The sequence below is a fragment of the Mycobacterium sp. C31M genome (assembly GCF_053345865.1).
In genome coordinates, this window is sequence record NZ_JBKFAX010000001.1 from 402,336 (window position 1) to 458,270 (window position 55,935).

Genomic DNA, 55,935 nt, shown 5'->3' on the forward strand with positions numbered 1-55,935 from the left:
GGTGACATGACGATCGACTCCAGTCGCCCGTATCGGTCGGCGGCGGTGCGACCGGCGGAGGATCTACCCGAGGCGTTCGCCGAGGGGGTCGCTCAGTTCCTGGGTAAGCCGCGGGCACGCGGCTGGATCCACGTCTACTCGGCCGTCGTCGCGTTCATCGCCGGCGCGGCGCTGGTGTCGGTGTCGTGGTCGCTGGAATCCACCCGCGCCGGTATCGCGACGCTCATCTACACCTGCACCATCGTGGCGATGTTCGCCGTCAGCGGCACCTACCACCGGATCACGTGGGAATCCGCTCGCGCCCGCAAGTGGATGAAGCGGGCCGATCACTCGATGATCTTCATCTTCATCGCGGGCAGCTACACCCCATTCGCCCTGCTGGCCCTGCCCTCGGAGAAGGGCATGGTGCTGTTCTGGATCGTGTGGGGCGGCGCGATCGCCGGAGTCTTCCTGAAGATGTTCTGGCCGTCGGCGCCGCGCTGGCTCGGGGTGCCGCTCTACATCCTGCTGGGGTGGGTGGCGGCCTGGTTCATCGGCCCGATCATGCACGGCGCCGGTGTGGCGGCGGTGGTGCTGCTGATCGTCGGCGGCGCGCTCTACTCGATCGGCGGGGTGTTCTATGCGTTGAAGTGGCCCAACCCGTGGCCGACGACCTTCGGCCACCACGAGTTCTTCCACGCCTGTACCGCGGTCGCGGCCATCTGCCACTACATCGCGATGTGGTTCGCCGTCTTCTGACGCTGTGATTTGTGGAGTCTCGCCCGGACTCATTCCGGGTAAGACTCCACAAATCGCATCAGAGCTGGGTGATGTTGGCCGGGCCCCAGTAGGCCTTCATCGAGGTGATCAGACCCTCGGCGTTGAACGTCATGACCTCGATCGGCTCGATCCGCATCGCGCCACCGACGGTGATCGCGAAGACGAACGCGGCTTCGGTGCCACCCGCGCGGAACGACAGCAGCTCGGTGGTCGCGTCGACGCCCTCGACGTTCTTGTAGAACCCGGCGATGGCCTGCCGTCCGATGTGCACCTCGCCGCCGCCCACCGGGTCCTCCAATGTGGCGTCCTCGGCGTAGAGCGCGGCGACGTCGTCGGCACTGCCGTTGGCCGCGGTGTCGAGGTAGCGCTGAACGAAACCCTGCAATGCATCCGGCTCGAAGCTCATGTGCCGCACGCTACACGGGCCGCCGCAGCGCGGCATCAAGATCGGCGACCGTGGTGACCGGCAGATCGCACACCCGGCCGCGGCACACATACGCCGCGTCTCGGCCACCCACGCGGTCGCGGCCGACCAGCAACTCACTCGAATCCCGTGCCCCGCCGACGACGACCGCACCGCCGGGCGCCAGCATGCGCGCTGCGGTCAGCAGCTCGGAGTCCTGCGGATCACAGGCAACCGCAATCTGGATCGGGCCGCGCACCGCCGCTTCGGCGACGGAGAGCCAATGTCCGCCAGAGCGTGGCAGTTTCGTCAATATGGTGGTGGCGTTGGCCAGCGTCGCGTCATGGGCGGCGCCGTAGCGGGGGTCGGCACTCAGGTGCGCCGCGAATTGCAACGCCTCGACAATCGACGAGGCGCCGGACGGTGTCGCGTTGTCGAGCGGGTCGGCCGGCCGCAACACCAGGACCTCGGCATCATCGGCGGTGTCGAACCAATGCCCCGGCCGCTGCGGGTCGGCGAAGTGGTCCAACGCGGTGTCGATCAGGCCGGTACCGACGGTGAGCCAGGACGGTGTGCCGGTCAGCTGGTACAGACCGCACAGCGCGGTGGCCAGCATCGCGTAGTCCTCCAGGATGGCGGCGCTGTCGCCGACCACCCCGCCCAGGCTGGCCCGGCGCAAGCGACCGTCGACGAGGTGCAGGGCCAGCAGCTTACGCGCACAATCGATTGCCGCAGACGCATATTCGCGTTTGTCCAGCGCCACCGACGCCTCGACCAGCGCAGTGATGGCCAGCCCGTTCCAGGCCGTCACCACTTTGTCGTCGCGGCCGGGCTGGGGCCGCTGCGCCCTCACCGCCGACAGCGCGCCACGCACCCGCTCGAAACGAGCCCAGTCCTCGGGATCGCCACGCAACTGCAGCACCGAGCTGCCGTTCTCGAAGGTTCCGGCCGCGGTGACCTCAAAAAGTGCAGCGGCCCAATCACCATCGTCACCCAGCACATCAAGCAACTGGGCCGGATTCCAGACGTAGGTCAGGCCCTCCACACCCGCGGAATCGGCGTCCAGCGACGAGGTGAACAGCCCACCATCGCCGAGGCCGTCGATGATGAACCGGGCAGTCTCTTCGGTGACTCTGCGCGCCAGGGGATCTGCGGTGCGACGCGCCCAGTGTGCGTAGAACCGCAGCAGCTGCGCGTTGTCGTAGAGCATCTTCTCGAAATGGGGCACCACCCAGCCCGCGTCGACGCTGTACCGGGCGAATCCCCCGGCCAGCTGGTCGTACAACCCGCCGCGGGCCATCGCGGCACCCGCGCGCCGGATCACGTCGAGCACCGTCGTCGACCCGGTGCGCTCGTGGTGGCGCAGCAGCGCCTCCAACAGCGCCGACGGCGGAAACTTGGGCGCGCCACCGAATCCGCCGTTGGCGACGTCCTCGTCGCGCAGCACGGCGGCGACGGCGTCATCACACACGCCTGCGTCCAGCGCCGGCCCGGTGCCGGGCAACCCGGAGGTCATCGACTGCAATTCGCCGGCGATCTCATCGGAGGCCTGCTCGACCTCACCGCGACGTTCGGCCCAAGTCTCCTTGACCGCCGAAATGAGCTGCAGAAAGCCGTCTTTGGGGTAGTACGTGCCACAGAAGAAGGGCCGGCCGTCGGGGGTCAGGAAGCAGGTCATCGGCCAGCCGCCCTGACCGGTCATCGCGACGGTGGCGTTCATGTAGACCGCATCGAGGTCGGGCCGTTCCTCACGGTCGACCTTGATGCAGACGAAGTGGTCGTTGACGGCGGCGGCGACCTCGTCATCGGCAAAGGATTCGTGGGCCATCACGTGGCACCAGTGGCAGGCCGCGTACCCGATCGACAGCAGGATCGGCACATCGCGGCGCACCGCTTCGGCCAGCGCCTCGGACGTCCACTGCTGCCAGCGCACCGGATTGTCGGCGTGCTGGCGCAGGTACGGGCTGGTGGCCGCGCCCAGGGTGTTACCCCTTGGCGTCACCTGCGGTGCCCTCGTCGACGGCCTGATCGGCTTCCGGATGGTCGGGGTCGAACGACTCCGGCAGCCGCTTGAGGTGCCGGTTCATCGAGAAGACCAGCGCAAAGGTGCCGATCAGCAACAGCACCAGGATCAGCAGGCCGACCGGGCTGGCCTTGCCGAAATCGGGCCCTGTCTGGCGCGGGGCGCCGTCCTCGGCGAGCAGTGTGGTGGCGATCAGAAGCAGGTCAGTCATGGCTCGATTCCGGCGAACAGATCGGTTTCGGGCAGCTGCACCGGGATCCTGGACCGCGCGAGCTCGAACTCCTCGGTGGGCCAGAGCCGCTGCTGCCACTCCATCGGGGTGGTGAAGAAGAAACTCTTGGGGTCGATCTGGGTCGCGTGCGCCAGCAGGGCGTCATCACGCTGAGTGAAGTATTTCGCGCATTCGATGCGGGTGGTGACGCGCTGCTCGATGACGTCCTCCTCGGCGTCCCAGTTCTCCAGCCACTTGGCGAACGGGCCCTCCTGGCCGTGATGGGCGAACTCGTCCTGCAGGACCTGCATGCGCTGCCGCAGGAAGCCGTGGTTGTAGTAGAGCTTGGACACGGCCCACGGCGCCCCAGCGTCGGCATAGCGCAGGTGGTCGGCGGCAGCCTCGTACGCCGCAACGGACACCTCATGGCAGCGGATGTGGTCCGGGTGCGGGTAGCCGCCATTCTCGTCGTAGGTGGTCAGCACGTGCGGGCGGAACTCGCGGATGACCCGGACCAGTCGTTCCACCGGTCCATCGAGCGGCTCCAGGGCGAAGCAGCCCTCGGGCAGCGGCGGCAGCGGATCGCCCTCGGGCAGCCCGGAGTCGACATAGCCGAGCCAGTGATGCTCGACGCCGAGGATGTCCGCGGCGCGGGCCATCTCGTCACGGCGCACCTCGTGGATACGGCCGTGCACCTCGGGGATGTCCATCGCGGGGTTCAGGATGTCCCCACGTTCCCCGCCCGTCAGGGTCACCACCATCACCCTGGCGCCCTCGTCGGAGTAGCGGGCGGTCGTGGCCGCCCCCTTGCTGGACTCATCGTCGGGATGGGCGTGTACCGCCATCAAGCGCAATTCAGTCATCGTCTCTCATCCAACGAAGGCGTCCCTCTCGCTTATGCCCACCACCCCTATAGTTCCAGGTCTAAGAGAAGCCACCGACCGACGGGCACCCAAAACCTTGACCATCGAGCGTCCCGCCGCCCGCTACGGGCGTCAAAAGCTGTCCCGCAGCACCCGCCGATGGCTGGTGATCGGCCTTTTTCTGACGATTGTGGTGGTCGGGGTGGGCATCGCGATCATCGCCTTCCAGCGGTTCGGGACCGCCGACGCCAAGGGTGAACTGAGCGGCTACCGGCTGATCGACGACCAGACCGTCGAGGTGACCATCACGGTGACCAGGGCGGACCCGTCGCTGCCCGCGGTGTGCATCGTGCGGGCCCGGTCCATCGACGGTGACGAGACCGGGCGGCGCGAGGTCCTGGTGCCCCCGTCCACCGCGGATTCGGTGGTGATCGACGCGGAGGTCAAATCCACGAAACCGCCGGTCGTGGGCGATATCTACGGCTGCGGTATCGACGTACCGGACTATCTGTTAGCGCCCTAGAACGGTTTGCGCAACGAACGCCGAACTGCGAAATCGTGAAAATCCGTTGACGCGGCGGTGGTAAGCTCGGCCCATACACGGTTCCGCACTGGAGCCGTGTATTGCTGCATTTGCGCGCAGACGGCGCCTGCAATCGCGGCGATACACACGACCTTCCCACGCGACACAGCGCGAGAATGAACAACGACAGGAGTGCGAGGACATGACCGATACCCAGGTCACCTGGCTGACCCAGGAAGCACACGACCGGTTGAAGGCGGAGCTGGATCAGCTCATCGCTCACCGGCCCGTCATCGCCGCCGAGATCAACGACCGTCGCGAAGAGGGCGACCTGCGCGAGAACGGTGGCTACCACGCCGCCCGCGAGGAGCAGGGCCAGGAAGAAGCCCGCATCCGTCAGCTGCAGGAACTGCTCAACAGCGCCAAGGTCGGCGAGGCTCCGACCGTCTCCGGTGTCGCCCTGCCCGGCTCGGTCGTCAAGGTCTACTACGACGGCGACGAGAAGGACACCGAGACCTTCCTGATCGCCACCCGCCAGGAGGGCGTCAGCGACGGCAAGCTCGAGGTCTACTCGCCGAGTTCCCCGCTGGGCGGTGCCCTGATCGACGCCAAGGTCGGTGAGACCCGCACCTACACCGTGCCCAGCGGCAGCACCGTCAAGGTCACGCTGGTCAGCGCGGAGCCCTATCACGCCTAGATGGCCCTGATCGCCGAGGATCTGCTGCTGCTGCTCCTCGACAACGCCGCTGCCCAACCCGCGCTGGAACGGCAACGCCGACAGCGGGTGCTCGGCGCGGCAATACTGCTGGACCTCGCCTGGGCATCCCGAGCCCGACCGGCCACCGACGGTGACACCGTCGCGGCCGGTCGGCTGCTCGCCCTGACGGGCACCGCCCTGTTGGATCCGGTCACCGGCCCGGCGTGGGAGATGCTCACCCGGCGCCCGCTCAAGCCTGCCGCGGCAGTGTCGAAGCTGAGCCGCACCGCCGAGGATCTGCTGCTGAGCCAGCTTGAGCGCGCCGGCCAGATTCAACGGGTCCCGTTGCAGCCCAAAGGTTTCGCTTTCCCGATGCAGAACCGCGACCGGGTCGAGCGGGCTCGGACGGCCCTGCTGGCTGCCTTGTTCGACCGCAGACCGCCGGCGACGCCGACCGCCGCGGCGATCTCGCTGCTGCACGCGGTGGACGGCCTGGGCGCGGTGCTGAGCCTCAACGACCGGGGCTGGCGCTGGGTGCATGCCCGGGCCGGCGAGATCGCGCTGGGCAGCTGGATCGACGAATCACCGACCGGGCTCGCCGAGATCAACGTGGCCGTCACCGCGTCCGCGCTGCGGCCCGCGCTCGGCTCCTAGCGCAGCGCCTGCTCCAGATCGCCCAACAGGTCGGCGGCCTCCTCGATGCCGACCGACAGCCGGACCAGATCCTCGGGCACCTCCAGCTGTGAACCGGCCGTCGACGCGTGCGTCATCGCACCGGGGTGCTCGATCAGCGACTCCACCCCGCCCAAAGATTCTGCGAGAATGAAAATCTCCGTGCGGGCGCACAGATCACGGGCCGCGGCCAGTCCCCCACGCAGGCGCACCGAGATCATGCCGCCGAAACCGGACATCTGCTTGGCAGCCACCTCGTGGTTGGGATGGCTGGGTAGCCCCGGATAGAGCACGGTGTCGACCGCGGGGTGTTCGGCCAGGAATTCGGCCACCTTCGCAGCATTCTCACTGTGCCGCTGCATCCGCAGCACCAGGGTCTTCAGGCCGCGCATCGTCAGATAGGCGTCGAACGGGCCGGGCACCGCACCCGCCCCGTTCTGCAGGAAGGCGAATGCGGTGTCGAGCTCCTCGGAACTGGTCAGCAGCGCACCACCGACGACATCGGAGTGTCCGCCAATGTATTTGGTGGTGGAGTGCAGCACGATATCGGCGCCCAGGGTCAACGGCTGCTGCAGCGCGGGTGAGGCGAAGGTGTTGTCCACCAACAACTTCGCCCCGGCTTTGTGCGAGATCTCGGCGATTCCGGCGATATCGGCGATGGACAGCAGCGGGTTGGTGGGTGTCTCCACCCAGATGAGCTTGGTCTCCGGTGTCACCGCGGCGGTCACCGCGTCCAGATCGGCCAACGGGGCCGGGGTGTACCGAATCCCCCACTGGGTGAACACCTTGTCGATCAGCCGGAAGGTGCCGCCGTAGGCATCGTCGGGGATGACAACGTGGTCACCGGGACGCAGCGCCGCCCGCAATGCGCAGTCGGTGGCCGCCATCCCGGAGGCGAATGCGCGGCCGAAATCGGCCTGCTCGACGGCGGCCAGTGAGGCCTCCAGCGCCGCCCTGGTCGGATTTCCGGTGCGGGCATACTCGAAACCACCGCGCAGGCCACCGACTCCGTCCTGCGCGAACGTGGAACTGGCGTAGATCGGGGCGTTGACGGCGCCGGTGGCCGGGTCGGGCCGGAAGCCGGCGTGGATGGCCCGGGTCGCCAGACCCTGCCACCGATGTGCGTCGTGTGCACTGCGCTGTTCACCCATGAGGACAAGGGTAGTGGTGCCCGCGGCGACAAAAACGGGGTGGACCACATGTGGTCCACCCCGCCCTTGCCAAGGCGTGCTTACGGTGTCAGCGGTGCGACCTGTCCACCGGTCAGCTTGCGGAATGCGTAGACCTCGAACAGGATCGCGACCGGTGCGGCGACCAGCAGGCCGACGTAGCAGACGAACGAGCCGACGGCCAGGATGACCGAGAACAGCAGCCAGACGAGCAGCACCTGGACGAAGTTCTTCTTCGCGATATCGATGCTCGTCTTGATCGCGTCGATGGCCGACAGGTTGCGGTCCAGCAGCGCGACGGTGGTGAAGAAGGCGAAGATCGACACGATCAGACCGGGGATGTAGCAGAGCACGCTGCCGATGGCGGTGGCGATGCCGACCAGCAGGGTTGCCACGATCACCGGCCCGATGAGACGCGGCTTGAAGAACGAACCCGCCGTCACCGGAACGCCGTTGGCGATGTCCAGGATGCCGCTGATGTAGGCCGACGAGATCGCCGCCATCAGCACCAGGAACACGATGCCGCCGAGCGCGATGACGATGAAGCTGGCGGCGCCGAAACCGGCGCTGTACTCGTAGCTGAACCCGGTGTCATAGGAGTCGTAGGTGGTCACCCCACTGGGCGCCAGCGCGAACGCCAGCCCGTAGATGATGCCCGCCAGGACACCGACGATCAGCGCGTACACCAGCGTCGGGACGATCAGCGCCGCCGCGTTCTTGCTGAACTTGTTCCAGGCCCAGGAGAACGCGTCACCGACGCTGAACGGGGCAGGGGCGCCGCCGTAGCCGGCCGGCGGGTAGCCCGCGGGCGGGGGCGGTGCGTAACCACCCTGCGGCGGAGGCGGCGGGTAACCGCCCTGCGGAGGCGGCGGGAAGCCACCCTGCGGCGGAGGCGGCGGGTAACCGCCCTGCGGAGGCGGCGGGAAGCCACCTTGCGGCGGGGGCGGGTAATTGCCCGACGGCGGGGGCGAGTAGCTCCCCGGGGGCGGGTGCCCGCCGGCCGGCGGGATGTTCTCGGGCGGCGGCGGGAAACCGCCGGGCGGCGTGCTGCCCGGCGGCGGAGGCGGTTGTGTCATGTCACCTTCTCGTGAGAATTGAGTACTGACAAACGCAGCGCCATCGGCGCGTGGGCTGAGCCTATGTCACCCATGCGGTCCGGCGACCGTCAAGATCACCGCGAGTTCTGCGTCCGTTGATTCGGGAACGGTTCTGCACCGATGGCGGCCGGTGCGTGTGACGGCCCGGCGCCAGGTGCGCATCCTCAGATCGGCAGCGCGACCGTCTTGATCAGCTTGTCCACCAAGGTCTGCGCCTTGGGATCCCACAACGGGAACAGCACCGCCGCCAACCACACGATGCCGCACGCGAAATAGGCCACCAGATAGATCAGCTCCCGTGCCAGCGACAACCCGAAACCGATTGGCTGACCGTTGTTCTCGCCGACAATCTTGAACTTCATGATCGACTTGCCGAGGCTCGACCCCGTCGCCCCCTGCTTGAACCCGAGATTCCACACCACGAACACCAACGCCAACAGCGGGAAGATCCCCAACGCCGAGAGCTGCCCGATACTCGAGGCGCCCGTGGCACAGAACTCACCCAGGTCATACTCCGATGTGTCGGTCAGACACACCGTCTCCCGCGTCCCGGCCAACACGCCGAAACCGATTCCCACGATCAGGAACACCGGGACGTAATCGATCAACCACGCCAGCACCCGGGTGAACCACGGCGTATACGCCCCCGTCGACTCAACACCGGGCGGCGGACCAAAACCACCGGCGCCGACCGGCGGATGACTTCCCGGCGGCGGACAGCCCCCGGCGGGCGGGATGTTCTGGCCCGGCGGAAACCCGCCGGGCGGGTAGGGAGGATGTGTCATGTCACCTTCTCGGTAGATGCGGACGGGCCGGACCGCTCCGGCCACCGAGGCAGTGTCGATGGTCGCGCTTGGTGAATTCTTGATGCCGAAACGCCGAACCGGGGTGGGCATCACATGCCCACCCCGGTTCGCCGCGATTCTTTAGAAGCTGTTCTGTGTGGGCGCGGCGAGGTAGCCGCCCGTCAGCTTCCGGTAGGCGTACACCGTCACCAGGATGGCCACCGGGTAGGCCACAACCAGGCCGACGACACATGCCAGCACACCCAGGATCGTGATGCCGATGGTGGTGAGCCAGGTCAGCGCGACCGGGCCGAAATTGGCCTTGGCGATCTCGAAGCTGCCCGTCAGGCCGTCGATACCCGACACGTTGCGGTCGACGACGATCACGGTGGTGAACATCAGCACGATCGTGGCGAGGATGCCGGGGACGACGCACAGCAGCACGCCGATGCCGATGATGATGCTCGACAGCACCGACGCGATGATCACGTTGACGACATTGCGCGGCTTGAAGAACGAGCCGATCTCGACAGGCCGGCCGTTGGCGATGTCGAGCATGCCGCCGATATAGGCCGATTGCACCACCGCCATCACGACCGCCGAGACGATCGCCCCGACGATGGTCACCAGGATGCCGCCCATCCCGAGCGAGTAGGAGGCCGCGAAACCGTAGTCGTCATAGGACGAGCTGCCGGCCGTGGCGAATCCGCTGGAAATGGACTGGATGACGAACTGCAGAGCGCTGTAGATCAGGCCCAGGACCACGGTCGGGACCAGGATGGCCACGGCGTTCTGGGTGAACTTGTTCCACGCCCAGGAGACGGCCGCGCCGACGCTGTAGGCAGGGGCACCGAATCCGGGTCCACCGGCCGGCGGATATCCCGGGGCCTGGGGCGGAAAGCCGCCATAGGACGGCGGGGGCGGCGGATACCCACCCTGCGGGGGTGGCGGTGGATAGCCGCCCTGCGGCGGTGGGTACTGCCCGGGTGGCGGTGGGTAGCCGCCCTGCGGTGGCGGCGGGTAGCCGCCGGGGGGCGGATTGTTCTCGGGCGGCGGCGGAAAACCGCCGGGCGGGTATTCACCCGGCGGCGGAGGCGGTTGAGTCATATCCCCTTCTCGTCAGATCTGAGAAATTGTCGAACGCAACAGCCAATGAGCCTATGTCACAACGGCACGCAGATGGTCTTGATTATCTTGTCGGCGAGTGTCTGGCTTTTGGCGTCCCACAGCGGAAAGAGAAAGCCGACGTAGCAGATCACCGCGTCCACCGCGTGCGCCAACTGTCGAACGATCGACATGGCGAATCCGATTGGCAGGCCGGTGTTCTCGTTGACCACCTTGAACTTCAGCACACCCTTGCCGAGGCTGGAACCGGTGGTCCCCTGCCGGTATCCGTAGTTCCACACGACGAATGCGGCCGCCAGCACCCAGGCCGCCGCAAAAGATGTCTGGCCCAGCGTAGATGCCCCGGTGGCGCAGTACCCGCCGAGGTCGAACTGTGAATCGTCGGTGACACACACCGTCTCCCTGGTGCCGAGCAGCAATCCGTACCCGATGCCCTGCAGCACCGCGGCCGGCAGCAGATCGATGACGAAGGCCAGCACCCGATGGAGCCAGGGGGTGTAGGCGTCGGGCTGGGTCATGGGGTCCTCAGGGGTGTATCGGCGAAAGCGCCGGCCCGCGTGGGCCGGCGCTTTCGATGTCCAAACAGGTCAGATCGGCAGCGCGACTGTCTTGATCAACTTGTCCACCAGGGTCTGCGCCTTGGGATCCCACAACGGGAACAGGACGGCGACCAGCCATGGGAGGAAACAGATCGCGTTCGCCACGACGTAGATGAGCTGACGTGCGATAGACATGCCGACTCCGATCGGCTGCCCGGTTGCCTCGCTGACAATCCGGAACTTCATGATGGACTTGCCGAGGCTCGAGCCCGTGGTCCCTTGCCGGTACCCGTAGTTCCAGAAGTAGAACACCAGCGCGAGCAACCCGAAGGCCGCCACCGACACCTGTCCGAGTGTCGATGCTCCGGTGGCACAGAATTCACCGAGGTCGTACTCCGAAGTGTCTGTGACGCAGACGGTTTCCCGTGTACCGAGCAGCAGTCCATAACCGATGCCCTGCAGGATCAGCACTGGGACCACGTCGATCAGAAAAGCCAACACCCGGGTGAACCACGGCGTGTAGGCGCCCTTGGGCAGGACGCCGGCAGGCGGACCGTAACCACCGAATCCTGCACCGGGCGGCGGTGGCGGCGGAAACCCTCCGGGTGGGGGCGGCGGCGGATAACCACCCGGCGGTGGCGGAGGCGGCGGGTAATTCCCGGGAGGTGGTGGCGGTTGCTCGGTCATGTGCGCCTTCCAGGTGAGGAAATTAGCTGGCTCTGCGGCGAGTAACCCTACCTGAGAAGCAGCTCACAATGCCCGGCTAACGCCAACTTCATCGCACCGATACGTTCGCGTCGACCTGCATGTTTGCCAACGCAAAGAGGGTTCTACCCGCCGACGGGCCCCTTGGACAGCGACCCCAACAGATCGTGGCGGGTCAGCACGCCGATCGGCTTGCCGTCCTCGACGACCATGACGGCGTCATAGTCCCGCAGCGTTTTTGCCGCGGTACCGAGGAGTTCACCGGAACCGATCAGCGGCAACGGTGCGCTCATGTGCTCGGCCACCGCGTCAGCCAACTTTGCTCGACCCTCGAAAACAGCTGACAGCAACTCCCTTTCGGAGACACTTCCGGCGACCTCACCGGCCATCACGGGTGGCTCGGCACCGACGACGGGCATCTGCGACACCCCGTACTCGCGCAGGATGTTGATGGCGTCGCGCACGGTCTCCGACGGGTGGGTGTGCACCAGATCCGGTAGCGCACCGGACTTGTGGCGCAGCACCTCGCCCACGGTCGGCTCCGAGATGGTGCCGTCGAGGCGGCTGCGCAGGAACCCGTAGGACGACATCCACGCATCGTTGAAGACCTTGGACAGGTAACCGCGGCCGCCGTCGGGCAGCAGCACGACCACCACGGCATCGGGGCCGGCCTGCTCGGCGACCTTGATCGCGGCCACCACGGCCATCCCGCACGACCCGCCCACCAGCAGCGCCTCCTCGCGCGCCAACCGCCGGGTCATATCGAAGGAATCCGCGTCCGACACCGCGATGATCTCGTCGGGCACGGCCGGGTCGTAGGCGCTCGGCCAGAAGTCCTCGCCGACCCCTTCGACCAGATACGGCCGACCGGTGCCGCCGGAGTACACCGAGCCCTCCGGGTCGGCGCCGATGATCTTCACCCGACCGTCGGACACCTCCTTGAGGTAGCGGCCGGTGCCGGTGATGGTCCCGCCGGTGCCCACGCCTGCGACGAAATGGGTGATCTTGCCATCGGTATCGGCCCAGATCTCCGGGCCGGTGGTCTCGTAGTGGCTCGCCGGACCCATCGGGTTGGAGTACTGATCGGGTTTCCATGCGCCGTCGATCTCATCGACAAGGCGGTTGGAGACGCTGTAGTAGCTGTCCGGGTGGTCCGGCGGGACGGCCGTCGGGCACACCACGACCTCGGCGCCGTACGCGCGCAGCACATTCTGCTTGTCTTCGCTGACCTTGTCTGGGCAGACGAACACGCAGTGATACCCACGCTGCTGGGCCACCAGCGCCAGCCCGACACCGGTGTTGCCGGAGGTGGGTTCGACGATGGTGCCACCGGGCTTCAACGCGCCCGACGCCTCGGCGGCGTCGATCATCTTGACCGCGATGCGGTCCTTGGCGCTGCCACCCGGATTCAGGTACTCGATCTTGGCGGCCACCAGCCCGGCGCCCGGCGGAACCACCGAGTTCAGCCGGACCAGCGGGGTGTTACCGATGAGCTCACTGACATGGCTGGCGATGCGCATGACACCTATCGTGTCAGGCCGTCCGCCAACTCACCACGTGGCCTCGCGAATGTAGTCACCGATCTGACGCAGCGAGCGGGTCGCCTCTCCGACGATGGGTGAACACAGCTGGAACACGTGCATCTGACCTGGCCAGATGCGCACCTCCACCGGGACGCCCGCCTCGGCGAGCATGCGCGCCGCCTTACGCGCATCGTTGAGCAGAACCTCCGACCCCGATACGTGAATCAGCGTGCGGGGCAACCCGGGTGCGATGTGGTGCAGCGGCTCGTAGATCTCCTCGTCGCCCTGACGCTCACCGGCCGCCCCGACGATATCGGCGAGTGCCTCGATCGCCCGGAGCGGGAACATCGCATCGGTGTGGGCGTTGGGGTGCTGCGCCCGGGTGTCGCTGTCGATCTCGAACAGCGGGGAGATGGTGACGACCGCGGCCGGTGTCTCGCCCGCGATCCCCTCGTCCTGTAGCCGCTGGGCCAATGCGAGCGCCAGGTACCCGCCGGCCGAGTCACCGGCCAACACGATGTGCTCGGGGGCGTACCCGGTCAGCCGCAGCCACTTGTAGGCGTCATAACAGTCGTCGAGCGCTTGGCCGATGGAGTGCTTGGGCACCATCCGGTAGTTCGGCAGGAACACCGGGCTGTCGGCGAATCGGGACAGCTCCGTGACCATCCGGCCATGGGTGTTGGCTCCACAGGCCAGGAACCCGCCGCCGTGCAGATACAGGATGACCGAGCGCTTCCCGTCGGCGGGCAGCACACCGGCGGCGCGGATCAGGGAGGCGGTGCAGTGCGGCAGCGCGATGGTGGCGCGCACGGTGCCCGGCGTCGGTCGCAGCACCCGGGCGGCGAAGTCCAGCACCCCGAACGGCCACGGCAGTTTGGGGGCATAACTACCGATAGCCAGCGTGGGCTTGATCGTCAACATGGCGACCAGACCGGCGAGCCTGCCCGCGATCCCGGCACCGTCCTCGACAATCTCGACCGGTCGCCAGTCGCCGACCGGGAAACGTCGCGATTGACGCGCTCTAGCTGCACTGATCGTTGCCCGCGGATCTCCTGAGACCCTGCTTGGTGCCGTCATCGCCACCACTTCCTACACCGTTGTAGTTCCCATCTGGCTGAAATTAGTTAGCCAGGCGGTTGAATTTAGCTTGCCTCCCGTCAATTTGTTCAACAATCCCTGAATCTGATTTGGTACCGCGTTCGATACCCCAATGTGACCGCGCCCACTCGCGCGCCTACTGACTTTGCCGAATGCGGCTCTAAACTCATGGCGTGGGCTCACGCCTGAACGCTCCTCACGTCCGCAGACGCAGGACGTCCATCGCACTGGCAGCCGCCGCGCTCGCATCGACGGGTTCGGCATATGTCGGAGCCCGCAACCTACTGAGCGGGCAGGCCGACCAGGCTCGCCAGGTCATCCCCAAATCCTGGGACGTTCCGCCGCGCGCGGACGGCGTGTACACCGCCGGTGGCGGTCCGGTGCAACGCTGGACCCGGGATACCCCGTACGACCTGCACCTGATGATCTTCGGGGATTCCACCGCCACCGGTTACGGCAGCACGAGCGCCGACGAGGTACCCGGCGTGCTGCTGGCCCGTGGCCTGGCCGAGGAGTCCGGCAAGCGCATCAGGCTGAGCACCAAGGCAATCGTCGGCGCCACCTCCAAGGGGTTGGCCGGCCAGATCGACGCGATGTTCGTCGCGGGCCCTCCTCCGGATGCCGCGGTCATCATGATCGGCGCCAACGACATCACCAAGCCCAACGGTCTGGGTCCGTCGGCCCGTCGGGTCGGCCGGGCCGTCCAGCGGTTACGTGACGCCGGAGCCGTCGTGGTGGTGGGCACCTGTCCCGATTTCGGCGTCATCAAGGCCATCCCGCAACCGCTGCGCTGGGTGGCGCGCAGCCAGGGCCTGCGACTGGCCCGGGCACAGGCCTCGGCGGTCCGGTCCGCCGGCGGGGTGCCGGTGCCGTTCTCGGACCTGCTGGCGCCGCACTTCTACAAGACCCCGGAGCTGCTGTTCTCGCCCGACATGTTCCACCCGTCCGGGGCCGGTTACGACCTGGCCGCCAAGCAGCTGTTGCCGGCTTTGTGTAATGCGTTGGGCGAGTTCGTATCCGGCATGCCCGCCGAGGCGGCACTGGAGTCGCGCATCGACGAGAGCGGCTCACCGCTGTCCTGGATCGGCAATGTCAGCCGGCTGTGGCGTCGCTCAACCGGGGTCCCCGCACCCATCGTGGTGCCCGCGGGCTAGCGTAGAGCCAACCAAGCACTTGTTCACGGAGGTCAACATGCCCGAAGCCGTCATCGTCGCCACCGCACGCTCGCCGATCGGGCGGGCCGGCAAGGGATCGCTGGTCACCATGCGTCCCGACGACCTGGCCGCCCAGATGGTCCGTGCGGCGCTGGACAAGGTGCCGTCGCTGGATCCGCGCGATATCGACGACCTGATGATGGGCAGCGCGCAGCCCGCCGGTGAGGCCGGCTACAACATCGGCCGCGCCGTCGCGGTAGAGCTCGGTTACGACTTCCTGCCCGGCACCACCGTCAACCGGTACTGCTCGTCGTCGTTGCAGACCACCCGGATGGCCTTCCATGCGATCAAGGCCGGAGAGGGCGACGTGTTCATCTCCGCCGGTGTCGAGACGGTGTCACGGTTCGCCGTGGGCGCCGCCGACGGTGCACCGAACTCGAAGAACCCCCTGTTCGAGGAGGCGCAGGCGCGCACCATCGCCCAGGCCGAGGGCGATGTGAAGTGGCACGACCCGCGCGAGGACGGGCTGATCCCGGACGTCTACATCGCCATGGGCCAGACGGCCGAGAACGTCGCCACCTTCACCGGCATCAGCCGCGAGGACCAGGACCACTGGGGTGTGCGGTCGCAGAACCGCGCCGAGGAAGCCATCAAGAGCGGCTTCTTCGGGCGCGAGATCTCGCCGGTGACACTGCCCGACGGCACCGTCGTCTCCACCGATGACGGCCCGCGCGCCGGCACCACCTACGAGAAGATCAGCCAGCTCAAGCCGGTGTTCCGGCCGAACGGCACCATCACCGCCGGCAACGCATGTCCGTTGAACGACGGTGCCGCCGCGGTGATCATCATGAGCGACACCAAGGCCAAGGAGCTGGGACTGACCCCGCTGGCGCGCATCGTGTCGACCGGGGTGTCGGGCCTGTCGCCGGAGATCATGGGTCTGGGCCCGATCGAGGCGATCAAGAAGGCGCTGGCCAAGGCCGGCAAGACGATCTCCGATATCGACCTGGTCGAGATCAACGAGGCGTTCGCGGTGCAGGTGCTCGGGTCGGCGCGTGAACTGGGCATCGACGAGGACAAGCTCAACGTGTCCGGTGGCGCGATCGCGCTGGGCCACCCGTTCGGTATGACCGGCGCCCGGATCACCGCGACCCTGCTGAACAACCTGGCCACCCACGACAAGACGTTCGGCATCGAGTCGATGTGTGTCGGCGGCGGCCAGGGTATGGCGATGGTCGTGGAGCGGCTGTCCTGACGCCCTGGACTGGCGTCCCGATGACCACTCTCGGAACACCCTTGTCCCCGAACGCCACCCGGGTGATGCTGCTCGGCTCCGGTGAACTCGGCCGCGAGGTACTCATCGCGCTGCAGCGTCTCGGTGTCGAAACCATTGCCGTCGACCGCTATCCGAACGCGCCGGGCCATCAGGTGGCCCACCATGCGCGGGTGCTGGCGATGACCGACGCGGGCGCGCTGCGGGCGTTGATCGAAGCGGAGAAGCCGGACCTGGTGGTGCCGGAGATCGAGGCCATCGCCACACCGGTGCTCGAAGAGCTGGAGGCCTCCGGTGTGGTGCGGGTGATCCCGACGGCGCGGGCGGCCCGGTTGACGATGGACCGCGAGGGTATCCGCCGGCTGGCCGCCGAGACACTGGGCCAGCCGACGAGCCCGTACAAGTTCTGCGATTCGCTGGCCGAGTTGCAGGCGGCCATCGATGGCGGCATCGGCTACCCGTGTGTGGTCAAGCCGGTGATGAGCAGTTCGGGCAAGGGGCAGAGCAAGATCGACGGCCCCGACGATGTCGCGGCGGCCTGGGATTACGCGATGGCCGGTGGCCGGGTATCCGGCGGCCGGATCATCGTCGAGGGGTTCATCGACTTCGACTACGAGATCACGCTGCTGACGGTGCGGGCTGCCGACGGAACCCAATTCTGCGAGCCGATCGGGCACAAGCAGGTCGGCGGCGATTACGTCGAGAGCTGGCAGCCGCATCCGATGTCGGCGGCGGCACTGGCCCGGGCCCAGGAGATCGCCGGCGTGGTGACCGAGAATCTCGGCGGGCAGGGCATCTTCGGGGTGGAACTGTTCGTCAAGGACGACCAGGTGTGGTTCTCCGAGGTGAGTCCGCGCCCGCACGACACCGGCATGGTCACGATGATCACGCAGTGGCAGAACGAGTTCGAACTGCACGCCCGCGCGATCCTGGGTCTGCCGGTCGACACCACGCTGAAGACCCCGGGCGCGAGCGCGGTGATCTACGGCGGTGTCGACGCCGAGGGTGTGGTGTTCGACGGCGTGGACGATGCACTTCGGGTGCCGCACACCGATATTCGGCTGTTCGGCAAGCCGGAGAGCTTCGTCAAGCGGCGCATGGGTGTCGCCCTGGCGCGGGATGCCGATGTCGAGGTGGCGCGGGCCAATGCCGTCGAGGCGGCCGGCCGAGTCACGCCGCGGGTCCCCTAGCGTTCCGATCCCGCACCGACGGTGCAGTCAGATCGACATTTCGAACGTTTTCTCGGTCTGAGTGCACCGCCACCGACCACGCGCGCGACAGCCGCTGCAAGACGTCGGCTGTGCGATGCCGTTTCGTCACTCGGATCCGGTACCAGCCGAGGTCGACAAGGTCTTCGGTGCGCACGATGTCCGATGCGTACTGCCCGGGATCGGTGCGGTGATGGTCGCCGTCGTACTCGACGGCCAGCTTGAGGTCTTCCCACCCCATGTCCAGGTAGTACTTCCGCCGTCCATCCGGACTTCGCAGGGGAATCTGGGTGCGCGGTCGCGGGTAGCCCGCGCTGACGATCAGCAGGCGTAGCCAGGTCTCCCGGGGTGACTCGGCACCCGCATCATGCAGATCGAGCGCGAGCTCAAGCTGCCGCATACCGGGCATCCCGGCGTGCCGCTCGCGCGCCCACCCGAGCACGTCCGAACTACAGAACCGCCTGGCATTCCCCAGCGCGTCCAGTCGGGTTACCGCCTCATCGAGCGTGCCGCGCCGAGCCAGATCGAAGACCGTGCGGTCGATCGTGGTCGCCGGTAGTCCCCACCTGCCCACCTCCGTGACCTCGTCGCCGAGCAGTTCGTGATTGTGAGTACGAATCCCGTGCGGCGGCCTGCGGTTGGACCAGACGAGCTCCACGGGCCGCGAGTCTTCAATATGGCGCGCGCCGTGTAGCGCTGCAGCGGTGAGCCCGCACAGGACGCCACCGCGACCCGACCACAGCCAGGCTGCCATCGCCCGCTCCTCGAGACTGAGTTCAACATCGCGTTCGACGTACACGTTGGGGTGGATAGCCGTGAACCGGCGACCTAGACGGTATTTCGAGATGCGTCCCGCCGCGACAAGTTCGCTGCCGATGAAGGGCTGTGCCATATATCGAGATTGGCGGATCGATAGCAGGCTGGACACCCGGCAAGCGTGATCTGTGGATAACTCCGCACCGCGGTGCGCTCAGATCGAGTTTCTGACTGAATTCTCGATCTGAACGCACCAGGGCAACGAAAAAGGGCGCCCCGTGCGGGACGCCCTTTCTCTCGCCGAACTGCTAGTCGTTGTTGAAGTAACTCAGCAGGCGCAGGATCTCCAGGTACAGCCACACCAGGGTGACCATCAGGCCCAGGGCGACGCCCCATGCAGCCTTCTCCGGAGCACCGGCGCGGATCATCTGGTCAGCCGCGTCGAAGTCGATCAGGAAGCTGAACGCCGCCAGCGCGATGCACAGCAGCGAGAAGCCGATCGCGATGGCGCCACCGTCGCGCAGGCCCATGCCCGCACCGCCACCGACACCGAACAGGCCGAGCACCAGGTTCACCAGCATCAGGGCGACGACGCCGAACAGGCCGGCGACGATCATCCGGGTGAACTTCGGGGTGACGCGGATGGCACCGGTCTTGTAGACCACGAGCATGCCGAAGAACACGCCGAGCGTGCCGACGATCGCCTGCGCGATCATGCCGACGCCACCGACCGAGGCCAGGTTGGCGATGATGAACGACACCGCACCGAGGAACAGGCCCTCCAGCGCGGCGTAGCTCAGCACGATGGCCGGGTTGTCCTGCTTACGGCCGAACGTCGCGATGAGCACCAGTGCCAGACCGCCGAGCGCACCCACCAGGGTGAACGGCGTGGCCAGAGCCAGGTTGGTGCTGACCATGTAGTACGAGACGACGGCCACCGCGGTCAGCAGCGCGAGGCTGATGCCGGTCTTGGTGACGACGTCGTCGATCGTCATCGGCCGGGAGACACCGGCCTGCTGCTGATCGGGGTACTGGGTTGCGGCGTAGGGATCCGCATGCACCTGCTGGGCACCGAAGCTTGCGGCTCCGGTACCGAATTGCGCGTATCCGCCCTGCTGCCCCTTGGGCAGGGATCGGAATACCGGGTTGCTGCTTTCGCGCACCGTAGGTCCTCTCCTCAAGTTCTGGTGGTTCGAGTTACGAACACACAATTAACGATCATTGCCGTGAACAGGTTCCCGCGATACCCCTGCACTGAGAGCGCTCTCAGTTACCTGGTCCGAGGTTGATTCCTGGGATGAAGCTGTGGAAACCCTACCCGTCGTACGTCACGCTCGGACTACGAACTAGATTGCATTCGTGGCAGAAAACGAGGACATCCTAGTAAGTGTCCGGAACGGCGTCGGGATCGTCACGTTGAATCGCCCAAAGGCGATCAACTCCCTCAACGACGCCATGATCGCCGGCCTTCAGCAGGCGCTCACGGACTGGGAACACGACGACTCGATCAAGTCGGTGCTGCTCACCGGCGCCGGCGAACGCGGCCTGTGCGCAGGTGGTGACGTGGTCGCGCTGTATCACAGCGCCAAGGCCGACGGCTCCTACGCACGGCAGTTCTTCGCGCAGGAGTACCAGCTCAACGCCCACATCGGGCGCTTCCCCAAGCCGTATGTCGCCCTGATGGACGGGATCGTGATGGGCGGCGGCGTCGGCGTCGGCTCACATGGCAATGTCCGCGTCGTCACCGAGAAGACCAAGATGGGCATGCCCGAGGTCGGCATCGGATTCATCCCCGACGTCGGCGGCACCTACCTGCTGTCCCGGGCGCCGGGCGCGCTGGGCCTGCACGCCGCGTTGACCGGGGCACCCTTCTCGGGTGCCGACGCCATCGCGATGGGATTCGCCGACCACTTCGTGCCGCACGACCGGCTGGCCGACTTCGCCGAGGCCGTCGTGAACTACGGGCACGAGGACGCCCTGGACTCCTACGCCGAGGAACCGCCGGCCAGCGACTTGCTGGCCCAGCGCGACTGGATCGACACCTGTTACGCCGGAGCCACCGTCACCGACATCATCAATGATCTGCAGGGCCACGGCGAGGAGGCCCTCGGCCACATCGGAGCCACCGCCGCGGCCAAGGCGGCCGACCTGATCGCCACCCGCTCCCCCATCGCCCTGGCGGTCACGCTCACCGCGGTGCGCCGCGCTTCACATCTGCACACCCTGGAAGAGGTGCTACATCAGGAGTTCCGGGTGTCGGCCGCCTCGATCAAGTCGCACGACTTCGTCGAGGGCATCCGCGCCCAACTGGTCGACAAGGACCGCAATCCACAGTGGTCCCCCGCGACGCTGGCCGACGTCGACGACGCCGCCGTCGACGCCTACTTCGCCTCCGCCGAACCCGATCTCACGTTCTAGAAGGAGCAACCCATGAGCTACGAGACCATCCTGGTGACCCGCGAAGGCCGGGTCGGCACCATCACCCTGAACCGGCCGAAGGCACTCAACGCCCTCAACAGCCAGGTGATGCACGAAGTCACCAGCGCCGCAGCCGAATTCGATGCTGACGCGGGTATCGGCGCGATCATCGTCACCGGCAGCGAGAAGGCCTTCGCCGCCGGCGCCGATATCAAGGAGATGGCCGATCTCTCGTTCGCCGACGTGTACAGCCAGGACTTCTTCGCACTGTGGGGCAAGTTCGCCGCCACCCGCACCCCCACCATCGCCGCGGTCGCCGGATACGCCCTCGGCGGTGGCTGCGAACTGGCCATGATGTGCGATCTGCTGATCGCCGCCGACACCGCCAAGTTCGGGCAGCCCGAGATCAAACTCGGTGTGCTGCCGGGCATGGGCGGCAGCCAGCGGCTGACCCGCGCGATCGGCAAGGCCAAGGCGATGGATCTGATCCTCACCGGCCGCACCATCGACGCCGCCGAGGCCGACCGCAGCGGCCTGGTCTCGCGGGTGGTGCCGGCCGACACCCTGCTCGAGGAGGCCAACGCCACCGCCGCGACCATCGCCGGGATGTCACTGTCGGCGGCCCGGATGGCCAAGGAGGCCGTCAACCGCGCCTTCGAGTCGACGCTGGCCGAGGGCCTGCTCTACGAACGACGGATCTTCCACTCGGCCTTCGCCACCGAGGACCAGAAGGAAGGCATGGCCGCGTTCACCGAGAAGCGCGCGGCGAACTTCACCCATCGCTAAAGTCGAGCGGTGACTGCCACCGTCGTCGAGCCAGAAGTGCCCGAAACGCCACCCAAGCGCGCGTGGTGGACTCGGCACTACACGTTCACCGGGACGGCGGTCGGCCTGGTATTCATCTGGCTGTCACTGACCCCGTCACTACTGCCCCGCGGCCCACTGTTCCAGGGACTTGTCAGCGGCGCGGCCGGCGCGATCGGTTACAGCCTGGGTGTGTTCAGCGTGTGGCTGATCCGCTATATGCGCTCCAAAGATTCCAGCCCCGCCCCGCCACCGCGGGCCTGGCTGGTGCTCATCGGGGTCGGCATCGTCGGGCAGATCGCGGCGATCGTCTATTTTCATGTCTGGCAGGACGACATCCGGGATCTGATGGGCGTTCCGCGCCTGGGCTTCTGGGACCACCCGCTGACCGCGGTACTGGCGCTGGTCTTCCTGTTCCTGTTCGTCGAACTCGGTCAACTGGTCGGCAAGCTGATCCGATTCCTGGTCGGCCAGTTGGAACGCATCGCCCCGCCGCGGGTGTCCGGCGTGGTGGCCGTGGTGCTCGTCCTGGCGTTGGCCATCGCGCTGCTCAACGGGATCGTGGTGCGGTTCGCGATGACCACCATCAACAACACCTTCGAATCCGTCAACAACGAGGACGATCCCGACAATCCCTCGCCCACAACACCTTTACGGTCGGGCGGTCCGCAGTCGCTGGTCAGCTGGGAGTCCCTCGGTCACCAGGGCCGCAACTTCGTGGCCAACGGACCATCGGTGGCCGAGCTGACCGAGTTCAACGGCGCGCCGGCCACCGAACCCATTCGCGCCTATGCCGGATTGAACTCCGCCGACGGCATCAGGGCCACCGCCCGACTGGCGGCCGACGAATTGCGCCGCACCGGTGGACTGGAGCGCGCGGTCATCGCGATCGCCACCACCACCGGCACCGGCTGGATCAATGAGGCCGAGGCGTCCTCGCTGGAGTACATGTACAACGGCGACACCGCGATCGTGTCGATGCAGTATTCGTTTCTGCCGAGCTGGATCTCGTTCCTGGTCGACCAGGAGAACGCCCTGCAGGCCGGGCAGGCGTTGTTCGAGGCGGTCGATGCGATGGTGCGCGAACTGCCCGAGGCCGACCGCCCGAAGGTCGTGGTGTTCGGCGAAAGCCTCGGATCATTCGGCGGCGAGGCACCCTTCCTGGCGCTGAACAATCTGATCGCCCGCACCGACGGGGCGTTGTTCTCCGGACCGACCTTCAAGAACACCATCTGGACCACGCTCACCCGCGACAGGGACGCGGGCTCCCCGATGTGGCTACCGATCTACGACAAGGGCGAGAACGTCCGGTTCTCGGCCAAGGCATCCCAGGACCTCGGCCGCCCAGACGACCCGTGGGGTCAGCCCCGGGTGGTGTATCTGCAGCACGCGTCCGACCCGATCTCGTGGTGGAATCCGGATCTGCTGTTCGCCAAACCCGATTGGCTCAAAGAGCCCCGCGGATACGACGTGTCACCGCGCATGGAGTGGATACCGGTGGTGACGTTCCTGCAGGTGTCCGCCGATATGGCGGTTGCGGTGGATGTTCCCGACGGACACGGCCACGTCTATGTACGCGATGTCGCCAACGCGTGGGCCGCGATTCTGCAGCCGCCGGGTTGGACGCCCGAGAAGACCGATGAGCTGCGCCCGATCCTGCGCTCAGACGAGAGCAGCTGAGCGCAGCTCGTCGGGCAGGGCGTGATAGCCGCCGATGACATCGGTGGCCTTGTGCAGACCGAGATCCTGCAGTGCGACGGCAGCCAGGCTGGAGGTGTACCCCTCCGAGCACAGGATGATCCACTCGACATCGTCGCCGACGGCTTCGGGGATACGTGCGTCACTGGTCGGATCGCAGCGCCATTCCAGGTGGTTGCGTTCGATGACCAGCGCAGCGGGCACCGCCCCCTCGGCAGCCCGCTGCGCGGCCGGCCGGATGTCGACGAGCACCGCACCGCGCCGCAACGCGGCAGGCACCTGCGCCGCCTCGACCCGCTGCAATCGGGTCCTGGCGGCGTCCAGCACCGCGTCGATACGGCTGGGCATGTGCTATCCCTCCGGCGCGTCGGTGAGCTCGGTGCGGCTGCGGCGCAATGTGTTCCGCTCGGTCACCGAGTAGTAGGACATGGCGGTCAAGGGCGGCGAGTAGGCATGCACACTCAGGGTGACCGGAGCAGGGACGGGGGCAGGCGTCCACACGACATCGTGCACCCAGCCCAACGGGAAACCGGCCTGGTCCCCGGCCCCGAGCTCACGGGTACGCAATTCGCTGCCGTCCCAACGGGTTTCCTGCAGAGCTCCGGATACCACCGTCAATGCGCCGAGCGATCCGCCGTGATCGTGCAGTTCGGTGGACTTGTCCAGTACCCAGCTGATCAACCAGATGTCGAGTTCGTCGTCGCTGTAGAGGCGCTTGTACCAACGCTCCTCGACGGGTAACCGGCCGCCGTTCATCAGGCGGTCGTACCGACCGGACAGCACATCGTCGGCGCACCGGTCGGTCGCGGCCAGCAGGTCCGGTAGGCGCAGCCGGGTCGGCGCGGAGACGGCAGGTGGTGTGAGAACGGGGGCAGCCATGAGAAGAGAACTCCAGAACGAAAAGGGAACGGTCGGGTGCGCACTCAGTGAGCGCGACAACACCGCCGGAAAGCTGAGTTCCCAGTCCCCTCCGTCATGGCCGCCAGTGTTGCATAGATTGGCCTCATGCGCCGCTACCCGATCGCCGTCCTGGCCGCCGCCGCTGCACTCACCGCATGTGGATCCGCGAACGAGGAACCCGCCGACAGCGCGGCACCCGAGACGCCGCACACCGCCGAGGCCGAGCCGCCACGGCTACCGGCCGAGTCGCCGGCGGCCGGCGCGGTGCGGGTGTCCCCCGACGGTGTCACCACCGTCGTCGACGTGCCGTCGGTGGCCACCGAAAACCAGTACGGCCAGGCCTGCCTGGCCGCCAAACGGTGGTTCGACGAGCATCGCGAGCCGGTCGAGACCTATCTCAAGACACTGCAGGCCGACGGTGCCGTCGGGCCCGGCACCTTCGATGCCACCTGGGTGGATCTGACCCAGGCCCAACAGGCCGGCGTCATCATGGCGGCCAATGCCGCCGAACGCGGCGAGTGCGGCTAGCGAACGTTTCGAATCAAGGCGAGTCGAACGAGTCGAACGGCCGCTGCGCGATCCACTCGCGCCCCCGTGCGGCCGCGATCTCGATGGCCTCGAACGCCCGGTCGGTGGCCTCGACGATCCCGTCGGGGCCGAGTAGATCGCCGATGCCACCGCGCTGCAGAACCTCCCGGGTCTCCGGGCTGACCCCGGCGATGATCAGGCGGCCGTGGTGAGCGGTCAACTGGCCGGCCCACCGTCGCAGCGCCTTGATGGCCACCGAGGACGGCACATCGGGCAATGCCCACAGGCTCAGCACCACCACTGCATTGCGGGTGCCGTCCGCCCGTGGCCATTTCTCGTCGATCCGGGCGACCTCGGCGAACAGTCCGACGCCCGAATAGAACAGCACCGTCACCGCGTTGTCCGGGCAGCGTTCCGGCACCGGCACCTCGCGCCAGCCCTGGTCGTCGCGGACCAGCGCCCGCAGCTCCGCGGCCTTGGCGACCTTGGCGCAGTAAAGCACCAGCGAGGTGATGACACCGACGACGATCGCGGTGTGCAGCGGCAGCTCGGTGGTGGCGACGAAGGTGATCAGCATGGCCACCGCGGACAGCGGGGCGACGCGGAGCACCAGCTTGATATCGGGCCAGCGCCCGACCACCAACTCCGCGCCGATGACCAGGATCAGGCCGCCGATCACCGGCATCGGGATGATCTCGGCGGCCGAACCGGCCACCAGCACCAGCAGCGCCAGCCAGACCCCGGCGAAGATCCCCGCCCAGCGGGTCTGTGCACCCGCCGAGGTGGCCACCCCGGTACGGGACAGCGAGCCGCCGGCCGGCAGCGCCCCGAAGAAGCCGCCGACGGCGTTGGCCGCGCCCTGCGCCAGGAAGTCGCCGTTCATGTTGGTGCGACTGCCATCCGGGTTCGGCACCGCCGCCGAGATTCCGGCCGCCTGGGCCAGCGCCACCAGTGCCACCGCGACACCGCCCATGATCAGCTCGGGCATCGCCGCAAAGTTGGGAACCGTCACCGGCGGAAGGGCATTGGCGATCGAGGCGATATCGCCGACGGTCTCGACCGCGATATCGAACACCTCGACACCGGCCGTCACGATGACGAGCGCCAGCAGCGTGGCGAACGACTTCAGTGGTTTGACGAAGTGGAACACCGCCCAGACACCGACGGTGGCCGCGGCGACCGCGACCGTGGCCGGCTGCCACATGCCGACATGGGCCAGCGAGTCGACGAACTTGCCGATGGTGTTACCGCTGTCGGGCCGATACCCGGTGGCGTCGGCCAACACCCCGGCGATGATCTGCAGCGCGATCCCGGTCGCGAACCCGGTCATCACGGCGTTGGAGACGAAGCTCATGGCCGAGCCGAACTTGAGCAACCCGAACACCAGCATGACGATGCCGACGATGATCGCCAGCGCGGCGACATTCGCCGGATCTCCCGGATCCAGACCGGCGTCCTCCAGCACGCTGCGTGAGGTGAGGGCGATCGCGCTGGTCAATGTCGTCACCATGAGCACAGTGCGGGCGAAGAGCGATCCGATGATGCCGGGCACGATGCCGGCGTAGATACCGGCGACCGGGTTGAATCCACCGATACTGGCGTAGGCCATCCCTTCCGGGATCGAGAACAGCCCCGTCACCAGCCCGGACAGCGCGTCCTTGGGGGTGGGACGACCCAGTCGGCCTGGCAGCTTGATCGCCATCGTCACAGTGTTGTCGATGGCGGGCCCCGGGTGCATCAGAATGGAGTGCATGCGAATTGCGCTGGCGCTGGGCAGCGGGGGTGCGCGCGGTTATGCGCACATCGGGGTGATCAACGAGTTGTCCGAACGTGGCCATCAGATCGTCGGCGTGGCCGGCTCGTCGATGGGCGCACTGGTGGGTGGCCTGCACGCCGCCGGCAAACTCGACGAATTCGCCCACTGGGCAGGCTCATTGACCCAGCGCGCCGTGCTGCGGCTGTTGGATCCCTCCCTCACCTCCCCCGGTGTACTGCGGGCGGAGAAGATCCTCGACGCAGTTCGCGACATCCTGGGTGATGTGACGATCGAGTCGCTGCCCATCCCGTACACCTCGGTGGCCACCGACCTGCTCACCGGCAAGTCGGTGTGGCTGCAGCACGGGCCGCTCGTTGACGCGATCCGGGCGTCGATCGCGATTCCGGGGATCTTCACCCCACATGTGCTCGACGGTCGGCTGCTGGCCGACGGCGGCATCCTGGACCCGTTGCCGATGGCACCACTGTCGGCGGTCAACGCCGATATCACCATCGCGGTGAGCCTGTCCGGTGGTGACCCGACGGTCCGCGACGAGGAGCCCGAACCGCGGGTGACCACCGAGCGACTTAGCCGGATGTGGCGCAGCACAACGGCTCTTCTCGATACGTCGACGGCGCAACGGATGATGGACTCGCCCGCGGCCAAGTCGGTACTGAGCCGGTTCAGCAGCGCCCTCGACGATCCGCCCGCGGTCGCCGACACCGTCGAGGGCGCGCCCGCACTGCCGCGGCTGGGCAGCTTCGAGATCATGAACCGCACCATCGATATCGCGCAGTCCGCGCTGGCCCGGCACACCCTGGCCACCTACCCGCCGGATCTGCTGATCGAGGTGCCGCGCACTGCGTGCCGCAGCCTGGAGTACCACCGCGCCGAGGAGGTCATCGAGATGGGCCAGGAACTGGCGGCGGCCGCCCTCGACGCGCTGAGTTAAGCGAGGAACTCGGCCAGCGCCGCGGCGGCCCGCCGGCCCTGCGCATACCCGGCCAGTGCCGCCGGCGCACGGCAGGCCGGATCCAGCGGATTGGGCCCGAACGCCGCCAGCGCGGCGTCATCGGCGAACAGTGCGAAAGTCGTTGCCCCAAATGCCTCGACCTCGGCGGCGGCACCGTCACCGAACGGTGAGGGCGCTTCCTGCGCCGCCGGTACCAGCACCACCACCGCGTCGCAGTCGGCCGCGACGGGCATGTGCACCGTGCTGCCCACCCCACCGTCCATGTAGCGGCGGTCGCCGAGCGTCACCGGTGGCCACGCACCGGGCACCGCGCAGCTGGCCGCCACCGCATCGACCAGCGGCACACCCGAATCCGGGGTGAACACCACCAGCTCACCGGTCGCGGTGTCGATGGCGGTGATGCGCAGATCCCGCCGGGGCCACTCGTGTGCGGGCAGCCGGTGCGCGATCACCGCGCGGCGTAGCGCCTCCGGCACGGTGTCGGCGGCCAGGGCGATCTGCCCGATGTGGCGCAGCCGGTCCGCGGTGTCCCCGGGTGTGCCGAGTGCGCCGAGGAAGACCGCGGTGAGATCGTCCATGCCGATGCCGGGGTCGATCTCGTGGCTGTCGGCGGCGAGCTGGCGGTCATAGAGCTCGCGCAGCGGCGTCGCGATGCCGATCTGGGCGGCCACCGTCGAACCGGCCGAGGTACCCACCAGCACATCGGAGTTCAACACTGCCGCGGCGATTTCCGGCGCCTCGTCGGCGATCCCGGTCAGCACCCCGGTCTCCCAGGCGATACCGGCCAACCCGCCGCCGGCCAGTACCAGACCGCGGGTCACATTGGTCGCAGCAATGTGTCGGACAGCTGCTCCAGCGACCGGCGGGCATAACCCTTCCACAGCCGTCCAAAGATCGGCAGCGCGAGGGCCGTCACGCCGGACCGGGGGTAGATGGTCCAGCGCCAGGTCACCGTTGTCCCGGTGCCGGCCGGGTCGAACAACCAGACCCCGTCGACATGGTCGACCAGTGGCGCCAACGCCCCGGTGACCTGCGACAGTGTGTATCCGAACGATCGCGGCGGGTCGTAGGAGGTGAGCTCCTCGTGCATGCTGCCGCCGCCGGTGAGCAGGACGGTGCGCGACTGTCCGATCGCATCCCAGTCACCGGTCTGATCGCGGGTGTCCTTGATCGGTGGGATGGGCCCGTACCAGCGACGGAACAGGTCGGGCAACGGCATCGGCACCAATCGCGCGAACAGCTCGTCCTGGACGACCGGGATCGCCCGTGATTGCTCCACCACCAAGGGTTGCGCCATGATGGCCATGCTAGTTCCGTTCGCCGAACCTGAGGTCGATGGCGAGTTTTCGGCGGCGAATTCTCGCCATCTGGTTCAGTTCCGGCGCAGTCGCGGCGCCGCCTTGGCACTGAACAGCGGCAGATCCAGATAGCTGGCCACCCCGGGCGGGGCCGCGCACACGGCCGGTACCGAGTTCACACAATGCGCAGCGGTCGCGACGACACCCGGCTCGGGCCCCTCCTCGCCGACCTCACCCTGGAAACCGGTGATGGACACCACGAAGTCGGGATTGCCACGGACCTCCATCTCGTAGCGCTGACCATCGGGACCAAAATCCCAGGCCGGGTCCAGGTTCTGTTCGCCCATCAGCCAGTTGACGGTCACCCGCACCACCACCTCGTCGCCGACGAGGGCCTCCCAGTGGAACTTGCGGCCGGCCACTTGCCCCGGTTCGATGCTGCCGATCGGCGAATCGATCGGCGCGGTGGCCACCGCGATCTCCTGGCGGGCAACGATCTTCGGGTCGGCGTTGAATCCGAACTCGTCGACGCACATCTTCACGGCCTGGATGAACCCACCGTCGAGCAGCTTCTGCATCGGCCCCGAGAGCGCCCTGTCCGGCGTCTCACCGAAGCCCATCACATGGCGCACCACGTCCGGTGCGTGGTAGGTGCGCAGGTCGGAGAATTCCTCGGCACGAACGAAAGTCACGCCGGTGGACATCACAGAGAACAGCAGCGGGAACTTCTCGCTGATCCCGCCCGGCGCGATGCCGGTGCCGTGCAGTGTCGCGTTACCGGCCAGTCCGGCCTCGCGCAGCGGGGCGGCCTGCTTCTCGCTCGGATACACCCAGCCCACCGGGGTGATGACGTTCTTGCCGGAGCGCAACAGGGCGGCGACCTCGTCGGTGTTGGGCAGCAGCGGTGCGTAGATGACGGCGTCGGCCTCCAGCGCCAGGATCTCCTCGACACTGCTGGTGGCCGCGACGCCGATCGGGTCGGCGCCGATGAGGTCGCCGACATCGCGGCCGTCCTTGGCGGCCGAGTGCACCCAGCAGCCGACGAGTTCGAGATCGGGATGTTCGAGCACCCCCTTGATGGCGGCCACTCCGACCCCACCGGTGGCCCACTGCACGACCCGCAACGTCATCGTCACCCCTTCGCCAAAACTAGAACACGTTCTACCACTTTCCCGGGCGGTTGCAGGCGGTATCCGGGCACAATCGTTGGTCATGAACAGCGGACGATCATGAGCGGGGAATTGGATTTCGGGGTGCTCGGCCCGTTGCAGCTGAACGTCGGCGGCACCCCCGTGCCGTTGGGAACACCCAAACAGCGGGCGGTGCTGGCGCTGCTGGTCATGAGCCGTAACCGTCCGGTCGCTGCCGATTCACTGGTCGCCGCGGCGTGGGAGCAGTTCCCGCCGCCCGAGCCCAAGGCCAGTCTGCATTCGTATGTGTCGAATCTGCGCAAGGTGATCAGCAGTTCCGGTGCCGACGGCCGCGCGGTGCTCGCCAGCGCACCGCCGGGATACCGGTTGGCGGTCACCGACGCGGACTGCGATATCGGTCGCTTCGTGGCGGCCAAGAACGCCGGCGTGCAGGCCGCCGCGGAGAGCCGCTTCGAACAGGCCAGCAGTCATCTGTCGGCGGCACTGGCCCAGTGGCGCGGCCCGGTGCTCGAGGATCTGCGCGACTTCGAGTTCGTCAGCCCGTTCGCCACCGCGCTGGTCGAGGACAAGGTCGTCGTGCACACCGCGCACGCCGAAGCCGAGATCGCCTGTAACCGCGGCTATGCGGTGATCGGGTCGCTGGAGGCCCTGGTGACCGAACATCCCTACCGGGAACCGTTGTGGACCCAATTGATCACCGCGTACTACATCAGCGATCGACAGTCCGACGCGCTCGATGCCTACCAACGCCTGCGCACCACGCTGGCCGAGGATCTCGGTATCGACCCGAGTCCGACGGTGCGCGCGCTCTCGGAGCGGATCCTGCGCCAGGAGCCGCTCAACGTCCGCCAGGCTGCCCGCACCACCGCGGTGCATCAGATCTCCCGGATCGACCTGCGCACCGCGGTCGGCGTGCAGAACGCGCCCGCGCAGATCCGGTCCGCCTCGGGGCGGGTCCATCCGTTGGTGGCGGCCGCGACGAGGATCGGCAGGCTGCCCGACAATGACATCGTCCTCGACGATGTCAGCGTCAGCCGCCACCACGCCGTCATCATCGACACCGGCACCAGCTTCGTCGTCACCGACCTGCGGTCGGCCAACGGTGTGGAGGTGGGCGGGCAACGGATCCGCGGCACCGCCACGCTCAACCACGGCGACCGGATCCGGGTGTGCGATCACGAGTTCGTCTTCGAGATCGCGACCCCGGCGTGACGCTCCTGCTGTGAGCGCCCGCCGCACCGATTAATGTGATGGGCCGACGTGCGCTGACAGGGGCAGATCAATGAGCGAGCCGACATCGCGGGTGGGCACCGATTTCGGCCGGTACCGTCTGCGCCGACTCATCGGTCGCGGCGGCATGGGTGAGGTCTATGAGGCCGAGGACACCGAGAAGGACCGCATCGTCGCCCTGAAGCTGTTGCCCGAGGGCGTCTCCCACGACCCGGTGTTCCGCAAGCGACTGCAACGCGAGGCGCATTCGGCGGGCCGGTTACAGGAACCGCATGTGGTGCCGATCCATGACTACGGCGAGATCGACGGTGTGTTGTTTGTCGACATGCGCATGATCAACGGCGCAGACCTGCGCAAGATCCTGAAGAGCTACGGGCCCATGACACCGGCGCGGGCGGTGGCCATCGTGCGGCAGATCGCCTCGGCCCTCGACGCCGCGCACGAGAGCGGCATCATGCACCGCGACGTCAAGCCGGAGAACATCCTGATCACCCGGGACGACTTCGCCTATCTGGTCGACTTCGGTATCGCCAATGCCGCCAGTGACGAGAAGCTGACCGAATTGGGTACGGCCGTAGGCACTTACGCGTACATGGCTCCGGAACGATTCACCAGTGACGAGGTCACCTACCGCGCCGACGTCTACGCGCTGACCTGTGTGCTGCACGAATGCCTGACCGGCTCACAACCGTTTCCCGGTGACAGCGTCAGCATGGTCATCACCGCCCATCTGATGCAACCCATCCCGGCGCCCAGCCAGACCCGGCCGGGTGTGCCGATCGCGTTCGACCGGGTGATCTCGCGCGGGATGGCGAAGAAGCCGGCCGAACGGTTCGCCAGCGCCGGCGATCTGGCCACCGCGGCCACCGACGCGCTCAGCGTCCGGGATCAGGACCAGGCGGCCAATATCGTGCAGCGCGGTGAGGCGGCCACCATGCCGGGCCCGCAGTATCCGGTGCCACCTCCACCGCCGGGTGCCACCCCACCGCCGTACGGCGCGACACCGCCACCTGGCGCCACGCCGCGTCCGTTCACCCCCACCCCGCCGCCGGGGCCACCACCGGGCGCCACCCCGGCCGCGTTCCATGCCGGCGGCCCGCACTGGAATGCGCCGGCCCGCCCACCGGCGCCGCCCAAGAAGAAGACGCCGTGGGTGCCGATCGCCGTGGTCGCGGCCGTCCTGGTGCTGGCACTCGGTGCGGTCGGCATCTTCCTGGCCGTGCAGCCCGATGGCACCAAAACCGCGGGGCTGACCACCAGCGCATCGGCCACCGCCGAGACCACCACCCGGCCGACCCGAACCACCCGCGCTCCCGATCCGGCGGCGATGCAGGACAAGCTCTTCGGCATGCTGCCGCAGGGTTACGACCCGGGGGTCTGCCAACCGGTGCAGCCGCCGGTACCGGGGGCGCTGGCGACCGCCGACTGTGGGCAGTCCAGCCTGCCCGGCGGTCCGGCGGCGTCGCGATACTCGTTGTTCGGCGATCAGGGCACGTTGCGGGCGAACTTCGAGGATGCGATCACCGGCAACTCGGAGCTTTTCAAATGCCCGAACAGCGAACGAGATTCCCCCACCACCTGGCACTACACCGATACCCCCGGCACGGTCGAGGGCTCGATCTCGTGCGGGCTCTACGACGGCGGCCCGGACATCACCTGGACCAAGAACGACGGCCTGCTGCTGGGCAACGCGCAGGGTGTCACCATCGAGGAGCTGCACCAATGGTGGTTGACCTACGGCTGAGCCCGACCGCCTGAGCAGCCCCAAGAATCCATCAAGGACGCCGTTGGACCCTGTTGGCACACACCCGGAGAACCGGGTCGCCACCAGGGGAGAAACGACATGTCCAGCACTGCCCGCTTGCTCCAGCTGACCGGAATCGCCATCGCTGCCGGCGCCATCGGCGTGGTCACCGCGGGCACCGCGGGTGCGGTGACATCGGCGGCCGACGCCGCGTTCCTGGCCGATCTGCGGGCCGAGGGCATCACCTATGACTCCGCCGCCGAGGTCATCTCGAACGCCTTTCAGGTGTGCAGTGAGTTGGACTCCGGTGTCGGCGCCACCGACATCGGGCTGGAGATCATGGACTACACCGGGGTCAGCGCCCGGCAGGCGGCCGCGTTCATCGTCAACTCGGTGGACTACTACTGCCCGGAGCACAACAGAGCCTTCGGCTAGGTTGTCTCCAAACGCAACGCAACGTAGCGAAAGGGACAGCCATGCCGGAACGTGTGTTCGTCGTCGGGGTCGGGATGACCAAGTTCGAGAAGCCGGGCCGCCGGGAAGGCTGGGACTACCCGGACATGGCCCGCGAATCGGGCACCAAGGCGCTCGAGGATGCCGGGATCTCCTATGACCAGGTGCAGCAGGGTTATGTCGGGTACTGCTCGGGCGATTCGACCTCGGGGCAGCGCGCCCTGTACGAGCTGGGGATGACGGGCATCCCGATCGTCAACGTCAACAACAACTGTTCCACCGGCTCGACGGCGCTTTACCTTGCCGCCCAGTCGATTCGGGGCGGGTTGGCCGACTGCGCCATCGCGCTGGGGTTCGAGAAGATGCAGCCCGGGTCGCTCGGCGGTGGCGCACAGGACCGCGAATCCCCACTCGGTAAGCATGTGAAGGCACTCGCCGAGATCGACGAATTCGGATTCCCGGTGGCGCCGTGGATGTTCGGCGCCGCCGGCCGCGAGCACATGGAGAAGTACGGCACCACCGCAGAGCATTTCGCGAAGATCGGCTTCAAGAACCACAAGCATTCGGTGAACAATCCGTACGCCCAGTTCCAGGACGAGTACACCCTCGACGACATCCTGGCCGCGAAGATGATCTCAGACCCGCTGACCAAACTGCAGTGCTCCCCCACCTCGGACGGATCGGGTGCGGCCATCCTGGCCAGTGAAAAGTTCGTCGAACAGCACGGCCTCGCCGGTCAGGCGGTCGAGATCGTCGGCCAGGCGATGACCACCGACTTTGCCTCCACCTTCGACGGCAGCGCCGCCAATATCATCGGCCACGACATGAATGTGCAAGCCGCCCAACAGGTTTACGATCAGTCCGGACTGGGCCCGCAGGATTTCGCGGTGATCGAGCTGCACGACTGCTTCAGCGCCAACGAGCTGCTGCTCTACGAGGCGTTGGGGCTGTGCGCACCCGGTGAGGCGCCGGCACTGATCGACAACGAGGACACCACCTACGGTGGGCGCTGGGTGGTCAACCCGTCGGGCGGACTGATCTCGAAGGGGCACCCGTTGGGCGCGACCGGACTGGCACAGTGCGCCGAGCTGACCTGGCAGCTGCGCGGGACCGCCGACAAGCGGCAGGTGTCCGGGGTGAACGCCGCCCTGCAGCACAACATCGGCCTGGGCGGGGCCGCGGTGGTGACCGCCTACCAGCGCGCCGAACGCTGACATACCTTGCGATTTGTGGAGCGAAACCCGTAATGGTTTCGGCCGGCACTCCACAAACCGCAACAAAAGGGGACCCGCGGGCGATATACCGGGCAGGTCGGGCTTCGCGAGGAGGTTCGCCATGCGCGTGGTATGGCTATTCGCGGCGGCACTTGGGGTGCTGCTCGGCCCCGTCGGGCAGGCCGCCGCCGACGAGGGTGCGATCGTCACCATCGGTCGCCTGCAGGCCGAGGGATACACCGTCAACATCGACCGCATCGGCAGTGCATCACTGGAACAGTGCGTCGTGACCAATGTGCGCAACCCGCAGCAGGTCACCCGGCTGGTGCGGGCCGAGGACGACGGCTGGGGTACGCACCACGATGACGGGGACCTCGTCGAGGTCGTGGTCAGTCAGTCGATCTCGGTGTCACTGGACTGCACCCGCTGAGTCAGACCTGCGCGAGCTCGCGCACGTCGGCGAACGCCGCCACGTCGAACGGCGAGTACGTCGGCGCCGGCGCGGCCACCCGCAGTGCGGTGATCTGGCCGTCGACATCGCCGATGTAGAGCCGGTCACCCGCGGCGCTCAGTGCCGCCGCGGTCGGGCGCGCGCCGACGGTGATGGTCTCGACGACCTCGTGGGTGAGGGTGCACAGCACCGACACCGCGTCATAGTCGATGACGTAGGCGCGCGATCCGTCGGCCGACAGCGCCATCTGGATGGGCAGGGTGCCCGCACCGAAAGTGGCGGTGACGGCGAGCTTGGCCGGGTCGACGACCTTGATGGCGCCGCGGCTGTGCAGATCCGACGTCAGCACGTAGACGGTCCCGTCGGCGCCGACGGCGACGTCGCGGATCGGGGCACCGGTGCCGATGTTCTTGCGAATCTGGTTGGTCTCGGTGTCCACGACGACCAGCCGACTGCCGGTGGCGGTGGTCAGACCGACGTAGAGGCGACGTCCGGAGCGGTCCACCGCGAGACCGTCGATCGAGGTGGCCGCACCGGTGGCGATATCGATGGTGCCCACCCGGTCGGCGGTGGTGTCCACGACGGCGACGTCCACATGATCGTGGCCGGCGCGCGCGGCGTAGGCACGCTTGCCGTCCGGGCTGGCGGCGACCGCGGTGACACCGAAGGCCAGCGGGTAACTGCCGACCACCGCGTTGGTGCGGATATCGACGACCACCAGGGCGTCGGCCTCGGCGGCACTGGTCACGACGAAGGCGCGGTCCTCGGTGAGCGCGACGGCGAACGGCTCACCATCAACCTCGACCAGCGATGGCGCCGCGACGGCATGCGGGCGCACCACGGTCAGGCTGTCATCGGCGTAGTTGGTGACGACGATCGCGCCGGCGTTGGCCGCGACATCGGCGATCGGTCCGCGGGAGATCGCGACCGAGCCTGCGAAAGCGGTTTGCGAGTCGTTCAGCGCCGCGGCGTTTGCACGCACGGAAACACTTGCCATCTCTTCAACACCTCCGCCGGGTGGCGATACCGGCTCTTGATACGCCAGGCGCCCGATGGTCGAGCGCGTCTCAAGGCGAGTGTAGCGACGAAAAACGGTACCCAAACATCGATCTTGACGCGCGCCGAGTTCGCCGCCCCGCAACCTCTCAGACATCCCTCAGAAAAAGATCGTTATGCAGTTGTGACCTTCCGATGGCAAACTTGTTTACGGCCTTTAAATGCATACTTGCGAGAGCAGCTAAGGCTGCTTGGGCACCGAACCACATGCGTCCCACAAAATTTCCTCAGCCCGCGAACTCAAAATGAGCGCCAGATCACAGCCGACACATCAGCAAACTTTGTGACCGTCGCCACCGCATTGCGGGCGCCGTTCGGGTGCCGACGTTGCTACATAATTTGCCACCGCGTCAGGGCAACAGGATGTAGGCCAACCCCTGCTGCGCCTTGACGGTGCGCCCCGACCAGATGTTGGAACCCCACCCGGCAGTGTCCATCTCGGTGAGGCGCAGATACACCCCATCCGGACGGCGCGAGGTGGTGTCGACCCACGCCACATGGCCGGAATCGGGCGCGTCCAGCACACCCGGCGGAATCACCACCATGGCCCGTGCCTGGGGTTCCTCGACGACGGTCCAGCCCGCCTTTCGGGCGGCGGCCGGCAGATCGCGGGGTGCGCCACGCAGCGCCGGGTAGGACTGCTCACCCGTGGCGAAGTACCACTTCTCCATGGCACCCCACATCGCGGTGCCCACCTCACCCGGGTTCTTCGTGACGGTCCGACCATCGGCCCGGGCCTGGGCCGGCCGTGTCGACTCGGTCGCGCAGGGTGGCACGACGGGTTCGTTGGACCCGGTGTCGAGCATCGCGTCGGTCACGTAGCCGCCGTCGGCCAGTCGATTCCACAGGTCGGTGGACAGGCCGTAGGGGCCGCCGGAGAACACCGTGCCGCGGGTATGACAGCTGATGACGATCTGCGAACCGTTACGCAGCGCCCCCACCTTCTGACTGCTCGCCGAGGGTGCCGAGCGCACGTTCAGGTCACGGCTGCCTGTGTTGACGGTGACGGTCGCGGTAGCGGGTTCCGCGGCGGATTCCGGGGCCGCACCGACCACCGGCGCAGCGGTCAGGATCACCGCGCAGACCCCGACCACGACCAGCGGAGGACGCCAGGAACTCAGAAACCCCGTGGAATTCACAGCACGCACAGCAACCCTTTCGGACACCGGTGGCAAAAGCATAGAGCGCCGCCGATGTATTTGCTGGGAGGCGAATCTGAATTTGCCTGATGTGTGTCCGATCCGTTACGGCCGACAACACCCTCAGCGCCACTGATAGCGCGTCTTCGGCCGTCCGGCCTTGCCGTAATCGGTGTTGCGGCTGACGGTGCCCTCCTCGGCCAGCCGTTCCAGGTAACGCCAGGCCGTCACCCGGGACACCCCGACCTGTTTGGCGACCGCATCCGCGGTGATGCCCTCGGCCGCATCGCGAACAGTCCGGGCGATCTCGTCATTGGTCCCCGGTGCGACACCCTTGGGCGCCACCGTGCGCCCAGCCCCGACCCGCAACTCCGCCAACGCCCGGTCGACCTCGTCCTGGCTGGCCGCATCGGTGCCGGCCGGCAGCGCCTGGCGATAACGCTGATAACGCTGCAACCGGTCCCGGAAGGCGGCGAAGGTGAACGGTTTGAGCAGATAGGCCAGCGCTCCGTGCCCGACGGCCGCCCGCACCATCTCCAGATCGCGCTCGGAGGTGATCGCGATGATGTCCGGCGTCGGTTGCAGGCCCGACAACGCCGAGGCCAGCGTGATGCCACTGGCGTCGGGCAGTCCGATGTCCAGCAGCACCAGATCGATCGGCGCATCCGAGGCCGCGGCCTCGGACGCTGCGCGCATCGCATCACGCGCGGTGTGCGTCACGGCCGCCACCGAGAAGCCGGAGATTCGGCCCAGATAGGTCCGGTGGGCCTCGGCGATCAGCACCTCGTCCTCGACGATCAGCACGTTGATCATGAACTCGGCACCGTCACCGTCACCACCGAACCGTAGGTCACATCCGCGCCGAGCGTGCCACCGTGTTTCTTCACCACCTGCGCCACCAACGCCAGGCCAAGCCCGTGCGCCGCGGTGTCCGCGCCCGACTTCGTGGAGTAGCCGCGTTGCATCGCCTTCTCGAAGGTGTTGGCGTCCATACCTTCTCCGCTGTCGGCCACCCGGATCAGCAAGCCGTCGGCCCCTTGAACCACGGTCACCTCGACCCACGGGTCGTCACGATCGCAGGCGTCCATCGCATTGTCGATCAGATTCCCCAGCACGGTCACCATCTCCTGTCCGCTGAGCAGCAGCGCGTCGGTATCGGCGGGCAATTGGGTGTCCTCGGTGACGGTCAGTTCGATACCGCGTTCGTCGGCCTGGGCGCTCTTGCCCAGCAGCAGCGCCACCAGGGCGGGCTCGCCCACCGCCGCAGACAGCCGGTCGACGAGTTGTTGGGACAGTTCGAGTTCGGCCGTCGCGAACGCCACCGCCTCTCCGGCACGACCCATCTCGACCATCGTCACGACGGTGTGCAGCTTGTTGGCCGCCTCGTGCGCCTGGGCCCGCAACGAATCGGTGAGCACCTTCAACGAGCTCAATTCGCCCAGCGCACCCTGCAATTCGGTGCGGTCGCGGATGGTGACCACCTCGGATGCACCGGTCACCCGGGACCGGTTGACCACCAGCACCCGCTCGTCGGTGACATGGATCTCGTCGCGGGCGCCGGGGTTGTAACTGCGCAGGAACGCCGGCAGATCGGCTTGGGCCACCTGTTCGGGCGGCAGCGCCAGCAGCCGGCGGGCCTCGTCGTTGACCAGGACGACACCGTCACGCTCCAGCACGATCAAACCCTCGGACACCGAATGCAGGATCGCATCGTGGTGGTCGTACATGACACGCAGTTCGTCCGGGCGCAGGCCGCGGGTCTGACGTAACAGCCGGCGCCGGATACCCCACACCCCGATCAGCGAAACAGCAAGGGCGCCAAGGCCCACCGCCGCGATGACGGGCCACTGCGCACGCCACCGGTCGGCCAGGCTCTGCTGCAGGATGCCGGCGGCGACCAGCCCGATGACCCGGCCGTCGCCATCGTGCACCGGTGCCACCGCACGGATCGAGGGTCCCAGTGTCCCGGTGTAGACCTCGGTGAACGAGCGCCCGTGCAGCGCCGGCTCGATATTGCCCAGATACGAGCCGCCGATCTGGGTGGGATCGGTGTGCGTGTAGCGGGTGCGGCCGGGCGCCATGATCGTGATGAACGCGATGTCGGTGTGCCTGCGCACCAATTCGGTGACCGGTTGCAGGGTGTCGGTGGCACGGCCGGCCACGATCGCGTCCGCGGTCGACGGGGAATCGGCCAGCGCGGTCGCGATCCCCAGCACCTGCGCCTCGGCCGCCGCGTCACCATCGCGGCGGGCGTCGAACAGCGCCAGGGCACTCGCGGCCGCCACGATCAGCGCGATCACCAGGATCTGCAGCGCGATGGCCTGGCCCGCCAACGACTTGGGCCATCCCGACGGCCAACCCGAGCGCCACTGCGTCCCGCCCACCCGCATCGCGCAACACCTCCCGCGTTGAACGTAATGAACAAAAACGTGACCTGCCTCACGCTCTGGTCGAACATCCTTTCAGACCCATTTTCGCCTTGCGTTCGAAGGAGAACCGATGACAGCCACGATGGACCGGCCGGCTTCCGAGCCGACGCCGGAGGAGCCCAAGAAGAAGCACGACCGCACACACTGGCTGTTCATCGCCGTCATCATCTCGGTGATCGCGGGCATCGGTGTGGGCATCTACGCGCCCGAGGTCGGCAAGAGCGTCGGCGTCCTGGGCACCATGTTCGTCGCCCTGATCAAGATGATGATCGCCCCGGTCATCTTCTGCACGATCGTGTTGGGCATCGGCTCGGTCCGCAAGGCGGCCACCATCGGCAAGGTCGGCGGCCTGGCGTTCGTCTACTTCCTGGCGATGTCCACCTTCGCGCTGGCCATCGGCCTGCTGGTCGGCAACATCCTGCACCCGGGCAGCGGTCTGCAACTCAGCGACAGCACCGCGGGCAAGGGTGCCGAGCTGGCGGAGAAGGCACACGAGTCCGGCGGTCTGCTCGATTTTGTCCAGGGCATCATCCCGACCTCGCTGTTCTCCTCGTTGACCGAGGGCAGCGTGCTGCAGGCACTGTTCATCGCATTGCTCGTCGGCTTCGCCATCCAGGGCCTCGGTTCGGCCGGCGACCCGATCCTGCGGGGCATCGAGCACCTGCAGAAGCTGGTGTTCAAGGTCCTGGTGATGATCCTGTGGCTGGCCCCGATCGGTGCCTTCGGCGCCATCGCCAATGTCGTCGGCCAGACCGGCTGGGCCGCGGTCGGCCAGCTCGCGGCACTCATGCTCGGCTTCTACATCACCTGTGCCATCTTCGTCTTCGGTGTCCTGGGCACACTGTTGCAACTGGTCGCGCGGGTTTCGATCTTCAAGCTGCTGCGCTACCTGGCCCGTGAGTACCTGCTCATCGTGTCGACCTCGTCGTCGGAGTCGGCGCTGCCGCGCCTGATCGCCAAGATGGAACACCTCGGCGTGGATCGCTCCACCGTCGGTGTGGTGGTGCCCACCGGGTACTCGTTCAACCTGGACGGCACCGCGATCTACCTGACGATGGCCTCGCTGTTCATCGCCAGTGCGCTCGGCGATCCGCTGTCGGTGACCGAGCAGATCGGCCTGCTGGTGTTCATGATCGTCGCGTCCAAGGGTGCCGCCGGTGTCACCGGTGCCGGGCTGGCCACGCTGGCCGGCGGGCTGCAGGCGCACCGCCCGGATCTGCTCGACGGTGTCGGTCTGATCGTGGGTATCGACCGGTTCATGTCCGAGGCGCGGGCAGTCACCAACTTCTCCGGCAACGCCGTGGCGACCCTGCTGGTCGGTACCTGGACCAAGACGATGGACCGCGCCAAGGTGGACGCCGTCCTGAGCGGTAAGGACCCGTTCGACGAACTGACGATGCTCGACGATCACAGCTCGCACGCCGAAGAGCCGGCGCAGAAGAAAACTGCTGCGCCGGTATAGGGCGAGCGAAACTGCGGCGCCGGACCTACCCCTGGGTCCGGCGCCGCAGCCTTTTCGGCCCACCTGCACACCCGATATGCGACCATCGCGCTTATGAACCCGCAGGACGATCCGGAGGCCCGGATCCGCGCGCTGGAACCGACCGAACTCGGTGCCGAACAGCCCGGCTACGGGACCGGTTACGGCACGCCGCCTCCCCTGCCACCGCCGACCCAGCAGTGGCCCGAGGCCAGTCCGTACGGCCAGTCCCCGTACGGTCAGTCGCCCTACGGACAGACCTCCTACAACCCGGATCCGTACGGTTACGCGGCGCCGTATCCGACACCGCAGTCCTCGGGTTCCGGTTTCCGGCCGTGGATGCTGATCGTGCCGCTGATGATCGCCTTCCTGCTGATCGGTGGCGGGGCGGTGGCGTTCTGGCTCTACAGCAGCACCTCGACGCCGGGGACGCCCGGAATCTCGGGTGGCGGAGGACAATTGACCGATGCTCCGGTGATTACCGAGTTGCCCGACCTGCCGCCGATCGTCATCGAACCGGGCGCCCCGAACGCGCCGCCGGGCGGCACCGCGGAGCCAGGTGGCACCATCACCGTCACCGGGATCGGCAGCAACCGGTCGGTGACCTGTGACGACAACATCCTGATCATCAGCGGCGCCAACAACACCGTCGATGTCACCGGGCACTGCACTGCGGTCACCGTGTCGGGTTTCGAGAACGTCGTGACGGCGGAATCCGCCGGTGAGATCACCGTGTCGGGTTTCGAGAACAAGGTCACCTACCGATCCGGCTCCCCCACCATCAGCCAATCCGGCAGCGGGAACAGCATCGAACTCGGGTGATTGCGGACCACCCCGGACCAGCAGCGTCGGCGATTCAGTTGACGGAACTGCCAGCCACCGACATTTGCGCTGGTAACTACCTGTACAGGGTGTTGCACACCCGCACGCGAGCCGACAAAAATCGGCACCGTCGTTCTAGTTAGCTAAGCCTAAGGCAATCTGTTAACTTGTCCGTGACATCGAACATGGGATTTTTCTCATGTGGCTCACAGGTTCCAAGGTCAGTAAGGGTTTTCGGGGATGCGCATCGTTTCGTTCGGCTTCCAGACATGGGGCGTCAAAACCCTGCAGGCCCTCATCGACCTCGGCCACGACGTCGCACTATCGGTCACCCATCCCGCCAGCGACGATTCCTACAAGGGGATCTTCTCCGATTCGGTCGAGGACCTGGCCCGCGAGCGCGGCATCCCTGTGCACCTGACCGAACGGGTCGACAATGAGACGATCGACCTGGTCAAGCGCGCCGAACCCGATGTCATCGTGGTGAACAGCTGGTACACCTGGATGCCCGCAGAGCTGTACAGCCTGCCCCCGCACGGCACGCTGAACCTGCACGACTCGCTGCTGCCGAAGGGCACCGGTTTCTCCCCCGTCATCTGGTCGCTGATCAGCGGCGAGGCGCAGATCGGGCTGACGGTCCACCGGATGGACGAGGACCTCGACACCGGTGACATCCTGGTGCAGCATTCGCTGCCGATCGGCCCCAAGGACACCGGCACCGAACTGGTCGAGCGGGGTATCGATCTGATTCCCGGTGCACTGAAGGAAGCCCTGGCCGCGCTGGAGTCGGGTAATCCGCAGTGGCGTCCGCAGAACAAGGCCACCCGCACCTACTTCCACAAGCGCTCCGAGCGCGACAGTCTGATCGACTGGTCCTGGCCCGCAGAGGATCTCGAGCGGTTGGTGCGTGCGCTGTCGGCACCGTACCCACGCCCGTTCACCTTCTATCGAGGTGAGCGCATCGAGGTGCTCGAAGCGCACGTCTCCGAGATCCATTATGGCGGTACACCCGGTCGGGTGATCGTGCAGGAAGGCGGCGGCGCTGTGGTCTGCGGTCCGGCCGCCTACCGCGGCGGCAACCTCGGCCTGGTGATCACCAAGGTCCGCGCGGCCGAAGGCACCGAGCATGCCGGCAAGGAATTCTTCCGCCGCGGCGGCTACCTGACACCCACCGCGGAATAGTCACACGATCCGTAGCCGTAGCGCGGCTGCGGTCGCGGGGCCGACGATCCCGTCCACCCGCAGTCCCGGGGCGCGACGCTGGAACTCGCGCACCGTCGCCTCCCAATTGTGTTCGTTGGACCGAAAGTTAGCCACTCCCACACGAACGATTTGCGATCTCCGATCAGGAAGCGCACCTACCAGCCTCGCGGCATAATATTGTCTCCCAGCGAAATCGATAGTGAGCAAAGTTCGAGCGCTTCAGTCAGTCCCCGGCCGCACGCCAAGACAAACAAGGCGAAATAAGCTAGGTGTTCGACATCGCCTTCCAGCCTTTGCCAGTGCCAACTTCTGGAGGAGAACTGACTAACTATACGAAGCACCAAATTGATAATGCGCGCGAGATCGTTGCCGCGGGTCGCAGAATGGGCATTGGGCCCCGAGGACAAATCGCCGCCCTTGCCACTGGGCTAGTCGAGACGAACCTCCGAGTTTACGCCAATCAGGCCGATCCCCCGACGATGGCATTACCACACGTGGCCGTGGGTAGCGACGGTCTCAGTAGCGGCGTATTTCAGCAGCAACCTGGCAACACGTGGGACGCCACCCCAAGCTGGTGGGGCACGGCCCAGTGCCGCATGGACACCGGCTGCGCGGCGGGCCAGTTTTATGACCGCCTGCTTCAGGTCCGCATCGACGGCCACGACTACAACACACTGGCTATTAGCGGTGGCCGTTTCTGCCAAGCAGTGCAGCGGTCCAGCTACCCCCAACGCTATGAAGAACGCTGGCAGGAGGCAGAAGGACTGTACGACCGACTATCGATGGAACAACGCAACGCCCGTAGCGATACAGGGTAAGCGGCAGCGAGTACCTCGGAATAGCCATACGCTGAGCAGGGTTGCCGCACTGCTTTGCCGTTCCACGCGACGGCCACCGAACGAATCGCAGAGTCGGCATCTTCGGCTCTTTCTACTAGAGGCCTAAGTCTGCTGAGAGCGCACTCAACGGCGGCCGCGAAGTCCCAGGGACCGTTCGCGATTTGAAGTGGTCCGCGAGTGATAGGTCTACGGAAAGCCGTCGGTACGGCAACCGAAAAGATCCACTCAATCGCTCGCGTGATGCCAGGGCGCTGGTGCATCTCGATCAAGAGTAGCGCACCGAGAAGCGCCCGCAGGTCTACTGCTGCTGCGCCTTGCGGTGTCATGATCTTAATTATTAACAGCTTTCGACGGTAGGACCCGGAGCAGGCCAGACTCTCAAGTTGCCATCGAAATAGGTCGTCGATCAAACTTGCGTGTCCCTCGTCTCTTCAGGTCCGCCGCCGTCGTATCCATCTCTGGCGCGTTGCCAGAACCTGCCCTGCAGTCTCGCTCGGAATCCTGTCACAACCAATGCCGCCAAGCCCCAGAAGAACGTCCATGCGAGGTTGCTTCGAATGAATTCCCATGGCTCCTGGCCAGATACGGCTCGAATTAGAGCCCAAAGCCGCGCACCAAACAAACCAAACAGCACAACGCTGATCCAGTAGGACGCCCACACGAGAAGGACGAGACGATCTGATTTCCGCCCTGGCACCGGCAGCGGACGCGCGAAGGCCGGCCACAAGAGAAGAAATCCCGCTACGAAGAAGACAGCAGCGATATCTCGAAGCTGATACTGAAAGAGGTTGAGCAGAAACCCCATTACGACTATGTACCCGACTCGACGAACGAGCGACAGCAAAATCTCCCGGTCATGCCAGCGATACCCGGTCCCGAAATCGTTCAGCACTACGTCAACGAGGGCAAAGTAGGGACCTAGATATCTGTTGTCGAGGTTGATTGCAGCAGCGACGATTGTCGCTGGCCCCAGGATGAACGCCCAACCGAGGTGATTAGGATCGAAAAAGTCCGTGCCGGTCAAAAACCCACCACTCCTTGCGGGGTGACCAACATCCCGTGGCGAGTCAGATCATTGGTAAATCGGAGACCATCATCGACGGCTTGGATCGTCCATCCAAAGGCGGCATACCCCTCCTTACCTATTACTGTTCGCGGCAGGTCGCCAATCTGGCCGTCGATCCAATCGATCACACCGTTCGCGTCGCATGCCACGCCGTGGCGGGGCGTTCCATCAGGGTGGCTCTCCCAATTCGTCGAAAGCGTCTCACACCCAATCCAACCCGGACTTACGAGGCAGCTGACGGACCCCGAACTGGTCACTACCGCCAGATTCTCTCGCGGTGGCAACTCAAGCCCAATTGCAGGCTCTACAACCTGCTCGTCATCCGAACTTTGATTCATGCGACGTGAGCCTACTGCTTCGCCTCAGGCAACTGCCCGCGGTTTCAACTGTCGCCGGCTCCCAATGCGCATATCAAATGCACGGCTTTAGCCCGAATCGGATCCTTCGGCCCGCAGCACGGCAGGCAGCCAGACCGGATCACCGGTCCAGGGTTTGTGTTGAGGCACCGCCCCCCTAGAGTACCTTCGACAGAAACTCCTGCAGCCTAGGATGTTTCGGGTTGTCGAAGATGTCCGCCGGTGGCCCCTCCTCGACGATGTGCCCGTCGGCCATGAAGATCACCCGGGACGCCACCTCGCGGGCGAAGCCCATCTCATGGGTCACCACCACCATCGTCATACCGCCGCGGGCCAACGTGCGCAGCACCTCCAGCACATCGCCGACCATCTCCGGGTCCAGCGCGCTGGTGGCCTCGTCGAACAACATGATCGACGGGTTCATCGCCAGGGCCCGGGCGATCGCGACGCGCTGTTTCTGACCGCCCGACAGGGTCGACGGTTTGACGTTCGCCTTCTCGGCCAGGCCCACCTGGCCAAGAAGATCGAGCGCCTTCTTCTCGGCGGCCGCCTTGTCCATCTTCTTGGTCAGCAGCGGCGCCAAGGTGACATTGTCCAGCACCGTCATGTGCGGAAACAGGTTGAAGTGCTGGAACACCATGCCGATGTGCTGACGCACCTTGTCCAGGTCGACCTTGGCGTCGGTCAGATCAAAATCGTCGACCACGACCTTTCCACCGGTGATGTCCTCCAGCTTGTTCAGACACCGCAGGAAAGTCGACTTGCCCGAGCCGGACGGGCCGATCACGCAGACGACCTCACCGTGACTGATGGTGGTGTCGATGCCGTCGAGCACCACGAGGTCACCGAAAGACTTCTTGAGCCCCTCGATCCGGATCTTGACGGTGCCCGCGGGCTCGGCGGCCGCGGCTTCGGTTACCAGTTCGCTCATTTCACGAGCCTCTTCTCGAGACGGTCGGACAGTTTGGTCAGCGCCATGATGACGATGAAGTAGATGATGCCGACGATCAGCCACATCTCGAACGCCTTGTAATTGCCCGCGATGATGATGCGTCCGCTCTGGGTCAGCTCGGCGATTCCGAGCACCGAGAGGATCGAGGTGTCCTTCAAGGTGATGACGAACTGGTTGATATAGGACGGGATCATTGTGCGGATCGCCTGCGGCAGGATGACTTTGCGCATCGTGGGCAGATATCCGATACCCAGGCTGCGTGCCGCCTCCATCTGCCCCTTGTCGACGGACAGGATGCCGCCACGCACGATCTCGGTCATATAGGCGCCGGCATTGAGCGAGAGCGTGATGATGCCCGCCGTTACCGCCGACATCTGAAAGCCCAGTGCGGTGGGGATGCCGAAGTATATGAAGAAGGCCTGCACGATCAGCGGGGTGCCGCGGAAGATGTCGACGAACGTGGTGCCGATGGCCCGCAGCCAGATCGACCGCGACACCCTGGCCAGGCCGAAGATGATGCCGAGGATCAACGCGAAGAAGATGGACGATACCGTCAGAATGATCGTCATCTTCAGGCCGGCCAACAACATCGGCATCGTGCTCTTGATCAGGCCCAAGAAGGACCCGTCACTGGCGGTCGCGTTCTCGCCGAGATAGGTCGCCAGGATCTCGTCATAACGACCCGAGGACTTCAGGCTCTCCAGGCCGGCGTTGAACTTCTGCAGCAGTTCGGCGTTCTGCCCCTTGTTGACCGCGAACCCGTAACCGGTCGGATCCTCCTTCGGTGTCACCGTTTTGAAGCCGTTGCCCTGCTGGATGGCGTACAGCAGCACCGGGTAGTCCTCGAAGGCGGCCACCGAGTTGCCGGTGCGCACCTCGTCGAACATCGTGGACGAGTCGGCGAACGACACGACTTCGAAGCCGTACTGGTCTTTGATCGAGTTCGCGAAATCCGCGCCCTGGGTGCCGTTCTTGACCGAGACCCGCTTACCGCGCAGGTCCTCGTAGGACTTGATGTCCACATTGTCCTCGAGCACCGCCATCTGGATCCCGGACTCGAAATACGGCTCGGAGAAGTCGAAGACCTTCTTGCGCTCGTCGGTGATGGACATGCCTGCGATGACGCCGTCGACCTGATTGGCCTGGACCGCCTGCAGTGCGGCATCGAACCCGAGCGGCTTGATATCGACGGTGAAACCCTGGTCCTCACCGATCGCGCGGATCAGGTCCATGTCGATACCGACGAAATTGCCGCCGGCGTCCTGAAATTCGAACGGCGCGAAGGTGGTGTCGGTGGCGATGGTGTAGGTCTCGCCCTCGGCGGCGGCTGTTGCCGGCAGCAGCAGCGTGGCCCCGAACAGACCTACGAGCAACCCGGCGAGCACGGCGGTCAACCGGCGTCTGGACCTGGCGGGTGGGTGGGGCCTACAACCCGACGAACTTTCGGCACGCATCTTCAAGTCTCCCATCCAGTGGCCGCGAAGGGTTTCACGCTAACGCCGCGAGTGGTCCCTGCGGGTGATCTCCAGACAATCTCCACGTTGGCTCCAAGCACCGCGACCGCCCGGCGAACAAGATCGATACATCGATAACGACCACCACCAGGAAGGAGCGGTCATGCGCACCGCACTCTCAGCACTCATCTTCGCTGTCGGCGTCGGCATGTTGACCTCGACCCCCGCACAGGCACAGGCCGGGTCCGCCGCCGTGACCATCGACCAACTGGAGGCCCAAGGCATCGACGTCCGGGTCAACCGGCTGGGCAGCGCACCACTGGACGAGTGCGAGGTCACCGATATCGGCAACGTGCAGGAACAGAAGCGGCTGGTCAACGTCGAGGGGTTCGGCGACCGCAACAGCCTGGTGCCCATCGTCGTCAAACGGACCGTCACCGTCTCGCTGGACTGCTCCCGGCAGACGGGCCGATAGCCGCCGACCTTCGCTCGGCGCGCTCCGGGCCGGCGGTGAGGCTAGCCTCATCATAGTTAGACAAGGGGGTCTAAACTCTGCGGAGTTCGGGTCGACGGATCGGCACGCTCGGTTTGCCGAAACCCCAACTCCAGCAAACGTTTCAGCACAGTAGAAGTAGGTTTGATGACGCAGGTCAGCCGGTTTAATGGGCGCAGCAGCAAAGCGCCGCGCGCCGTTGTCGGCATCCGCGGATGGCGACGCATCGCACCCGTCGCCGGCATCGCGGGGACGGCGGCCGCCCTTGCCCTCGGCACCGGGTGGGCGATCCGGTCGCGTCGACGCGGCGCGCCGACCCCGAAAGGTCTCTACGACGCGGCGGTGGGGCCGTCCGAACCCATCCGGCAGGACGCGGCGTTCCCCGACCGCGACCTGGCACACCCGTCGGTGCCCGCCCACTTCGCCGCGACTGCGCGGGCGCGGGCCGACCAGGTCGCCCTACGCACCGCCACCGAGGATGTCACCTACGGTCAATTGCTCGCTGCGGCAGCGTCTTCGGCCCGGCCCGGGCCCTCCGAGCCCGGACCGCACGCCGTCCTTGTCCCGGCCCCACTGACCGCACCTGCGGTGGCGACTGTGCTCGGACTGTTCGCGTCCGGGAGCCCGGTGGTGGCCCTGGATCCGGCGATGCCGGAGAACCGCGTACAGAAGATCACGGCCATCCTCGCCGAGCACGGATATCGGCATCTCGTGGTGACGGTCCCCGCGCAGTTACCCGTCGGCGCCGAGGCCGGAGATTTCGGTGCCGGCGTCACCCACGACGACCTGACCAGCATCCAGTTCACCTCGGGCTCGACCGGCACACCGAAGGCGGTGCTACATCCGAACGGGTTGTGGCAGTGCGATGCCCAGCTGCTCAACGACCGCTTCGGCCTCGGCGACGGCCGCAAGGTCGCACTGTGCATGCCGATCAGCTTCGCGGCGGGCCTCAACGTGCTGATCGCCTCGCTGCTGGGCGGGGCCGAGATCATCGCGGTCGATCCACAGACGACATCGGCCGCCGATGCCTTCGACCAGATCCTGAACTCCGGCGCACAGGCGATCACCTGCACGCCGGCATTTGTCGACGCCCTGCACCGTGCGGCCCGCGGGCGGACCCTGCCCACGGTGCAGCGCATCGTCACCACCGGCGAGCCGGCCCACGCCCGGCACGTGCGGTCGGCCCGCGAGCTCGCGCCCAACGCCGTCTTCACCAACTGGGCGGGCTCGACCGAGACACTCGCCATCGCCTCCTACGACATCCCACCCGGCGCAACACTGCCGCAGGGTGTCATTCCCGTCGGAGTTGTCGCACCGCACAAGCGGATCGACATCGCCGAGGACGGCGGTGTCTCCATCACGTCGCGGCATCTTTCGCTCGGCTACCTGGACCGGGCGGCCACCGAAGCGACGTTCACCATGCACCCCGACGGATCGCGGACCTATGCCGGTGGCGATGTCGGGCGCCTGGACGAGCACGGCAACCTGGTGCTGTCCGGCCGCGCCGATTCCACCGTGAAGATCCGCGGCTATCTCGTCGAGCCCGCCGAGATCGAATCCACCCTGCTGAGTTATCCCGACGTCGTCGAGGCCGCCGTCATCGCCGACACCTCCGGCACCCCGACGCTGGCGGCATATGTGGCCGCCGATCCCGATGCCCGCACGCCGGCGGTGGCCGATCTGCGGACCCGGTTGCACCGGGATCTGCCGCCCTACATGGTGCCCGCACACATCGTGGTGCTCAGCGCGCTGCCCCGCGGCGACCGCGGCAAGGTGGACCGCACGGCCCTACCACCGGTAGGCCGACCCGAGTTCGATCCTCCTCGCGGAGAACACGAAACGTCGATCGCCACCTTGTGGGCCGCGGCGCTGCACGTGGAGAAGGTGGGCCGCACCGACGGCTTCTACGCGCTCGGCGGGGACTCGCTGACCGTCACGCAGATGCTCACCAGCGTGTACGAGACCCACCGCGTGAAGCTCAACCCCTCGGATCTGGCCAGTGCGCCGACCGTGGCGGAGTTCGCACGCAAGCTGGCCGGTTCCGATGCCGCTGCAGCGCTGCCGCCGACCACCGTGGCCTTACGTCCGTTGTCCGACGACACCATCGGCCCGCCGTTGTTCTGCTTCTCGGGCGCGGGTGCCTCGTCGCTGTGTTTCGTGCCGTTGACCGAGCGGGTGGGCGATCAGACCGCGGTGTACGCCCTGGAACCCAAGGGGCTGGAGAAACGCGCGATCCCCGATATGTCGGTGCGCGCGTCGGCGCGTCGGCATGTGCGCAATCTGCGACGCGTGCAACCGCACGGTCCGTATCGGCTGATCGGCCATTCGCTGGGCTCGCATATCGCGTTGGAGGCGGCCCGTATCCTCGAAAGCGAAGGCGAGACAATCGAATTGCTCGTCATGCTGGATCCGTGGCTGTCACCACTGGCGGCGAAGAAGGCGCGGGCCGAGCTGCCGGATGTGAAGGTGACGCTGCAGGACAACATGCAGACCGATGCCAAATCCTGGTGGGAGCATCAAAAGGAGTTCCGGTTGGCCGGGCTGTTCGTCGGTGATCTCGATCGTAAAACGGTCGCGGTCGAGGAGTGGGGCATGATGATCGGATTGCGCTACGCGCCCGAACCCTGGGCCGGCCGCGCCCTGCTCGTGCTGAGCCATCTCAACAAGGACGATCCGCGGTTGTGGCCCCGGATCCTCACCGGTGACCTGCACATCCGTCACCTGGAGTGCACGCACATGTCGATCGTGCGCGAGCCGCATATCGGTGCGGTCTACGAGTTCGTCAACGAAGTTCTCGCACAGTCCTGACGAAAAGGTCGGGGCGACAGAATGCCCTGTCACCCCGACCATTTCGCGCTTCAGCGGTTGAACAGGCTCCCGATATTGCGGATCAGATTGCGCCCGGCGGTCCCGGCGTTGCGACCCAGATCGTTGCCCGTCCGGTTCACGTTCTGCACGAGGTTGTCGGTGAAGGTGCCACCGTTGACCAGCAGATTGGTGCCCACGCGACCGAGACCCTGCTGGACATCGCTGCCCACCTGCCCGGCATTGCGCTGCAGATTGCTGCCGAACTGGCCGGCATTGCGCACCAGGTTGTCACCGAACTCGCCGATGTCCTCCGGCGTCAGACCGGCGGCGCGCTGCTGGGCGGCGACGTGCGCCTGCGCAGCGGACGCGCTGTCGTCCGCCGATGCCGTCCCGGCACCCGCGACCGCGACGCCCAGACACATTGCTGCGGCGGCACCGGTCAGCACCATTCCTCTGATCATCTTGGGCATCCCCACCCGATTGCTATCCATGATTCGTCTCCCTCCAGCAAATACCTAACGAACCGTCTGAAGCTAACACGGTTTGTGTGGCGCAGATCATATCTGACGCCGAAGAAGTGCCCCCGTAGATCACGGTTCAAACCACATTTTTCTTTGCTGGATCCATGTCATTCGACTAGCTATCGCGACGTGGCAACGTCGCCGGCAGGGAGTGTGACCTCGCCTTTCACAGATCTTGAAGGGCAGCAAGTATTTTCGCTGGCGACAATTATGCCGTTATCAGGCCCTTCCGGCGCCGGGTCGTCGACCAGCATCACCAAGGCCCGGTCGACGACGCCAGCGACAGTTCGGTACACGCACCTTTTGCTACCGAATCAGCAAACATCCTCTCGCCAAGCCTCGGTCTACGGCGAACGGCAAATGCGACACGCCCGAACCAGTCAGCCGATCAGCAAACCTTTACATCAGAACGACCCGTGGCACTTCCCGGTCGCGTTGCGGCTGCCGTCGCCGCACGACTGTCACCTCGCATGTTCGCGGCGGCGCACAGCGCGACGGGCAACGGAACGGAATTCCGCTGCCCGTCGCGAGGCGGCCGCGATCAATCAATCGAAGAGATCTCCGAGGTTCTCGCCGAGGTTGCTTCCGGCCTCGTTCGCGTTGTCGACCAGATTGCTACCGGCATCACCGAGGTTCTCGCCCAGATTGGCGCCTGCATCGGTGGCGTTGCCGTAGACGTTGCCGCCGGCCTCGCTGGCGTTCTCCACCAGATTGTCTGCCGCGGTTCCGGTGTTGATCAACGCATTGGTCCCGGCCCCGCCCAGTCGCTGCTGCGCGTCGCTGCCGACGCGGCCGGCGTTCTGCACCAAGTCGTTTCCGAACTTGCCGAGATTGCGCACCAGGTTGCTTCCGAAGTCCCGGGGATTGCTACTGCTACCAGTGGCGCTCTGCACACTCTGGCGCGCCGATGGGCTGTCCTCGGTGTCAGCCGCGGCGGTTCCGGCACCCGCCACAGCCACCCCGAGCGACACCGCCGCAGCCGCGCCCATCAACGCCACACCCTTGAACGAAATCGGCATGCCCGCACCCTTGCGATCCATCATCATCTCCTATAGCAACACAATTGCGAATCTGTTTTGCGCCCATTGGCACCTCCGTCGCGTACCCGGCTCAGATTCGCGACAAACCCCGATCGGCCCGAACTGACGTTTGCTATCAAGGTCAGAGAAGTTTCAGCAATGCTCGACAACATGGACGCACCCACAGTCGATGCGCGCGATAGGGACATCACAGCAACAACCGATAGTGCCTGATATCAAGAAATTTGCAGCTACTTTGAAGATCAACGCACGTTTTCAGCACCGGCCGACGACTATCTCGCCGATCGCCCGATCGCAGTGATCTTCAATTTGCTGCTGATACGGCAAACCCAAGCCTGGTGACAAATCGATCCGAGCATGCCGGGTTCATCCGCCAGGGCGACCCCACCCCTTGCAGCAAAGCAATGAATCGCGTTTGAAGGAAGACGGGAGACCAGCTGCCACAAAGGCGGGCAGCGGGAGTATCCCCCGCTGCCCGCCTCTTTCGCGCGTGTCTAGCTGCCGAGACTGCCGAGGCCCTCGAGCAGATCGGTGCCGACCTGGCCGAGCTGCTGCTGAGCATTGCTCGCCGAGGTGCCACCGTTGACCAGCACGTCGGTGCCCACCTGGCCGAGCTGCTGCTGCGCGTTACTGGCCGCCGTACCGCCGTTGATCTGCAGATTGCTGCCCACGGTGCCGAGCTGCTGCTGCACGTGTGCGGCTGCCGCACCGCTGTTCTGCTGCAGGTTGCTTCCGAATTGGCCGAGCTGCTGCTGCGCATTGCCGGCCGCGGTGCCGCCGTTGATCTGCAGATTGCTGCCGACGGTGCCGATGTTCTGGGTCAGGTTCGAGCCGAACTTGCCCAACCGCTGCAGCGGCGACTTGTTCGAGCTCTGGGTCGTGCTTTGCCCGGTGTCCGCGTGCGCGGCGCCGGCGGCCACCGTCGCGGCGCCCATGGCCAGCGCGATCCCACCCCCGGCGACGACAGTAGCAGCGATCATCCTGACGGACTTCTCTGTACGTCGGTACATGTTGATCTCCCTTTCAGCAAATTCCCCAACCAACGCGATGAAGCTATCACGTAGGTTGCCTGATGGAATAGACCCCAGCGCAGATTTTCCGAATTCGGCCATCCTGTCGAAGGAAGCGCGTTCGCTGACTCGCGCGAGACCGTAAGCGAAGACCGCACTAAAATCGCTCATTAGACACTATTTGATCAGCTCTTTTCCCAGCCTTGGGAGACGTCTTCCATGATTGCCAGAACGGAAGAACCCCTCGGTCGACCGTAAAAGATCACGATTTGCCATCGTCGTTCAATCAAGATCATGAGTGCGGTTTCAGCAAATCCTGAATTCAGGAGAGTGAACCGACGGAACCGCGCCGCCCACCCAGGCAGACAAAAGGGTCGGTAGCGCCTGCCCCACCGCTACCGACCCTGACCACTCGGTCCGGTCATGAGTTGCTGACAGCTACCCAGTGACCACGACCTTGACACCCACCCAGGGCACCCAGGTCATGTGACCGCGTTGGAAGGTCACCCGCGTCCCGCTGTGGGTCCACTTCTCCGACGAGGTGGCCAACCCCAGTTCGGGCACCCATTTCTTCGCGAATTCGGCACTGGCCCACTGCGCGCCGGTCTGCGGCGAGTACCAGACGCGGAAGGGCTGCCAGCCCCCGAAGTCCTGGTAGCCGTCCTTGAACGTCGTCTTGGGTAGCCCACCGTTACGCGCCCGCGCCAGCTCGATGACCGGCGTCGGAGACGCCGCAAAGGTGCCGGGCGCGGTCTCCCACAACATGCCCAGCGACCACTGCTGTGTCCACACCTTCGAGGTGTTGGCATATACGGGGCTGAGCACCTCGCCAAGAACGGGTGCAGCGGCGGCAGCCTGAGCGGCGAACCTTGCGTACACCTCCCGGACGCCCGGACGGGCCTGCAGCAACCGTTGGGCCGGCTTGGGCACCCAATCGGAGCGGTAGATACCGAACCGCTCGTCATCGTTGCGTCCGGAACTGTTCAGGTCTCTGGTCGTATAAAGCAGCAGGGGGCCGGCGTAGGGCAACTCCTGCCAGGTGCTGATCATGTCGGCGATGAAGTCGGCTTGCTTGGCCTCGCTGACCCGGTTGGTCGGCGCACCGTATTCGGTGACCCAGATCTTGCGGGCGCCGTCTCCGTTGTCCAGCATCACCTTGCGCATCCGGACCAATTGCTCCACCGGCGAATCGGGCTGCAACATCCCGCCGGAGAACTTCATGCTGTAGCTGTACGGGTGATAGGACAATGCGTCCATAAACGATTGGGCACCGTTGGCGTACATCCTTTTCAGAAATGTGACCGGATCAATTGTCATGGCGCCCCAGGTCTTTCCCGATCCCAGGACTCCGCCGAGAATTACCGCCGCCGGATCGGCCGCCTTGATACGCGGATAGGCGGCCTTCAACAGGGCGGTATATCCGGCCGGATCGGGCCACGGGGTATAGCCGGTGAAACCATTGGGTTCGTTCCAGATCTCGTACGCCGCAATTTTGCCTCGGTACCGCTCAGCGACCTTCGCGGTGAACTTCCCATAGGCCTCCGGGGAGGCCGGCTTTCCGTGTGGTGGCATCGAACCGATCGCCATCGCCCACCACGGGCTCGACGTGATGCAGGCGATCACCGAGATACCCGCGGCGGCGGCCGCGGACACCACTCGATCTGCACGGGCCCAGTCGTAGCGACCCTTGATGGCTTCGACGCCGGCCCACGGAATCCCGATCCGGACCAGGCGCACCCCGTCGGCGACCCATTTCTGGACCGTCTGCGTCACCTGGGGTTCGTCATAGAAGTAGACCTGCGAATCAGCGAATCCGATGGTGGTAGCCGGGAAGCTCAACGGATTGAGCGCCTCGGCGATGACCTGCCGCGGCCGATGGGAGGTGGGTGTGGCGATAAGAGCGATGACGCACAGCGCCGAAACAATGGCACCGAGGGCGGTCCGCCACAATTTACGGCGCGGATATATCGTTCTCCGACGCACCGTTATCCCGAACATCCCGCGGCCTTTCCCATTTTGAATACTTTCTAACGGAACGGCCCCCGGAACGACCGCAGCCATATCGG

At 66.2% G+C, this 55,935-nt stretch carries 54 protein-coding genes and 1 pseudogene; 23 read left to right on the forward strand and 32 right to left on the reverse strand.

Annotated features, from left to right (window positions below; genetic code table 11):
* Window positions 1-6 precede the first annotated feature (6 nt).
* Window positions 7-738 (forward strand): PAQR family membrane homeostasis protein TrhA, encoded by a 732-nt coding sequence (gene trhA, locus ACLBYA_RS01875; RefSeq protein WP_447707644.1) that lies wholly within the window; start codon window positions 7-9, stop codon window positions 736-738.
* 58 nt (window positions 739-796) lie between these two features.
* Here the strand turns inward: trhA and ACLBYA_RS01880 are convergent, their stop codons facing one another.
* The 4 genes from ACLBYA_RS01880 to mca are packed head-to-tail and all read right to left on the reverse strand — an operon-like array spanning window position 797 to window position 4,259.
* Window positions 797-1,165, reverse strand: a complete 369-nt coding sequence (locus tag ACLBYA_RS01880) for a nuclear transport factor 2 family protein (RefSeq protein ID WP_447707645.1) — start codon at window positions 1,163-1,165, stop codon at window positions 797-799.
* A 10-nt stretch (window positions 1,166-1,175) separates the two neighbouring features.
* On the reverse strand, window positions 1,176-3,164 hold the full coding sequence (locus ACLBYA_RS01885; RefSeq protein ID WP_447707646.1) for a thioredoxin domain-containing protein: 1,989 nt from the start codon (window positions 3,162-3,164) through the stop codon (window positions 1,176-1,178).
* Window positions 3,148-3,396, reverse strand: a complete 249-nt coding sequence (locus tag ACLBYA_RS01890) for a hypothetical protein (RefSeq protein WP_447707647.1) — start codon at window positions 3,394-3,396, stop codon at window positions 3,148-3,150. The genes ACLBYA_RS01885 and ACLBYA_RS01890 overlap by 17 nt, the downstream gene beginning before the upstream one ends.
* A complete protein-coding gene (mca, locus tag ACLBYA_RS01895; RefSeq protein ID WP_447707648.1) occupies window positions 3,393-4,259 on the reverse strand; it encodes a mycothiol conjugate amidase Mca in 867 nt (288 codons plus the stop codon). The genes ACLBYA_RS01890 and mca overlap by 4 nt, the downstream gene beginning before the upstream one ends.
* 97 nt (window positions 4,260-4,356) lie before the next feature.
* Here mca and ACLBYA_RS01900 point away from each other — a divergent pair, with 97 nt between their 5' ends.
* The 3 genes from ACLBYA_RS01900 (at window position 4,357) to ACLBYA_RS01910 (ending at window position 6,133) form a co-directional block, all read left to right on the forward strand.
* A complete protein-coding gene (locus tag ACLBYA_RS01900; RefSeq protein ID WP_447707649.1) occupies window positions 4,357-4,782 on the forward strand; it encodes a DUF4307 domain-containing protein in 426 nt (141 codons plus the stop codon).
* Window positions 4,783-4,984: 202 nt separating this feature from the next.
* A complete protein-coding gene (greA, locus tag ACLBYA_RS01905; RefSeq protein ID WP_447707650.1) occupies window positions 4,985-5,479 on the forward strand; it encodes a transcription elongation factor GreA in 495 nt (164 codons plus the stop codon).
* Entirely contained in the window at window positions 5,480-6,133 is a 654-nt protein-coding gene (locus ACLBYA_RS01910; protein ID WP_447707651.1) for a GOLPH3/VPS74 family protein, read from the forward strand. It abuts the gene before it with no gap.
* Here ACLBYA_RS01910 and ACLBYA_RS01915 read toward each other — a convergent pair.
* The 8 genes from ACLBYA_RS01915 to ACLBYA_RS01950 all read right to left on the reverse strand — a co-directional run bounded on the left by ACLBYA_RS01915 (window position 6,130) and on the right by ACLBYA_RS01950 (window position 14,171).
* A complete protein-coding gene (locus ACLBYA_RS01915; RefSeq protein WP_447707652.1) occupies window positions 6,130-7,302 on the reverse strand; it encodes a cystathionine gamma-synthase in 1,173 nt (390 codons plus the stop codon). The genes ACLBYA_RS01910 and ACLBYA_RS01915 overlap by 4 nt on opposite strands.
* 80 nt (window positions 7,303-7,382) lie before the next feature.
* Window positions 7,383-8,396, reverse strand: coding sequence for a hypothetical protein (locus ACLBYA_RS01920; RefSeq protein ID WP_447707653.1), 1,014 nt, complete (start codon window positions 8,394-8,396; stop codon window positions 7,383-7,385).
* A gap of 185 nt (window positions 8,397-8,581) precedes the next feature.
* On the reverse strand, window positions 8,582-9,202 hold the full coding sequence (locus tag ACLBYA_RS01925) for an RDD family protein (RefSeq protein ID WP_447707654.1): 621 nt from the start codon (window positions 9,200-9,202) through the stop codon (window positions 8,582-8,584).
* Window positions 9,203-9,343: 141 nt separating this feature from the next.
* Window positions 9,344-10,309, reverse strand: coding sequence for a hypothetical protein (locus tag ACLBYA_RS01930; protein WP_447707655.1), 966 nt, complete (start codon window positions 10,307-10,309; stop codon window positions 9,344-9,346).
* Between the two features lie 56 nt (window positions 10,310-10,365).
* Entirely contained in the window at window positions 10,366-10,845 is a 480-nt protein-coding gene (locus ACLBYA_RS01935) for an RDD family protein (RefSeq protein ID WP_447707656.1), read from the reverse strand.
* A gap of 69 nt (window positions 10,846-10,914) precedes the next feature.
* Entirely contained in the window at window positions 10,915-11,553 is a 639-nt protein-coding gene (locus ACLBYA_RS01940) for an RDD family protein (protein WP_447707657.1), read from the reverse strand.
* 143 nt (window positions 11,554-11,696) lie between these two features.
* Window positions 11,697-13,091: a cystathionine beta-synthase gene (locus ACLBYA_RS01945; RefSeq protein ID WP_447707658.1), complete on the reverse strand. Its 1,395-nt coding sequence runs from the start codon at window positions 13,089-13,091 to the stop codon at window positions 11,697-11,699.
* Window positions 13,092-13,121: 30 nt separating this feature from the next.
* Window positions 13,122-14,171, reverse strand: a complete 1,050-nt coding sequence (locus ACLBYA_RS01950; RefSeq protein ID WP_447707659.1) for an alpha/beta hydrolase — start codon at window positions 14,169-14,171, stop codon at window positions 13,122-13,124.
* A 194-nt stretch (window positions 14,172-14,365) separates the two neighbouring features.
* On the opposite strand from ACLBYA_RS01950, the gene ACLBYA_RS01955 reads away from it, so the two are divergent.
* Genes ACLBYA_RS01955 through purT form a run of 3 tightly spaced genes read left to right on the forward strand, consistent with a single transcriptional unit; the run spans window position 14,366 to window position 17,809 of the window.
* On the forward strand, window positions 14,366-15,346 hold the full coding sequence (locus tag ACLBYA_RS01955) for an SGNH/GDSL hydrolase family protein (RefSeq protein ID WP_447707660.1): 981 nt from the start codon (window positions 14,366-14,368) through the stop codon (window positions 15,344-15,346).
* 37 nt (window positions 15,347-15,383) lie between these two features.
* Window positions 15,384-16,601, forward strand: a complete 1,218-nt coding sequence (locus ACLBYA_RS01960) for an acetyl-CoA C-acetyltransferase (protein WP_447707661.1) — start codon at window positions 15,384-15,386, stop codon at window positions 16,599-16,601.
* Window positions 16,602-16,621: 20 nt separating this feature from the next.
* Window positions 16,622-17,809, forward strand: coding sequence for a formate-dependent phosphoribosylglycinamide formyltransferase (purT, locus tag ACLBYA_RS01965; RefSeq protein WP_447707662.1), 1,188 nt, complete (start codon window positions 16,622-16,624; stop codon window positions 17,807-17,809).
* Here purT and ACLBYA_RS01970 read toward each other — a convergent pair.
* Together ACLBYA_RS01970 and ACLBYA_RS01975 are read right to left on the reverse strand one after the other, a co-directional pair.
* Window positions 17,790-18,719, reverse strand: coding sequence for a hypothetical protein (locus tag ACLBYA_RS01970; RefSeq protein ID WP_447707663.1), 930 nt, complete (start codon window positions 18,717-18,719; stop codon window positions 17,790-17,792). The genes purT and ACLBYA_RS01970 overlap by 20 nt on opposite strands.
* Window positions 18,720-18,891: 172 nt before the next feature.
* Window positions 18,892-19,746: a Bax inhibitor-1/YccA family protein gene (locus ACLBYA_RS01975; RefSeq protein ID WP_447707664.1), complete on the reverse strand. Its 855-nt coding sequence runs from the start codon at window positions 19,744-19,746 to the stop codon at window positions 18,892-18,894.
* Between the two features lie 196 nt (window positions 19,747-19,942).
* Between ACLBYA_RS01975 and ACLBYA_RS01980 the strand changes: the two genes are divergently transcribed.
* Genes ACLBYA_RS01980 through ACLBYA_RS01990 form a run of 3 tightly spaced genes read left to right on the forward strand, consistent with a single transcriptional unit; the run spans window position 19,943 to window position 23,485 of the window.
* Window positions 19,943-21,001 (forward strand): enoyl-CoA hydratase/isomerase family protein, encoded by a 1,059-nt coding sequence (locus ACLBYA_RS01980; RefSeq protein WP_447707665.1) that lies wholly within the window; start codon window positions 19,943-19,945, stop codon window positions 20,999-21,001.
* Window positions 21,002-21,013: 12 nt separating this feature from the next.
* Complete coding sequence (locus ACLBYA_RS01985; RefSeq protein ID WP_447707666.1) at window positions 21,014-21,787, forward strand: enoyl-CoA hydratase; 774 nt, start codon at window positions 21,014-21,016, stop codon at window positions 21,785-21,787.
* Window positions 21,788-21,796: 9 nt separating this feature from the next.
* Complete coding sequence (locus tag ACLBYA_RS01990) at window positions 21,797-23,485, forward strand: alpha/beta hydrolase (protein WP_447707667.1); 1,689 nt, start codon at window positions 21,797-21,799, stop codon at window positions 23,483-23,485.
* Here the strand turns inward: ACLBYA_RS01990 and ACLBYA_RS01995 are convergent.
* Window positions 23,468-23,851, reverse strand: a complete 384-nt coding sequence (locus tag ACLBYA_RS01995; protein WP_447707668.1) for a rhodanese-like domain-containing protein — start codon at window positions 23,849-23,851, stop codon at window positions 23,468-23,470. The two genes, ACLBYA_RS01990 and ACLBYA_RS01995, sit on opposite strands and share 18 nt — an antisense overlap.
* Window positions 23,852-23,854: 3 nt before the next feature.
* Entirely contained in the window at window positions 23,855-24,382 is a 528-nt protein-coding gene (locus ACLBYA_RS02000) for a cysteine dioxygenase (protein WP_447707669.1), read from the reverse strand.
* A gap of 126 nt (window positions 24,383-24,508) precedes the next feature.
* Here ACLBYA_RS02000 and lpqV point away from each other — a divergent pair, with 126 nt between their 5' ends.
* Window positions 24,509-24,931 (forward strand): lipoprotein LpqV, encoded by a 423-nt coding sequence (gene lpqV / locus ACLBYA_RS02005; protein WP_447707670.1) that lies wholly within the window; start codon window positions 24,509-24,511, stop codon window positions 24,929-24,931.
* Window positions 24,932-24,944: 13 nt separating this feature from the next.
* Here the strand turns inward: lpqV and ACLBYA_RS02010 are convergent, their stop codons facing one another.
* Window positions 24,945-26,633, reverse strand: coding sequence for a SulP family inorganic anion transporter (locus ACLBYA_RS02010; RefSeq protein ID WP_447707671.1), 1,689 nt, complete (start codon window positions 26,631-26,633; stop codon window positions 24,945-24,947).
* Window positions 26,634-26,682: 49 nt separating this feature from the next.
* Here ACLBYA_RS02010 and ACLBYA_RS02015 point away from each other — a divergent pair, with 49 nt between their 5' ends.
* Window positions 26,683-27,639, forward strand: a complete 957-nt coding sequence (locus ACLBYA_RS02015) for a patatin-like phospholipase family protein (RefSeq protein WP_447707672.1) — start codon at window positions 26,683-26,685, stop codon at window positions 27,637-27,639.
* Here the strand turns inward: ACLBYA_RS02015 and ACLBYA_RS02020 are convergent.
* From ACLBYA_RS02020 to ACLBYA_RS02030, 3 genes are all read right to left on the reverse strand, one after another.
* The gene (locus ACLBYA_RS02020; RefSeq protein ID WP_447707673.1) at window positions 27,636-28,481 is read right to left on the reverse strand and encodes a patatin-like phospholipase family protein; all 846 of its coding nucleotides are present in this window, start codon (window positions 28,479-28,481) and stop codon (window positions 27,636-27,638) included. The two genes, ACLBYA_RS02015 and ACLBYA_RS02020, sit on opposite strands and share 4 nt — an antisense overlap.
* A complete protein-coding gene (locus ACLBYA_RS02025) occupies window positions 28,478-28,957 on the reverse strand; it encodes an SRPBCC family protein (RefSeq protein WP_447707674.1) in 480 nt (159 codons plus the stop codon). The genes ACLBYA_RS02020 and ACLBYA_RS02025 overlap by 4 nt, the downstream gene beginning before the upstream one ends.
* Window positions 28,958-29,032: 75 nt before the next feature.
* Window positions 29,033-30,088: an NAD(P)H-dependent amine dehydrogenase family protein gene (locus tag ACLBYA_RS02030; RefSeq protein ID WP_447707675.1), complete on the reverse strand. Its 1,056-nt coding sequence runs from the start codon at window positions 30,086-30,088 to the stop codon at window positions 29,033-29,035.
* 99 nt (window positions 30,089-30,187) lie between these two features.
* Between ACLBYA_RS02030 and ACLBYA_RS02035 the strand changes: the two genes are divergently transcribed.
* From ACLBYA_RS02035 to ACLBYA_RS02055, 5 genes are all read left to right on the forward strand, one after another.
* Window positions 30,188-31,321, forward strand: coding sequence for a BTAD domain-containing putative transcriptional regulator (locus ACLBYA_RS02035; RefSeq protein WP_447707676.1), 1,134 nt, complete (start codon window positions 30,188-30,190; stop codon window positions 31,319-31,321).
* Between the two features lie 70 nt (window positions 31,322-31,391).
* Window positions 31,392-33,083: a serine/threonine-protein kinase gene (locus ACLBYA_RS02040; protein WP_447707677.1), complete on the forward strand. Its 1,692-nt coding sequence runs from the start codon at window positions 31,392-31,394 to the stop codon at window positions 33,081-33,083.
* Between the two features lie 99 nt (window positions 33,084-33,182).
* A complete protein-coding gene (locus ACLBYA_RS02045) occupies window positions 33,183-33,518 on the forward strand; it encodes a DUF732 domain-containing protein (RefSeq protein WP_447707678.1) in 336 nt (111 codons plus the stop codon).
* Window positions 33,519-33,559: 41 nt separating this feature from the next.
* The gene (locus tag ACLBYA_RS02050; RefSeq protein WP_447707679.1) at window positions 33,560-34,750 is read left to right on the forward strand and encodes a lipid-transfer protein; all 1,191 of its coding nucleotides are present in this window, start codon (window positions 33,560-33,562) and stop codon (window positions 34,748-34,750) included.
* Between the two features lie 121 nt (window positions 34,751-34,871).
* On the forward strand, window positions 34,872-35,180 hold the full coding sequence (locus ACLBYA_RS02055) for a hypothetical protein (RefSeq protein WP_447707680.1): 309 nt from the start codon (window positions 34,872-34,874) through the stop codon (window positions 35,178-35,180).
* A 1-nt stretch (window position 35,181) separates the two neighbouring features.
* On the opposite strand, the gene ACLBYA_RS02060 is transcribed toward ACLBYA_RS02055, so the two are convergent.
* The 4 genes from ACLBYA_RS02060 to ACLBYA_RS02075 form a co-directional block, all read right to left on the reverse strand.
* The gene (locus ACLBYA_RS02060; RefSeq protein ID WP_447707681.1) at window positions 35,182-36,198 is read right to left on the reverse strand and encodes a YncE family protein; all 1,017 of its coding nucleotides are present in this window, start codon (window positions 36,196-36,198) and stop codon (window positions 35,182-35,184) included.
* 409 nt (window positions 36,199-36,607) lie between these two features.
* Window positions 36,608-37,396 (reverse strand): amidase, encoded by a 789-nt coding sequence (locus ACLBYA_RS02065; protein WP_447707682.1) that lies wholly within the window; start codon window positions 37,394-37,396, stop codon window positions 36,608-36,610.
* A 123-nt stretch (window positions 37,397-37,519) separates the two neighbouring features.
* Entirely contained in the window at window positions 37,520-38,209 is a 690-nt protein-coding gene (locus ACLBYA_RS02070) for a response regulator (protein ID WP_447707683.1), read from the reverse strand.
* Window positions 38,206-39,786 carry a sensor histidine kinase gene (locus tag ACLBYA_RS02075; RefSeq protein WP_447707684.1) on the reverse strand — a complete coding sequence of 527 codons (1,581 nt, stop codon included), beginning with the start codon at window positions 39,784-39,786 and terminating at the stop codon, window positions 38,206-38,208. The genes ACLBYA_RS02070 and ACLBYA_RS02075 overlap by 4 nt, the downstream gene beginning before the upstream one ends.
* 109 nt (window positions 39,787-39,895) lie before the next feature.
* On the opposite strand from ACLBYA_RS02075, the gene ACLBYA_RS02080 reads away from it, so the two are divergent.
* From ACLBYA_RS02080 to ACLBYA_RS02090, 3 genes are all read left to right on the forward strand, one after another.
* Window positions 39,896-41,287: a cation:dicarboxylate symporter family transporter gene (locus tag ACLBYA_RS02080; RefSeq protein WP_447707685.1), complete on the forward strand. Its 1,392-nt coding sequence runs from the start codon at window positions 39,896-39,898 to the stop codon at window positions 41,285-41,287.
* 93 nt (window positions 41,288-41,380) lie between these two features.
* Window positions 41,381-42,127, forward strand: a complete 747-nt coding sequence (locus ACLBYA_RS02085) for a DUF3060 domain-containing protein (RefSeq protein ID WP_447707686.1) — start codon at window positions 41,381-41,383, stop codon at window positions 42,125-42,127.
* Between the two features lie 240 nt (window positions 42,128-42,367).
* Window positions 42,368-43,309: a methionyl-tRNA formyltransferase gene (locus ACLBYA_RS02090; RefSeq protein WP_447707687.1), complete on the forward strand. Its 942-nt coding sequence runs from the start codon at window positions 42,368-42,370 to the stop codon at window positions 43,307-43,309.
* Here ACLBYA_RS02090 and ACLBYA_RS02095 read toward each other — a convergent pair.
* Window positions 43,310-43,417, reverse strand: a pseudogene (locus ACLBYA_RS02095) (peptidoglycan-binding domain-containing protein); the annotation flags it as partial.
* A gap of 182 nt (window positions 43,418-43,599) precedes the next feature.
* Between ACLBYA_RS02095 and ACLBYA_RS02100 the strand changes: the two are divergent.
* Window positions 43,600-44,148, forward strand: coding sequence for a hypothetical protein (locus tag ACLBYA_RS02100; protein WP_447707688.1), 549 nt, complete (start codon window positions 43,600-43,602; stop codon window positions 44,146-44,148).
* Between the two features lie 427 nt (window positions 44,149-44,575).
* Here ACLBYA_RS02100 and ACLBYA_RS02105 read toward each other — a convergent pair whose 3' ends face one another.
* The 3 genes from ACLBYA_RS02105 to ACLBYA_RS02115 form a co-directional block, all read right to left on the reverse strand.
* A complete protein-coding gene (locus ACLBYA_RS02105; protein ID WP_447707689.1) occupies window positions 44,576-45,193 on the reverse strand; it encodes a hypothetical protein in 618 nt (205 codons plus the stop codon).
* A gap of 555 nt (window positions 45,194-45,748) precedes the next feature.
* Window positions 45,749-46,522 carry an amino acid ABC transporter ATP-binding protein gene (locus tag ACLBYA_RS02110; RefSeq protein WP_447707690.1) on the reverse strand — a complete coding sequence of 258 codons (774 nt, stop codon included), beginning with the start codon at window positions 46,520-46,522 and terminating at the stop codon, window positions 45,749-45,751.
* Window positions 46,519-47,997 carry an amino acid ABC transporter substrate-binding protein/permease gene (locus ACLBYA_RS02115; RefSeq protein WP_447707691.1) on the reverse strand — a complete coding sequence of 493 codons (1,479 nt, stop codon included), beginning with the start codon at window positions 47,995-47,997 and terminating at the stop codon, window positions 46,519-46,521. Before ACLBYA_RS02115 ends, ACLBYA_RS02110 begins: the two co-directional genes overlap by 4 nt.
* A 163-nt stretch (window positions 47,998-48,160) precedes the next feature.
* Between ACLBYA_RS02115 and ACLBYA_RS02120 the strand changes: the two genes are divergently transcribed.
* Both ACLBYA_RS02120 and ACLBYA_RS02125 read left to right on the forward strand, forming a co-directional pair.
* Window positions 48,161-48,472 (forward strand): hypothetical protein, encoded by a 312-nt coding sequence (locus tag ACLBYA_RS02120; RefSeq protein WP_447707692.1) that lies wholly within the window; start codon window positions 48,161-48,163, stop codon window positions 48,470-48,472.
* 165 nt (window positions 48,473-48,637) lie between these two features.
* On the forward strand, window positions 48,638-51,298 hold the full coding sequence (locus ACLBYA_RS02125) for an AMP-binding protein (protein WP_447707693.1): 2,661 nt from the start codon (window positions 48,638-48,640) through the stop codon (window positions 51,296-51,298).
* 50 nt (window positions 51,299-51,348) lie between these two features.
* On the opposite strand, the gene ACLBYA_RS02130 is transcribed toward ACLBYA_RS02125, so the two are convergent.
* The 4 genes from ACLBYA_RS02130 to ACLBYA_RS02145 form a co-directional block, all read right to left on the reverse strand.
* Window positions 51,349-51,789: a hypothetical protein gene (locus tag ACLBYA_RS02130; RefSeq protein WP_447707694.1), complete on the reverse strand. Its 441-nt coding sequence runs from the start codon at window positions 51,787-51,789 to the stop codon at window positions 51,349-51,351.
* 575 nt (window positions 51,790-52,364) lie between these two features.
* Window positions 52,365-52,838 carry a hypothetical protein gene (locus tag ACLBYA_RS02135; protein WP_447707695.1) on the reverse strand — a complete coding sequence of 158 codons (474 nt, stop codon included), beginning with the start codon at window positions 52,836-52,838 and terminating at the stop codon, window positions 52,365-52,367.
* A 515-nt stretch (window positions 52,839-53,353) separates the two neighbouring features.
* Window positions 53,354-53,971 (reverse strand): hypothetical protein, encoded by a 618-nt coding sequence (locus ACLBYA_RS02140; protein ID WP_447707696.1) that lies wholly within the window; start codon window positions 53,969-53,971, stop codon window positions 53,354-53,356.
* Between the two features lie 336 nt (window positions 53,972-54,307).
* The gene (locus tag ACLBYA_RS02145; RefSeq protein WP_447707697.1) at window positions 54,308-55,819 is read right to left on the reverse strand and encodes a cellulase family glycosylhydrolase; all 1,512 of its coding nucleotides are present in this window, start codon (window positions 55,817-55,819) and stop codon (window positions 54,308-54,310) included.
* Between the last annotated feature and the right edge of the window lie 116 nt (window positions 55,820-55,935).

What these genes read in the sequence shown, in the direction of transcription:
- trhA (WP_447707644.1), top strand. Translation starts at nt 7, where the DNA reads ATGACGATCGACTCCAGTCGCCCGTATCGGTCGGCGGCGGTGCGACCG.
- ACLBYA_RS01880 (WP_447707645.1), bottom strand. Translation starts at nt 1,165, where the DNA reads ATGAGCTTCGAGCCGGATGCATTGCAGGGTTTCGTTCAGCGCTACCTC.
- ACLBYA_RS01890 (WP_447707647.1), bottom strand. Translation starts at nt 3,396, where the DNA reads ATGACTGACCTGCTTCTGATCGCCACCACACTGCTCGCCGAGGACGGC.
- mca (WP_447707648.1), bottom strand. Translation starts at nt 4,259, where the DNA reads ATGACTGAATTGCGCTTGATGGCGGTACACGCCCATCCCGACGATGAG.
- greA (WP_447707650.1), top strand. Translation starts at nt 4,985, where the DNA reads ATGACCGATACCCAGGTCACCTGGCTGACCCAGGAAGCACACGACCGG.
- ACLBYA_RS01910 (WP_447707651.1), top strand. Translation starts at nt 5,480, where the DNA reads ATGGCCCTGATCGCCGAGGATCTGCTGCTGCTGCTCCTCGACAACGCC.
- ACLBYA_RS01915 (WP_447707652.1), bottom strand. Translation starts at nt 7,302, where the DNA reads ATGGGTGAACAGCGCAGTGCACACGACGCACATCGGTGGCAGGGTCTG.
- ACLBYA_RS01920 (WP_447707653.1), bottom strand. Translation starts at nt 8,396, where the DNA reads ATGACACAACCGCCTCCGCCGCCGGGCAGCACGCCGCCCGGCGGTTTC.
- ACLBYA_RS01925 (WP_447707654.1), bottom strand. Translation starts at nt 9,202, where the DNA reads ATGACACATCCTCCCTACCCGCCCGGCGGGTTTCCGCCGGGCCAGAAC.
- ACLBYA_RS01930 (WP_447707655.1), bottom strand. Translation starts at nt 10,309, where the DNA reads ATGACTCAACCGCCTCCGCCGCCGGGTGAATACCCGCCCGGCGGTTTT.
- ACLBYA_RS01935 (WP_447707656.1), bottom strand. Translation starts at nt 10,845, where the DNA reads ATGACCCAGCCCGACGCCTACACCCCCTGGCTCCATCGGGTGCTGGCC.
- ACLBYA_RS01940 (WP_447707657.1), bottom strand. Translation starts at nt 11,553, where the DNA reads ATGACCGAGCAACCGCCACCACCTCCCGGGAATTACCCGCCGCCTCCG.
- ACLBYA_RS01945 (WP_447707658.1), bottom strand. Translation starts at nt 13,091, where the DNA reads ATGCGCATCGCCAGCCATGTCAGTGAGCTCATCGGTAACACCCCGCTG.
- ACLBYA_RS01950 (WP_447707659.1), bottom strand. Translation starts at nt 14,171, where the DNA reads ATGACGGCACCAAGCAGGGTCTCAGGAGATCCGCGGGCAACGATCAGT.
- ACLBYA_RS01960 (WP_447707661.1), top strand. Translation starts at nt 15,384, where the DNA reads ATGCCCGAAGCCGTCATCGTCGCCACCGCACGCTCGCCGATCGGGCGG.
- purT (WP_447707662.1), top strand. Translation starts at nt 16,622, where the DNA reads ATGACCACTCTCGGAACACCCTTGTCCCCGAACGCCACCCGGGTGATG.
- ACLBYA_RS01970 (WP_447707663.1), bottom strand. Translation starts at nt 18,719, where the DNA reads ATGGCACAGCCCTTCATCGGCAGCGAACTTGTCGCGGCGGGACGCATC.
- ACLBYA_RS01985 (WP_447707666.1), top strand. Translation starts at nt 21,014, where the DNA reads ATGAGCTACGAGACCATCCTGGTGACCCGCGAAGGCCGGGTCGGCACC.
- ACLBYA_RS01995 (WP_447707668.1), bottom strand. Translation starts at nt 23,851, where the DNA reads ATGCCCAGCCGTATCGACGCGGTGCTGGACGCCGCCAGGACCCGATTG.
- ACLBYA_RS02000 (WP_447707669.1), bottom strand. Translation starts at nt 24,382, where the DNA reads ATGGCTGCCCCCGTTCTCACACCACCTGCCGTCTCCGCGCCGACCCGG.
- lpqV (WP_447707670.1), top strand. Translation starts at nt 24,509, where the DNA reads ATGCGCCGCTACCCGATCGCCGTCCTGGCCGCCGCCGCTGCACTCACC.
- ACLBYA_RS02010 (WP_447707671.1), bottom strand. Translation starts at nt 26,633, where the DNA reads ATGGCGATCAAGCTGCCAGGCCGACTGGGTCGTCCCACCCCCAAGGAC.
- ACLBYA_RS02015 (WP_447707672.1), top strand. Translation starts at nt 26,683, where the DNA reads ATGCGAATTGCGCTGGCGCTGGGCAGCGGGGGTGCGCGCGGTTATGCG.
- ACLBYA_RS02025 (WP_447707674.1), bottom strand. Translation starts at nt 28,957, where the DNA reads ATGGCGCAACCCTTGGTGGTGGAGCAATCACGGGCGATCCCGGTCGTC.
- ACLBYA_RS02030 (WP_447707675.1), bottom strand. Translation starts at nt 30,088, where the DNA reads ATGACGTTGCGGGTCGTGCAGTGGGCCACCGGTGGGGTCGGAGTGGCC.
- ACLBYA_RS02035 (WP_447707676.1), top strand. Translation starts at nt 30,188, where the DNA reads ATGAGCGGGGAATTGGATTTCGGGGTGCTCGGCCCGTTGCAGCTGAAC.
- ACLBYA_RS02040 (WP_447707677.1), top strand. Translation starts at nt 31,392, where the DNA reads ATGAGCGAGCCGACATCGCGGGTGGGCACCGATTTCGGCCGGTACCGT.
- ACLBYA_RS02045 (WP_447707678.1), top strand. Translation starts at nt 33,183, where the DNA reads ATGTCCAGCACTGCCCGCTTGCTCCAGCTGACCGGAATCGCCATCGCT.
- ACLBYA_RS02050 (WP_447707679.1), top strand. Translation starts at nt 33,560, where the DNA reads ATGCCGGAACGTGTGTTCGTCGTCGGGGTCGGGATGACCAAGTTCGAG.
- ACLBYA_RS02055 (WP_447707680.1), top strand. Translation starts at nt 34,872, where the DNA reads ATGCGCGTGGTATGGCTATTCGCGGCGGCACTTGGGGTGCTGCTCGGC.
- ACLBYA_RS02060 (WP_447707681.1), bottom strand. Translation starts at nt 36,198, where the DNA reads ATGGCAAGTGTTTCCGTGCGTGCAAACGCCGCGGCGCTGAACGACTCG.
- ACLBYA_RS02070 (WP_447707683.1), bottom strand. Translation starts at nt 38,209, where the DNA reads ATGATCAACGTGCTGATCGTCGAGGACGAGGTGCTGATCGCCGAGGCC.
- ACLBYA_RS02075 (WP_447707684.1), bottom strand. Translation starts at nt 39,786, where the DNA reads ATGCGGGTGGGCGGGACGCAGTGGCGCTCGGGTTGGCCGTCGGGATGG.
- ACLBYA_RS02080 (WP_447707685.1), top strand. Translation starts at nt 39,896, where the DNA reads ATGACAGCCACGATGGACCGGCCGGCTTCCGAGCCGACGCCGGAGGAG.
- ACLBYA_RS02085 (WP_447707686.1), top strand. Translation starts at nt 41,381, where the DNA reads ATGAACCCGCAGGACGATCCGGAGGCCCGGATCCGCGCGCTGGAACCG.
- ACLBYA_RS02090 (WP_447707687.1), top strand. Translation starts at nt 42,368, where the DNA reads ATGCGCATCGTTTCGTTCGGCTTCCAGACATGGGGCGTCAAAACCCTG.
- ACLBYA_RS02110 (WP_447707690.1), bottom strand. Translation starts at nt 46,522, where the DNA reads ATGAGCGAACTGGTAACCGAAGCCGCGGCCGCCGAGCCCGCGGGCACC.
- ACLBYA_RS02115 (WP_447707691.1), bottom strand. Translation starts at nt 47,997, where the DNA reads ATGCGTGCCGAAAGTTCGTCGGGTTGTAGGCCCCACCCACCCGCCAGG.
- ACLBYA_RS02120 (WP_447707692.1), top strand. Translation starts at nt 48,161, where the DNA reads ATGCGCACCGCACTCTCAGCACTCATCTTCGCTGTCGGCGTCGGCATG.
- ACLBYA_RS02125 (WP_447707693.1), top strand. Translation starts at nt 48,638, where the DNA reads ATGACGCAGGTCAGCCGGTTTAATGGGCGCAGCAGCAAAGCGCCGCGC.
- ACLBYA_RS02130 (WP_447707694.1), bottom strand. Translation starts at nt 51,789, where the DNA reads ATGGATAGCAATCGGGTGGGGATGCCCAAGATGATCAGAGGAATGGTG.
- ACLBYA_RS02135 (WP_447707695.1), bottom strand. Translation starts at nt 52,838, where the DNA reads ATGCCGATTTCGTTCAAGGGTGTGGCGTTGATGGGCGCGGCTGCGGCG.
- ACLBYA_RS02140 (WP_447707696.1), bottom strand. Translation starts at nt 53,971, where the DNA reads ATGGCCGAATTCGGAAAATCTGCGCTGGGGTCTATTCCATCAGGCAAC.